This window comes from Pseudovibrio sp. SCP20 (genome assembly GCF_057774105.1).
Genome location: NZ_JBYMDH010000007.1, coordinates 1 through 53941 on the forward strand (window position 1 = coordinate 1; position 53941 = coordinate 53941).

Genomic DNA, 53941 nt, shown 5'->3' on the forward strand with positions numbered 1-53941 from the left:
CCAGGTTGACGATGAAGAGCTTCTCGAGCTCGTAGAAATGGAAGTTCGTGAACTTCTGTCTTCCTACGAATTCCCAGGCGACGATATTCCAATCATCGCTGGTTCTGCTCTTGCAGCTCTGGAAGATCGCGATGCAAACATTGGTTCCGAGAAAATCGCTGAACTGATGGCTGCAGTAGACGAGTACATCCCAACTCCAGACCGTCCACGCGATCAGGCATTCCTTATGCCAATCGAAGACGTGTTCTCCATCTCCGGTCGTGGTACCGTTGTTACCGGTCGCGTTGAGCGCGGTATCATCCACGTTGGTGATGAAGTTGAGATCGTCGGCATCAAAGAAACAGCTAAAACCACTGTTACTGGTGTTGAAATGTTCCGCAAGCTGCTCGATCAGGGTGAAGCAGGCGACAACATTGGTGCACTGATCCGTGGTGTTGGTCGTGAAGAGGTTGAGCGTGGCCAGGTTCTGTGTAAGCCAGGTTCCGTTACTCCTCACACCAAGTTCAAAGCTGAGGCATACATCCTCACCAAAGAAGAAGGTGGTCGTCACACCCCATTCTTCACCAACTACCGTCCACAGTTCTACTTCCGTACAACTGACGTGACTGGTGTTGTTTCTCTGCCAGAAGGCACAGAAATGGTGATGCCTGGTGATAACGTTGCTGTTTCAGTTGAACTTATCGTGCCAATCGCTATGGAAGATGGTCTGCGCTTCGCTATCCGCGAAGGCGGTCGTACCGTCGGCGCTGGCGTTGTAGCTGAAATCATCGAATAAGAATTGAGTTTGGGCTGCGGTTCGACTTTATGTTGAACCGCAGTCGCCTTACTCAGTTAAGGATTAGTCATGAACGGTCAGAATATTCGGATCCGCCTGAAGGCGTTTGATCACCGTGTTCTTGACGCTTCCACTAAGGAAATCGTGAACACGGCGAAACGGACCGGCGCGCAAGTGCGTGGGCCAGTTCCGTTGCCGACGCGGATTGAGAAGTACACCGTACTTCGCGGACCGCATGTTGATAAAAAGAGCCGCGATCAGTTCGAAATGCGCACTCATAAGCGCCTTCTCGACATCGTCGATCCAACACCACAGACAGTAGATGCTTTGATGAAGCTCGACCTGGCTGCTGGCGTTGACGTCGAGATCAAGCTCTAAGTGCGGCAAGGGGACACAGTAATGCGTTCTGGAGTGATCGCACAGAAGGTGGGTATGACCCGTATCTATAACGAGGCAGGTGAACACGTGCCCGTTACAGTACTGCGTCTAGACAACTGTCAGGTTGTTGCTCACCGGACGGCAGAAAAGAACGGCTACACTGCGCTTCAGTTGGGCGTAGGTGCAGCAAAAGTTAAGAACACGAACCGCGCAATGCGTGGCCACTTTGCAGTTGCAAAGGTTGAGCCTAAGCGCAAACTCGCTGAGTTCCGTGTTTCTGAAGAAAACATGATCGAAGTTGGTGCTGAGCTTACTGCTGACCACTTCCTTAACGGTCAGTTTGTGGATGTAACCGGCACCTCTATCGGTAAGGGCTTTGCTGGTGCGATGAAGCGTCACAACTTCGGTGGTGGTCGCGCTTCTCATGGTGTGTCTATCTCACACCGTGCGCACGGTTCTACCGGTCAGTGTCAGGATCCAGGTAAGGTGTTCAAAGGCAAGAAAATGGCCGGTCACCTTGGTGCAGAGCGCGTCACCACTCAGAACCTGAAAGTTGTACGTACTGACGTAGAACGTGGTCTGATCATGGTTGAAGGTTCCGTTCCTGGTTCTAAAGGCGGTTGGATCCTGGTTCGTGATGCAATTAAGAAGTCTCTGCCAGAGAACGCTCCTGTACCAGGTGCATTCCGTCAGAACTCTGCTGTTGCAGCGGCTGAAGCTGGGAAGGAAGGTGAGTGATGGAACTCGAGGTTAAAACCCTCGGCGGCAAAGCTGCGGGTTCGATCACAGTGTCTGACGAGATCTTCGGTCTCGAGCCACGTATTGACCTGATCCAGCGCGTTGTTCGCTGGCAGCTTGCAAAGCGCCAGGCTGGTACTCATAAATCTCTGGGTCGCTCAGAGGTAAACGGTACCACCAAAAAATTCGTACGCCAGAAAGGCTCTGGCGGCGCACGTCACGGTAACCGTAAAGCTCCTCAGTTCCGTGGTGGTGGTAAGGCATTTGGTCCAGTTGTGCGTGAACACGCTCACGATCTTCCTAAGAAGGTTCGTGCTCTGGGTCTGAAGCATGCCCTGTCTGCAAAAGCAGCTTCCGGCAATCTCTATATTGTTGAAGATGCAAAAGCAGCAGAAGCCAAAACCAAGGCTCTGAAAGAACAGCTCGGTTCTCTCGGTTTGACCAGTGCGTTGTTCGTGGACGGTGCAGAAGTAGATGCAAACTTCGGTTTGGCTACTCGCAACATTCCACTCGTAGATGTACTGCCAGTTCAGGGTATCAACGTTTACGACATTCTTCGTCGTGATACGCTTGTCCTGACCAAAGCGGCAGTTGCAGCTTTGGAGGAGCGCTTCTAATGAGCAAGCTCGTTCACTACGACAAAATCGTATCTCCGGTGATCACTGAGAAAGCTACTTTTGCTTCTGAAGAGAACAAGGTTGTTTTCAAAGTTGCTCTCACCGCAACTAAACCGGAAATCAAAGCAGCTGTTGAGTCTCTGTTTGGCGTTAAAGTCAAAGCAGTCAACACACTGGTTCGCAAGGGTAAAACCAAGCGCTTCAAAGGTGTTGTCGGCAAGCAGAACGACTTCAAAAAAGCTGTGGTCACTCTGGAAGATGGTCAGTCCATCGACGTGACGACCGGTCTTTAAGGGGTAGGACAAAATGGCACTTAAGACATTTAATCCGACATCTCCTGGCCGTCGTCAGCTGGTCCAGGTAGACCGTTCTGATCTTTGGAAAGGCAAGCCAGTCAAGAAATTGACTGAAGGTCTGTCCAAGTCCGGTGGTCGTAACAACTACGGTCGTAAGACTGCAAACAACATTGGTGGTGGTCACAAGCGTACCTACCGCCTGATCGACTTCAAGCGTCGTAAATTCGACGTTGTCGGTACTGTTGAGCGTCTGGAATACGATCCAAACCGTACCGCTTTCATCGCTCTCATCACTTATGATGATGGTGAGCAGGCATACATCCTGGCTCCACAGCGTCTTGCTGCTGGCGACAAGATCATTGCTGGTGAAGCTGTGGACATTAAGCCGGGCAACGCTATGCCACTGGCTTCTATCCCAGTCGGTACGATCATTCACAACATCGAGATGAAGCCAGGTAAAGGCGCGCAGATCGCTCGCTCCGCTGGTGCTTACGCTCAGATCGTTGGTCGTGACGCTGGTTACACTGTAATCCGTCTTCTGTCTGGTGAGCAGCGCCGTGTACTCGGCACCTGCATGGCCACAGTTGGTGCAGTATCAAACCAGGATCACGCTAACATCAACCTGGGTAAAGCAGGTCGTTCTCGTTGGCTGGGCCGTCGCCCACACGTTCGCGGTGTTGCTATGAACCCGATCGACCACCCGCACGGTGGTGGTGAAGGTCGTACTTCCGGTGGACGTCATCCGGTTACTCCTTGGGGTAAACCGACCAAAGGTAAGCGCACACGACGTAATAAAGCTAGCGATAAGTTTATCGTACGCTCACGTCATGCGCGGAAGAAGTAAGGGGAACGGATCGTGGCACGTTCGATCTGGAAAGGGCCGTTCATTGACGGTTACCTCCTGAAGAAAGCGGAAAAGGTTCGCGAGTCCGGCCGTAACGAGGTCATCAAGACCTGGAGCCGCCGCTCCACCATTCTTCCGCACTTTGTGGGGTTGACTTTTGGCGTCTACAACGGTCAAAAGCACATTCCTGTTTTGATCAGCGAAGACATGGTAGGTCACAAGCTGGGCGAATTCGCTCCAAGCCGCACCTACTACGGTCATGGCGCTGACAAAAAGGCGAAGAGGAAATAAAGATGGGCAAGCAGAAGCATGAGCGGACGCTCGCCGACAATGAGGCTAAAGCAGTAGCTCGTATGCTGCGCGTTTCTCCACAGAAACTCAATCTCGTTGCTGCATCGATCCGCGGTAAGAAGGTTGGTACTGCTCTTGCTGACCTGACCTTCTCACGCAAGCGTATCTCTGGCGATGTCAAGAAATGCCTGATGTCTGCTATTGCAAACGCTGAAAACAACCATGATCTCGACGTCGACAACCTTGTCGTCGCCGAGGCATTCGTTGGCAAGGCGCTTGTAATGAAGCGTTTCCAGCCACGTGCCCGTGGTCGTGTAGGACGGATTCTGAAGCCGTTCTCCAACCTGACCATCGTGGTTCGTGAAGTTGAGGAGGCAGCCTGATGGGTCAGAAGATTAATCCAATCGGCCTTCGTCTTGGCATCAACCGGACCTGGGATTCCCGCTGGTTCGCGAGCAAGAACGAATATGGCGATCTTCTTCATGAAGATTTCCGCATTCGCGAATACCTGCTCAAAGAACTGAAGCAGGCTGCTGTTTCTAAGGTTGTCATCGAACGTCCGCACAAAAAGTGCCGCGTAACTATCCACTCTGGTCGTCCAGGTGTTGTTATCGGTAAAAAAGGTGCAGACATCGAGCGTCTTCGTAAGAAGCTGTCCGCGATGACTAACTCCGAAGTACACCTCAACATCGTTGAAGTGCGCAAGCCGGAAACAGATGCAGCGCTTGTTGCGGCATCTATCGCTCAGCAGCTCGAGCGTCGTGTAGCATTCCGTCGTGCCATGAAGCGTGCAGTTCAGTCTGCAATGCGTCTTGGCGCTCAGGGCATCCGTATTAACTGCGGTGGTCGTCTGGGCGGTGCGGAAATCGCACGTATCGAATGGTACCGTGAAGGTCGCGTGCCACTGCACACTCTTCGTGCAGACATCGACTATGGTACCGCGACTGCACACACCGCTTACGGTGCTTGCGGCGTGAAAGTCTGGATCTTCAAGGGCGAAATCCTTGAGCATGATCCAATGGCTTCCGAACGTCGTGCGACCGAAGGTGGTGGCAAGAGCGAACGCCAAGGTGGCGGTCGTCGTGAGCGCGCAGCATAAGCTGCGCCTCCAACGGCTAAACTAGTTAAGCGAGAGAAAAGCTATGCTGCAACCAAAGCGTACTAAGTTCCGCAAGCAGCACAAGGGCCGCATCCATGGCAACGCCAAGGGTGGTACGGACCTCAATTTCGGCGCCTACGGCCTTAAGGCCATGGAGCCAGAGCGTATCACCGCTCGTCAGATTGAGGCTGCCCGTCGTGCAATGACCCGTTACATGAAGCGTGCGGGTCGCGTGTGGATCAGAATCTTCCCGGATGTTCCTGTATCCTCCAAGCCGGCTGAAGTCCGTATGGGTAAGGGTAAAGGTTCTCCTGAGTACTGGGCGTGCCGGGTTAAACCTGGTCGCATCATGTTCGAAATGGACGGTGTGTCTGAAGAAATTGCTCGTGAAGCAATGCGTCTGGCCGCTGCAAAACTCCCAATTAAGTGCCGGTTCGTCCAGCGCATTGGCGAGTAATCGGACATCGAAAGGAAAAGGCCATGAAGGCTACCGATGTAAGAGCTAAGACCTCTGATGAGCTCAAGGCAAACCTGGAAGAACTGAAAAAAGAACAGTTCAACCTGCGTTTCCAGCGGGCCACCGGTCAGCTCGAAAACACCGCTCGTGTTCGTCAGGTTCGCCGGGACATCGCGCGGATCCAGACAGTACTGCGCGAGAAGCGCGTGTCTGACAACGCATAAGGAGCTAATGATGCCAAAGCGTATTTTGCAGGGTGTCGTTGTTAGCGATGCGAACGAAAAGACAGTAACGGTTAAGGTAGAGCGTCGCTTTACCCACCCATTGCTGAAAAAAGTTGTGCGCCGTACGAAGAAGTATCGTGCACATGACGAAAATAATTCTTACAAGGTTGGCGACACAGTTCAGATTGAAGAGTGTGCTCCAATCTCTAAGAATAAGAAATGGACCGTTGTTTCTTCGGAAGCAGCGAGCTAGTGAACGCATCCAGCATTTCTAATTTTTAGATTGCTGAGAAAGAACAAGGCGACGAGTCATGATTCAGATGCAAACAAACCTCGACGTTGCCGATAACAGCGGTGCGCGTCGTGTCATGTGCATCAAAGTGCTCGGCGGCTCCAAACGGAAGTATGCTGGCGTTGGCGACATCATTGTTGTCTCCGTCAAAGAAGCAATTCCGCGGGGTCGTGTTAAAAAGGGCGACGTGATGAAAGCGGTCGTCGTGCGCACGGCTAAAGACATCCGTCGTGCAGACGGCAGTGTGATCCGCTTCGACCGCAACGCGGCTGTGCTGATCAACAACAACAAAGAACCGATCGGAACACGTATTTTTGGCCCAGTTCCTCGTGAACTGCGTGGCAAGAATCACATGAAGATCATTTCGCTTGCGCCGGAGGTGCTCTGATGCCCGCGAAGATCAAAAAGGGCGACAAGGTCGTCGTAATTGCCGGTCGTGACAAAGGAAAGACTGGGGAAGTTCTCCAGATGATCCCATCCGAAAACCGCGCTGTCGTGCGTGGCGTAAACATGGTGAAACGTCACCAGCGCCAGACCCAGCAGAGCGAGGGTGGCATCATCACAAAGGAAGCTCCAATTCAGCTTTCCAATATTGCCATTGCTGATCCTAAGGATGGCAAGCCGACCCGCGTCGGTTTCACGACTAATGAAGCAGGCAACACTGTACGCGTTGCCAAGCGTTCAGGAGACGTGATTGATGGCTGACGCTACTTACACTCCACGGCTGAAAGCGCACTACAATGATGTAGTGCGTGGCCAGCTTCAGGAGAAGTTTAACTACACCAACCCAATGATGATCCCTTCGGTCGAAAAGATCGTTTTGAACATGGGTGTTGGTGAAGCTGTTGGTGACAGCAAGAAGGCTCGTATCGCTGCTGAAGATCTGAGCTTGATTGCTGGTCAAAAGGCGGTTATTACCCGTGCTAGAAAATCTATCGCGACCTTTAAGGTTCGTGAAGATATGCCACTGGGTACTAAAGTTACACTTCGTCGTAACCAGATGTTCGAATTCATGGATCGTTTGATCACCATCGCGCTTCCGCGCGTACGTGACTTCCGCGGCCTGAATCCGAAGAGCTTCGACGGACGTGGCAACTACGCTATGGGCCTTAAAGAACACATTGTCTTCCCAGAGATTGACTACGATAAAGTAGATCAGATGTGGGGTATGGACATTGTTGTTTGTACCACAGCGAAAACCGATGACGAAGCGCGTGAACTGCTGCGCGCGTTCAACTTCCCGTTCCGCAAATAATAGCGGTATACGGGAAAGGAACGAGGACAGACGATGGCGAAGAAAAGCGCGGTCGAGAAAAACAAGCGGCGCGTAGCTCTTGTTAGCAAATTTGCTGACAAGCGTGCTGCCCTGAAGGCCATGGCCAAAGACGAGAGCTTGTCCCTTGAGGAGCGTTTCAATGCACGGCTTAAGCTTGCTAAGCTGCCGCGCAATTCCGCGCCTACACGGGTACGCAACCGGTGTGAAGTCACAGGTCGCCCACGCGGTTACTACCGCAAGCTTAAGATGTCGCGTATTGCGCTTCGTGAGTTGGGTTCCCTGGGCAAGATCCCGGGTCTCGTGAAGTCGAGCTGGTAAGGAGTTACTGCTATGTCGATTTCCGATCCAGTCGGGGATATGATCACGCGCATCCGTAATGCGCAGATGCGTCGCAAATCTAAAGTAAGCACACCTGCTTCTAAGTTGCGCGCTCGCATCCTGGACGTTCTGATTTCTGAAGGTTACATCCGCGGTTACACCGCTGTTGACTTCGGTGCAGGCAAGTCCGAACTTGAAATTGAACTGAAGTACTTTGATGGCGAACCAGTGATCCGCACCATTGAGCGCGTATCTAAGCCTGGTCGTCGCGTGTACTCTTCAGTCAAGAACATCCCACACGTTGCAAACGGCTTGGGTGTATCTATTCTGTCAACTCCTCAGGGCGTTATGGCAGACCACGATGCACGTGAGAAAAATGTGGGTGGTGAAGTACTCTGCCGCGTCTTCTGACGCGGCATTGCACGATTTAACAAAATAACAGACAGGTTGATCTTATGTCTCGAATTGGCAAGAAGCCAGTCCCTGTGCCTAGCGGGGTAACGGCAACGATCAACGGCCAGGATGTTATCGTAAAAGGCCCGAAGGGGGAACTCTCCTTCGTGGTCAACGATCTCGTTTCGGTCGAAATGACGGATGATGGTATCCGTCTTGATCCGCGCAACCAGTCCAAGACTGCGCGTTCTATGTGGGGTATGTCCCGCACCATGGTCGCTAACCTCATCACAGGTGTGACCTCCGGCTTCGAAAAGCAGCTGGCGATTACCGGTGTTGGTTACCGTGCACAGGTTCAAGGCAAAACTCTTAATCTTGCTCTTGGTTTCTCTCACGATGTCAAGTTCGACATTCCTGAGGGTGTAGAAATCAAATGCCCGAAGCCGACAGAAATTGTCATCAACGGCATTAACAAGCAGCAGATTGGGCAGGTAGCCGCGAACATTCGTGAATATCGCCCACCTGAGCCATATAAAGGCAAGGGTATTCGTTATGCGGACGAGTTCATCGTTCGTAAAGAAGGCAAGAAGAAGTAACGGTACGGACCATGGCGAATGGAAATTCTTTCGAACGTCGTCGCGCCCGTGTGCGCCGTTCGATCCAAAAGGTAGCGAATGGTCGTCCTCGACTGTCCGTTTTCCGCTCATCCAAGCAGATTTACGCTCAGATCATCGACGATTCCAAGGGTGTGACCCTTGCTTCTGCGTCTACCATTGAGAAAGACGTAAAAGTAGAATACGGCGGCAACAAAGATGCTGCTGCTGTAGTTGGTAAGCTGATTGCTGAACGCGCTATTGCTGCTGGCATTAAAGAAGTCGTGTTTGATCGTGGTGGTTACATCTATCATGGCCGTGTAAAGGCCCTGGCAGATGCAGCACGTGAAGGCGGTCTGAACTTCTGATCGGCGCCTGTAGGTGCTCCTAGAGAACGGGAAACATTATTATGGCGAGACAGGATAATCGGGATCGTGAAGAGCGCGACAGCGAATTTGTCGATAAGCTTGTTCACATCAACCGCGTCGCTAAAGTAGTTAAGGGTGGCCGTCGCTTCGGCTTCGCTGCTCTTGTAGTAGTAGGTGACCAGAAGGGCCGTGTAGGCTTTGGTCACGGTAAGGCTCGCGAAGTGCCTGAAGCCATCCGTAAAGCAACTGAAGCTGCTAAGCGTACTATGGTTCGTGTACCACTTCGTGAAGGTCGTACTCTTCACCACGATGTTGAAGGCCGTCACGGCGCAGGTAAAGTTGTACTTCGTGCAGCTCCTGCTGGTACCGGTATCATTGCTGGTGGTCCAATGCGTGCGGTGTTCGAAACACTTGGTGTTCAGGACGTTGTTGCGAAGTCCCTCGGTACTTCCAACCCGTACAACATGGTTCGTGCAACCTTCGATGCGCTGAAAAAAGAAGACAGCCCGCGTTCTGTTGCAGCACGTCGTGGTCTCAAGGTATCTTCCTTGCAGGCTCGTCGTCGTGACAACGATGATGCGGCACCAGTAAAGGCTGAGGCGTAAGCCTTAGCTTTGCTGACTGAAGAACAAGGGTTAGTGTCATGGCTAATACTGAAAAGACTGTAACAGTCGAACAGATCGGTAGCCCGCTTCGCCGTCCTGCTGATCAGCGCGCAACGCTGGTTGGTCTGGGCCTGAACAAGATGCATCGTCGTCGTACTCTGAAGGACACTCCAGAAGTACGTGGCATGATCCGCAAGGTTCAGCATCTGGTTCGCGTTGTAGACGAAGCATAAGCGGACCGGGAGAACTATCATGAAGCTCAACGAACTCCGGGATAACCCGGGTGCAAGTCAGGATCGTACCCGCGTAGGTCGCGGTATCGGTTCTGGTAAGGGCAAGACCGGTGGCCGTGGTGTCAAAGGTCAGAAGTCCCGTTCGGGTGTTGCTATCAAGGGCTTTGAAGGCGGCCAGATGCCATTGCATCGTCGTCTTCCTAAGCGCGGCTTCACCAACATCTTTGCTAAGGACCTGAACATCGTGTCCTTGGGTCGTGTTCAGACAGCTATCGATGCAGGCAAGCTTGACGCTTCCGCACCGGTTACTGTTGAAGCACTTGTAGCAGCTGGCGTTGTTCGCCGCGTTCTGGATGGCGTTCGTCTGCTGTCCGACGGTGAACTGAAAACCGCTGTAACATTCGAAATTGCTGGCGCTTCCAAAACTGCTGTTGCAGCAGTTGAAAAAGCAGGCGGCAAGGTCGTAATCAAGGAAGGCAAGGCTTAACAGCCTTGTCTTTTTTTCGGGGTGTATCCAAACTGACCGGAGCGCGGAATGGCTTCTGCAGCCGAGCAACTTGCTTCAAACCTTAACTTTTCTGCCTTTGCTAAAGCCGAGGAACTGAAGAAGCGAATCTGGTTCACGCTAGGCGCGCTTTTGGTTTATCGATTCGGAACCTATATCCCTCTGCCTGGAATTAATCCTGACGCGCTCGCACAGGCCTTCGGAAACGTACAGACTGGCATTGTTGGCCTGTTTAATATGTTTTCCGGTGGTGCTGTCGAGCGTATGGCTATTTTTGCCCTCGGCATCATGCCTTACATTTCTGCGTCGATTATCATCCAGCTGATGACTTCCGTTGTTCCTACACTGGAACAGCTGAAGAAAGAGGGTGAGCAGGGCCGGAAAAAAATCAACCAGTACACACGTTTTGGTACAGTGATTCTGGCGACCTTCCAGGCTTACGGTATTTCCGTTGGTCTTGAAGCCGGCACGAACATTGTTATCGATCCGGGCTGGTTCTTCCGTATTGCAACAGTTCTTACCCTTGTTGGTGGTACTATGTTCCTGATGTGGCTGGGTGAGCAAATCACCTCACGCGGCATTGGTAACGGCATTTCTTTGATCATTTTCGCCGGTATTGTTGCCGGGCTTCCTTCTGCGATTGCTTCCACTTTGGAACTTGGTCGTCAGGGTGCTCTTGCAACTCCGATCATTCTGGCAGTTGTTGTACTGTCCGTTGTGGTTATCGGCGTTATCGTATTCATGGAACGTGCACAGCGTCGCTTGCTGATTCAGTATCCACGTCGTCAGCAGGGCAATAAGATGTTTGAGGGGAACACTTCGTTCCTGCCACTCAAACTCAATACGGCAGGTGTTATTCCACCGATTTTTGCAAGCTCCTTGTTGCTGGTACCAGCGACTGTTTCCAGTTTCCAGACCGGTGATTCCACTGGTTCTATGGCGTGGTTGACGACTGTCACTGCGTTGCTGGGTCACGGTCAACCAGCGTACATGGTTCTTTATGCAGCACTAATCATCTTTTTCTGCTTCTTCTACACTGCGATTGTTTTCAATCCGTCGGAGACTGCAGACAACCTCAAGAAGCATGGTGGCTTCATTCCAGGGATCCGTCCAGGCGAACGTACGGCGCAGTACATTGACCATGTGCTAACTCGCATTACGGTTGTCGGTGCAATATACATTACTCTCATTTGTTTGTTGCCAGAGTTCCTGATCTCAGCAACGGGTGTGCCGTTCTACTTCGGTGGTACGTCTCTGCTCATTGTTGTTAGCGTCACCATGGATACCGTTTCTCAGATCCAGGGACACCTTCTTGCTCATCAGTACGAGGGCTTGGTGAAGAAGACGAAGTTGAGGGGGAAACGTAGATGAGATTGATTCTTCTTGGCCCTCCTGGTGCTGGTAAAGGCACTCAGGCAGGTCGACTTGTTGCGGCGCATGGTATTGTTCAGCTTTCCACTGGCGACATGCTTCGTGCAGCTGTAGCGGCTGAAACCGAAGTCGGCTTGAAGGTCAAAGATGTTCTGACACGTGGCGAACTGGTATCTGATGACCTGATTTGCTCCATCATTTCTGATCGTATTGATCAGGCTGATTGCGCAAAAGGTTTTATCCTTGACGGTTTCCCACGCACCATTGCTCAGGCTGACGCTCTTGGCGAACTGCTTGAGAAGAAGAACCAGAGACTTGATGCTGTTGTTCAGCTGAAAGTTGACGAAGGTATCCTTCTTGAACGTATTGAAACCCGTGCTCGTGAGAGTGCTGAAGTACGTTCCGATGACAATGCAGAGTCTTTGAAGAAGCGTCTTGCAGTGTACAACGAGCAAACAGCTCCTCTCATTCAGTACTACGGTGAGCGGAACATGCTGATGACCGTTGATGGCATGAAGTCCGTTGACGAAGTCGCTGCAGAGATCGATACGATTTTGAGCACGGTTTAATCCGTGCTTTTTGAAGGCAGGCGCTTGCGCTTGCCTTTATAATAAAGTATAGCCGGCGCACATCGACACCATAATCGATTGGCGCCGGTTTTCCTTGGGAAACCGAGGCTGATCTTTTTGCTGTGTGATGGTGCGCCTTCAACCTGCCAGGTTGTTGGTGTGTTATCGGCAAAAAATGGGAGAGGGGACAACCGTTCCCTCGTAATTGGAGAAAATAAACGTGGCACGTATTGCTGGCGTCAACCTTCCGACGAATAAGCGCGTAGTTATCGCGCTGCAGTACATTCATGGCATTGGCGCGAAGTTTGCGCAGGAAATCACCGACAAAGTTGGTATTGCTGCAGAACGTCGTGTTAACGAACTTTCTGACGCAGAAGTTCTGAAAATCCGTGAAGCAATCGACGCTGAGTACACCGTAGAAGGTGATCTTCGTCGTGAAACTGCAATGAACATTAAGCGTCTCATGGACCTTGGTTGCTACCGTGGCCTTCGCCACCGTCGTGGTCTTCCTGTTCGTGGTCAGCGCACTCATACCAACGCTCGTACCCGTAAGGGTCCTGCAAAAGCGATCGCTGGTAAGAAGAAGTAATTAGCCGGTTATCCGGTGGAGCCGCCGCACTACGGCGGTGAAGATATCGAAGTTAGGAAATAGAATGGCTAAAGATTCGACGCGTGTGCGTCGTCGCGAACGGAAGAACATTTCTTCTGGTGTCGCGCATGTGAACTCTACGTTCAACAACACCATGATCACCATCACCGATGCTCAGGGCAACGCGATCTCTTGGTCGTCTGCCGGCGCGCTCGGCTTTAAGGGTTCTCGTAAGTCTACCCCTTATGCTGCACAGGTCGCTGCCGAAGACGCTGGTCGTAAGGCTGCTGAACACGGCATGCGTACTCTCGAAGTAGAAGTACGTGGTCCAGGTTCTGGACGTGAATCCGCTCTGCGTGCGCTTCAGGCTGCTGGTTTCGTTATTACATCTATCCGTGATGTAACTCCGATCCCGCACAACGGTTGCCGTCCACGCAAGCGTCGCCGCGTCTAACAGTTCGTTAGGCAAGTTTTCCACCCAGGCAAGGAATTGTTGGCCATTAGGCCTACGGGATAGCCAGAGGGTATTTAAACGTGACAATTCAGAAAAACTGGCAAGAGCTTATCAAGCCAACCAAACTCGACATTCGTGCTGGCGATGATGCACGCTTCAAGGCTTCTGTGATTGCAGAACCGCTTGAGCGTGGCTACGGCCTTACTCTTGGCAACGCACTGCGCCGCGTTCTGCTGAGCTCCCTTCAGGGTGCTGCAGTGACCGCTGTTCAGATCGATGGCGTTCTCCATGAGTTCTCATCTATTCCTGGCGTTCGTGAAGATGTGACCGACATCATTCTGAACATCAAGGAAGTAGCGCTTCGCATGGAAGGCGAGGGACCAAAGCGTATGGTTCTGCGTAAGCAGGGTCCAGGTGCGGTCTACGCTGGTGACATTGAAACTGTAGGTGACATTGAGGTTCTTAACCCAGGTCTGCTGCTGTGTAACCTTGATGAAGGTGCGGAAGTTCGCATCGAATTCACTGTTAACACTGGCAAGGGTTATGTTCCTGCTGCCGCTAACCGCCCAGAAGACGCTCCAATCGGCCTGATTCCGGTTGACAGCCTGTATTCTCCGGTTAAGAAGGTTTCTTACAAGGTTGAGAACACCCGTGAAGGTCAGGTTCTTGACTATGATAAGCTGACTTTGACTGTAGAAACTGACGGATCTGTGATCCCTGAAGATGCAGTAGCATTCGCTGCTCGTATCCTGCAGGATCAGCTGTCTATCTTCGTTAACTTCGAAGAGCCACAGCGTGAAGTTCAGGAAGACACAGTTGCAGAACTTGCGTTCAACCCAGCACTGCTGAAGAAGGTTGATGAGCTCGAGTTGTCTGTACGTTCGGCAAACTGCCTGAAGAACGACAATATCGTATATATTGGCGATCTCATTCAGAAGACAGAAGCAGAAATGCTTCGCACACCGAACTTCGGTCGTAAGTCTCTCAACGAGATCAAAGAAGTTCTGGCGCAGATGGGTCTGCATCTCGGTATGGAAGTGGCAAACTGGCCACCAGAAAATATCGATGAGCTCGCTAAGCGCTACGAAGACCACCAATATTAAAGGAACAGGAGCCGAGTGCTTCGCATGAGGTTCCGGCGGTCTGAAGCAGATCGCAATTGACTTAACAAAGGAGAGGGCCATGCGCCACGGTAAATCCGGCCGCAAGCTCAATCGGACGTCAAGCCACCGTAAAGCGATGTTCGCTAACATGGCAGCTTCGCTCATCCAGCATGAGCAGATTGTAACGACGCTTCCGAAAGCAAAAGAGATGCGTCCAATCATCGAAAAGCTCATCACTCTGGGCAAGCGCGGCGACCTGCATGCACGTCGTCAAGCAATTTCCCAGATCCGTGACACTGCAATGGTATCCAAGCTGTTTGATACCCTCGCAGAGCGTTATGCGGACCGTCAGGGTGGTTACGCTCGCGTATTGAAAGCTGGCTTCCGTCATGGTGACAACGCACCAATGGCTGTTATCGAGCTGGTTGACCGCGACGTAGAAGCTAAAGGCGCTGCAGACCGTGCACGCGTTGAAGCAGAAGAAGCTGCGGAAGCAACTGAAGCTGCTGCATAAGCTTTTCGCAAATGCGATTTTAAGAAGGGTGCCTCCGGGCACCCTTTTTTATTGCCTGAACGAATTTCACCTTGAGGACGCCTGAAATCGAGAATCCTGAAGGGATCACAGGGTTGCGTTAGGGCAGTTTTATCAGGTGGAACGGGATCGGCCTGCGGTGCACATTGTGCGCTAGGCATTGCAACTTAGGCTGGTGGAGAAAGAGACTAGCTGCGTGAAGAAATTCGGCTAAATGGCTTTGGTATTTTAAGATTTCTTCGATTTGAAAAGCATTTTAAATATTTGTTTTAAGCAGAGATTAACACTATGGCCTGACTATGCTCCCAACGTATTACTCGGGGGCTAATATGCGTTCTAAATCTGATGAGAGCGGCTCTGTATCCTCACCAAGAGTCAAAAATTATTTTAATCGTATTGCTGTTCGTCTTCCATTCATCATGGTTGGACTTGCAATTATTGCGAGTGCCGTCGTGGCATTCCTTGGGTATACGCGTGCGGAAAGCGCGCTGACTGAAGCAAGCAAGAAACAGCTGGTTCTTGTGGCTCAGGCTCGTCGGGATACACTCGATGAGAAGCTTGAGCGTGTTGATAGTGATATCAAGCGTCTGGTTAAGAGTAACGCTATGCGCGTTGCGATGACTGATCTGCTGGCATCCATGGACTCTCTGAGTGCTGACAAGGAAGACATCCTTGGCTATTTCCAGAAGAGTGGATCTTCAGCTGCCGAGCGTTTGCAGCTGACCGGTAACGGCAACAAGACACTTTATTCCTGGCGCCATGCGGTGGTTCATCCAGACTTCGTTGCCAGTGTCACCGGCGGCGGATATGCGGATATTCTGATCATGGACGCAAATGGTCTGGTGATCTACTCCGCGACAAAGTCCTCTGAGTTTCTTGAGAGTGTGAAAGAAGGAAAGCTTTCTGGATCTCTGTTGAGCCAGGAGTTCAACAAAGCAGCGAAAGCGTCTGAAGGCGATGTGATCTATTCCGAGATTGCTCAGTATGAGCCGGACGGAAATGCTGCTTCCCTTCTGATTTCTGCACCCGTGTTTGTCGAAGACTTCAGTCAGGTTGTCTTCAAAGGTGTGATCACAGTACGTCTGGACTCTTCCTTCTTCGATAGCGTTCTGCAAAATCGTGAGAACATGGGTGAGACTGGTCAGACCTATCTGGCGCGCATCGATGGCACCATTCTTTCCAACCAGGCTCTTTCTGATGTTCCAACTGCGTTGGTGAAGAAGGACGATCCTGAGGTTGTTGAGAAGGTTGTGGCAGATCTGCGTGCTAACCCAGAAACCAATGTGGGCTTTGCTGAGGTTCAGGAGCAGTTCGTTCTGGCGCTGCCACTTGGCTTCGAGAAACTTCCAACCGTTATTGTTGCAAAGACAAGCGTGAGCGAAGCACTGGCTGTGGTTCATGCGCTTGCCAAAGAGATCATCATCAGTGGCCTGATCGTTCTGGCTGTTGTTGCTGCGATCGGCATCTTCATGGCACGTAGCCTGTCTACTCCGCTCAATCGTCTGTCCTTCAACCTGAAGCAGATCGCTAACGGTAATCTGGATGTTGAGATCATCTCTGCTCAGCGCAAGGATGAGATCGGCGACATTGGCCGTGCAGTGAAGTCCTTCCAGGCTGGTCTGGTTCGTGCAAAAGAGCTGGATGAGAAGCAGGAGAGGGAACAGCAGGAACAGGAAGAACGTGTGAAGCGTGTCGACGCTCTGAACGAGAGCTTCGATGTGGGCGTTCGTGATATCCTGACCACTGTGACTGATGCTGGTGGCAATCTGGAAAGTACTGCGAAGAGCATGGCAAGCATCTCTGAGCAGACCAATACTGAAGCGCAGACTGTGTCTTCTGCTTCTGAGCAGTCTCTGATGAACCTTCAGGCTGTTGCTGGCGCTGCTGAAGAGCTTTCTGCAACGGTTGGTGAGATCGACCGTGAGGTTCGTCGTTCCGCTGACGTGTCCAAGCAGGCAGCTGAGAAGGCTGCTGCGGCTGAGGTCTCCGTTAACGGGCTGATGGAAGCTGCTCAGCGTATTGGTGAAGTTGTTTCCCTGATCAATGACATTGCAGATCAGACCAACCTGCTGGCACTGAACGCTACCATTGAGGCTGCACGTGCTGGTGAGGCTGGTAAGGGCTTTGCGGTTGTTGCATCTGAAGTGAAGGGACTTGCGAACCAGACTGGTCAGGCGACTGGCGAGATCAGTGTTCAGATCCAGTCCGTTCAGGCTGAAACCGAGAAGGCTGTTGAAGCCATCAAGGAAATCAGCACTGTTATTGCTGATGTGAATGAAGCGGCCACCGCGATTGCTGGTGCTGTTCAGGAACAGGCGGTGACTGCAACTGATATCTCCAGCAACATTCAGCAGGTGACTTCCGGTAGTTCTGAAGTGGCTCAGGCCATCACCCGTGTGAGCATGATTGCAAGTGATGCTGGTCATGAAGCGGAAAATGTTCTTGGTGCTGCAAACCAGCTGACCCATCAGTCTGAAGAGCTGAAGGTGATGGTTGAAGAATACCTTGAGAACATCAGAGCAGCTTAATACCTGCCAGTTCCTATGAAGATTAGTGAAGCGCCGGGGAGACCCGGCGTTTTGCGTTTGTGGAGGCATGGGTGATTGGTGCCAAGCAAAATGCCATAAGCCGTAAATCCACATGGAGTTTTCGGGGATACGAGCTGGCTGCCTAAAACCGACAGATTGGCCTTTTCATTTCCATATTGCAGACTTATCTGTAACCTGCTGCTCCCGAATTTTTTGAAAGAAAATCATTTTGACGTGGGGGCTCTTGCCGAAGGGATTTAAGAATGGGTCAAATCAGGAAGTCTGCTGCTCACTTGGTTCTTTGTGCGGTTCTTGGTGCATCTGGCGTGATTGCGTCACAAGGTGCAGGCGCGCTGGCCAATGAGAAGACTGTTCCCTCATCACAAGCCGAGATTTCGCTTTCCTTCGCCCCAGTTGTGAAGAAAGTGGCACCAGCGGTGGTGAACGTTTATGCCAGCCGCACTGTTCAGGAACGTCGCAGAGTTTCTCCGTTCTTTGATGACCCGTTCTTCCGCCGTTTCTTTGGGGAACAGTCAGATCGCTTTGCCCCACGTTCCCGCAGCCGTGTTCAGAGCTCTCTGGGGTCCGGTGTGATTGTTTCTGAAGATGGAACGATCATTACCAACCATCACGTGATTGCGGGTGCTGATGAGGTTCGCGTCGCGCTGTCTGATCGCCGTGAGTTTGATGCAGATATCATCCTCATGGATGAGCGCACTGATCTTGCTGTGTTGAAGGTACGAGATCCTGATGGTGCCTTCCCAGTTGTACCATTCGCTGATTCTGATGGGCTTGAGGTTGGTGATCTTGTGCTTGCCATCGGTAACCCGTTTGGGGTTGGCCAGACCGTGACGCAGGGCATTGTATCAGCCGTGGCGCGCAATCAGGTGGGTGTCTCTGACTATCAGTTCTTCATCCAGACCGACGCTGCCATCAACCCGGGTAACTCCGGTGGTGCACTGGTTGATCTGAAAGGGCGTTTGGTTGGTGTGAATACGGCGATCTTCTCTCGTTCTGGCGGTTCCAATGGTATCGGCTTTGCGATCCCGGCGAATATGGTGGAAGTGGTTGCCTCTGCTGCGGATGATGGCGGTATCGTGCGGCGCCCGTGGGTTGGCACCAGCGTGCAGCCTGTCAGTTCTGATATTGCAGCAAGCTTAGGTCTGGAGCGTCCGAGCGGTGTGCTTGTGACGCGTATTCAGGATGGTAGCCCGGCTGACCGTGCTGGGATTCGCGTTGGTGACCTGATCCTTTCTGTCGGAGGCACAGAGGTTGATGATCCGGATGCTTATGGCTATCGCCTTGCCACCAAGAAGGTTGGCGGCACCACCAAATTTGAGGTGATGCGCGGTGGAGAGCCGTTCATGGTTGAAATCAGCCTGGAGCGTGCGCCGGAAACTGTGGCAAGAGACACACGGGAGATCAAAGGGAACTCGCCATTTACGGGTGTTCGGGTTATGAATCTTTCTCCGGCCGTGGCTGAAGAGCTGCGTATGTACAACGAGTTCTCTGGTGTTGTGATTGCTGATATTCAGGCGCGTAGTAATGCTGCCTATGTCGGCTTCAAACCCGGTGATATCGTGGTTGAGATCAATGGTGCAGAAGTGACAAGCACCAAAGACCTTTCCAAGCTGACAGCCAAGCGTCAGCGTACGTGGAACATCACCTTCAAGCGTGATGGTCAGCTGCGGCAGGTAAGTTTGCGATAATGCAGTCCTGAAGCGTTTACAGCTTCAAGGCTTGCGCAGAGGAATATTGAGAGACCATGAGTGATCTGTTTTCCGCCAATGGGATGGATCAACTGGAAGACAGGCCGCTTGCTGACCGCATGCGGCCTCGTGTTCTGGAGGATGTTGTCGGGCAAGGCCACCTGCTGGGTGAAGATGGTATTTTAAGCCGTATGCTGCGTTCCGGCTCTCTTGGGTCTCTCATCTTCTGGGGCCCTCCGGGGACTGGTAAGACCACCGTGGCCCGACTGCTTGCTGATGCAACGGATCTGGAATTTGAACAGATCTCTGCGATCTTTTCCGGTGTTGCGGATCTGAAGAAATGCTTTGAACGCGCCAAAGGACGGCGGATCTCTGGCAAGCGGACATTGTTGTTTGTAGACGAGATTCATCGCTTCAACCGTGCGCAGTTGGATAGTTTTTTGCCTGTGATGGAAGATGGCACCATCACGCTGGTTGGGGCGACAACCGAGAACCCAAGTTTTGAGCTGAATGCGGCGTTGCTGTCACGCTCTCATGTACTCACTTTCCAATCGCTCAATGAAGATGCCTTGATTGACCTGCTCAAGCGGGCAGAAGAGGAGATGGGGCGTGAGTTGCCTCTGGATGAGGAAGCACGTCTTTCGCTTGTTCGGATGGCCGACGGGGATGGTCGTTCTGCACTGACATTGGCTGAGGATGTCTGGCGGACAGCTGGTGAGGATGAGGTGTTTGACACTGAGCGCCTTGCTGAGGTGGTTCAGCGCCGGGCGCCGATCTACGACAAGACCAAGGATGGTCACTACAATCTCATCTCAGCGCTGCATAAATCCATTCGCGGGTCAGATCCGGATGCTGCGCTTTATTGGATGTGCCGCATGCTGGAGGGCGGGGAAGATCCGCTTTACATTATTCGCCGCCTGACGGTGATGGCCTCTGAAGACATTGGCATGGCTGATCCGAATGCGTTGGTGCAGGTGAATGCGGCGCGTCATGCTTATCAGCTGGTTGGCTCTCCAGAAGGGGAGTATGCGCTTGCGCAGGCTGCGGTTTATCTGGCGACAGCTCCCAAGTCCAATGCGTCTTATCTGGCCTATAAAGCTGCGCGTATGGATGCGCGGGAGCATGGATCTTTGGTACCGCCAAAGCATATTCTCAATGCGCCAACGACCATGATGAAGAAGATGGGATACGGTGCAAGCTACCGGTATGACCATGATGAGCCGGATGCGTTCTCTGGTCAGGACTATTTCCCTGAGAAAATGGGCCGGCAGAAGTACTATGAGCCGAATGCTCGTGGGTTTGAGCGCGATATTCAGAAGCGCTTGAGCTATTGGGATCGATTGAGAAAAGAACGCGGCAACCAGTAAGGCTGGCCACTTGTTTTAGCGAGGGCCAAAAGCACTTTGCAGGCAAACACATAAACTACACGTAACTTTGTTTGGGTTTCCCGTTTGCAATCGGGCATCCTTCTTCGCACACTGACATGAAAGAGAATCTGGTGTGTGGAATGAGGCAGCTGGAACTGAGACTTGGACTGGTGCTGTATGGCGGGGTTTCGCTTGCCATTTACATGCACGGCGTTACTCGTGAGCTGCTCAACCTGCAACGCGCCTCTCATGCTTTGCATCAGTTCCGCCGTGACCGTGAGCGCGGTGTTGAGAGCGACGTTGAGCTGGAAGGCTCCGCGAAATCCTACTTCGATCTTCTGGAGAGTTTTGGTCCGCAGCTGGATCTGCGAGTTGTGATTGATGCCATCTCGGGCGCTTCTGCTGGTGGTGTCAATGCGATCATGCTGGCACGGGCACTGGCGCATGATCTTCCGCTCAAGCACCACAGTGATTTGTGGCTGTCGCTCGCTGATGTTGACAAGCTGGCCAATGAAACCTCCGGGGTGAGCAAGCATGCCAAACGTGTGCTGGCGCCTATTCTGGATAAGCTGCTGGTGTTTCTCGGCACGGATGTTCCGCACAACAAAGAGACACGCACTAAGCTGCGGGATTTCATCAGCTCCCGCTGGTTTACACCTCCGTTTTCAGGGGAGCGGTACTCCGGTTGGCTGGTGGATGCCTGCCGTGCCATGGATGAGTATGATCGCGGTGAGACTCTGATCCCTTATGGTCAGCGGTTGGAGCTGTTTGTCACACTGACGGACTTTCATGGTGTGCTGCGCCGGATTGCGCTGCATGATCCTGAGTATATTGAGGAGCTGGATCACCGTCGGATCGTGAACTTCAATGCCATCCATCGTGTGTCCAGCGGGTTGCACAGCCAGATGAGTGCGGAATTCATTCCTGATCTGGTGTTTGCTGCACGGGCGACCTCCAGCTTTCCCGGTGCTTTCCCGCCCATGAGTGCGGCGGAGATGGATGGAGTGCTGGAGCGTCAGGGGCTGGAATGGAGTGGGCGTGAGGCGTTCATGACGAATGTGCTTCATGCCAATTGTGATGCGGAAGGGGAGCGGATCTTTATCGATGGTTCTCTGGTGATGAACAAGCCTTTCGAGCCGCTTATTGAATCCATCGCACAGCGACCGGCAGCGCGTGAGGTGGTGCGGCGACTGCTTTATCTGGATCCGTTGCCGTTCTCTCATCGTGATGTGCCTACTGATCCTGAACCTCCGGGGTTCTTCAAAAGCATCTTTGCATCTCTTGCTCACATACCGCGCAATGAGCCGATTGGTGATGAACTGCAGGAGATTGAGCAGATCAACATGAAGGTGCGGCGCATTCAGGAAGTGGCTGACGCTGCTCTGCCTATGGTGCGCCGGGAAGTGCAGAGGCTGCTTGAAAAGCATGGCAGTTTGCCTGAAACAGAAGGTGACTTTTCTGTTGTGCGGCAAGGGGCTGAGCTGAGTGCGATGGAGCAGTCTGGTTTTGCCAATGCCGGATATTTGCAGCTGCGGCTGGGACACCTTGCACACCGGGTTGTTTCTTTGATCTCCAACCTTTCTGGAGTGCAGCAGGAAGGCTGTGTTGAGAAAGGGGCGGAGGTCGTTCAGTGGTCCTGGGAGAGCGTGGAAGAGGTTGTTGTGAATGCGCTGACGTTTTCTAAGGAAGAAGATGGGGAGGCGCAGAGGGATCAGGCCAAGATCCTGAATGAGCTGAAGAGCCTCGATGTTGACTATCGTATTCGCCAGCTTCGCTTCCTGATCGAGCAGATCAACAAGTTCTATCATCATGAAGAGATTGCTGGTTCTGTTGAGTTTGCCCGTCATCTGGATGTGTTCAAACGTGAGCTATATGGGCAGATTGCCAACCTACGGAACCGGTGGTCAGAGGAGTTTTATGGCACTGAGACCATTCATCTGGCTACACTTCTCAAAGAGCCGTCTCCGCAGTTGGAGACTGTGCGCAAGGTGCTTGGTGTGCTCAGCCTGCGTATGGGGCTTTCTGATCTGGACAAACTGACAGATTCCATTGTGTTTGAAGGCGTTGGCAAGCTGGGGGATCTGAAAGCTGCGCAAGGAATCTTGGAAGGGTACATCGGGTTCCCATTCTTCGACACCAGCATGTTTCCGGTTCAGCAGGCGCTTGATGCGTTTGAGCTGCGGAAGATTGAAGTGGGGCGGATCAGCCCTAAGGATGCGCAGCTGTTGAGCCCGGGAGGTGTTGATCTGAAAGGGGCGCAGCTGCAGATGTTTGGTGCGTTCTTCAATCGCGGATGGCGCGAGCATGATTATCTGTGGGGCCGACTGAATGCAGCTGAGCGTCTGGTGCGGTTGCTGCGAGATGTTTATCAGCAGTGCCACGGTTCAGCCCGTCCCATTGCGCCGGGGGATGATATGAACCTGCGGGCGATTTTCCTTGATATCCTCGAAGAAGAAGAGGGGCATCTGGAGGATCATGCGGAGCTGGTGCAAGCGTGCCGTGATAAGGTTGACGAGGTCTTCTCTAAGGGATGTTAGCTACACAGCACTTTGTACAAGACACACTCACCAAAATCCGATAGGGAAGAGGCATGAAAAATCTCATCCTGATTGCACTTGGCGGCGGGGCAGGAGCGGTTTGTCGGCATCTGGTTTCAATGGCCGGCCTACGTCTTCTCGGGCCTTCTTTTCCTTGGGGCACTGTCACCGTAAATATTCTTGGTTCTTTGCTGATGGGGATCTTCGTTGAGGTTCTTGCTCAGCGTCTGAATGCTTCTTCTGAACTGCGTTATCTGATTGCCACAGGCTTCCTTGGTGGCTTCACCACTTTCTCAACGTTCTCGCTGGATGTGGCGGTGTTGTGGGAGCGGGGCGAGCCAATCGCGACTGTTGCGTACGTACTGGTTTCGGTGATCCTGTCTGTCTCAGCCTTGTTTGCTGGTCTTTACATCACGCGGCAGGTTCTCGCCTGATTTTGCAAGTTGGCAGCAAAAACTCATAGAAACTTGATGGTTTTTCGTTTTTGACGCGCTGAATCAGCGTGAAAGGCTTGCATGTTTGGGCGGCACCTGCCAAATGAGCGCCAACAGATTTAATAGGAACGGCTGGCGCACCCTTCGTGCTGCCGCCGCGATAAAGGTCAGGACCTTCACTCATGAGTGGCTCCCAGAAAAAAGCAGCGCCTCAGAACAAGGGTGGCAGCCCCGTCAAGATTGAGATGCGCCGCGTTGATGAAGACGACGCAGGCATCCGTCTGGACCGTTGGTTCAAAGAAAATTTCCCTGAACTTGGCTTTGGCCGTTTGCAGAAACTGCTGCGGACAAAACAGGTTCGTGTTGATGGCAAACGTGCTGAAGCTTCCACTCGTTTGGAAGCTGGTCAGGAAATCCGCATTCCACCGCTTGGTGTTGAGCTTGCTGCGGATGACCGCAAGAACGCAAAGCCGCGTGCCCGTAAGCTGGTTGACAGTGATCGCGAAGCCATTGAGCAGATGATGCTCTTTGAAGACTCTCACGTCATGGTGCTGAACAAGCCTGCTGGCCTTGCCGTGCAGGGTGGCTCCGGTCTTAAGCGTCACGTGGATGGCATGCTGGACGCCTTCACCAACCAGAAAGGTGATAAGCCGCGTCTTGTGCACCGTCTGGACCGTGAAACCTCTGGTATTCTGCTGGTCGCGAAGACACGCCGTGCGGCGCAGGAGCTGACGAAAGCGTTCCGTCATCGCAACACACGCAAGATTTATTGGGCGATGGTTGCTGGTGTGCCGAAGCCTCGTCAGGGCCGTATCTCGACTTATCTGGCACGTGATGAGGGTGAAGAGCGTATGCGCGTTGCCCGTCATGGTGATGATGAAGCGCAGCATGCAGTCAGCCTGTACAACGTGGTTGAGCAGTCCGGCCAGAAGCTTTCATGGGTGACGCTGAAGCCGGTGACAGGTCGTACGCACCAGCTGCGTGCGCATTCTGCTCATATTGGCCATCCGATCATTGGTGATCCAAAATACTTCAACATTCAGAACTGGGAGCTGCCGGGCGGCATTCAGAACAAGCTGCACTTGCTGGCACGCCGGATTGTTATTCCGCATCCGTCAGGCAATGGCGTGATTGATGTTTCTGCGCCTCTGCCGCCGCATATGCAGCAGACCTGGAACTTGCTTGGTATGGATGTGAAGGACTATGATCCTGAAGTGAATGAACCAGAATAAGCAATAGCAAAATAACGGGCTGATCTTCATGTATCTCATTGTGTTCGACTGCGACGGCACGCTCGCGGATAGCCAGGACAATATCATGATTGGTTTTACCGCAGCATATCGCTCTGTCGATCTGCCGCTGCCATCACGTGATGAGATTCTTGAAACGGTTGGTCTGACGCTGCATGTCGCCTTTGAAAAGCTGTTGGGCCGGAAAGATCCTGAGCTGATCGACAGAATGGTCAAAGGATACCAGCAGGTTGTTTGGGAAATGCGCTCTAAGGGGCGGGATTATGATCCGCTCTATGAAGGCGCAATTGAGGCTTTGAGGGAATTGGCAGACCGGGAAGATGTGCTTCTTGGTATCGCGACTGGCAAGCATTCCCGCGGAATGAAGCATCTGATCAGTTTGCATGAGCTGGAAGGTGTCTTCACCACAATGCAGACCGCGGATGTTGCGCCGTCCAAGCCGAACCCGGGCATGATTTTTCAGGCGATGAGCGAAACCGGCGTCGATCTTGAAAACACGATTATGATTGGTGATACGACCTTCGATATGCAGATGGCCCGCAATGCAGGCGTTAAATCTGTTGGGGTCACATGGGGTTATCATAGTGCTGACGATGTGAAGAGCGCTGGTGCCACCTATGTCATCGATCACTTTAAGGAACTCATTCCAGTGCTGAGCGAGCACTTCAAGTGGAATAAGGAAATCGCATAATGCGTGACATTTTTGAGCAGATTGCAGATGACATTGCAAAAGGGCCTGTTGATGCTGTTCAGGCTGCACGTGAACACACGAAACGAAACCTGCCAAAGCGGTTTTATGAGCGTGTCAGCGTTGAACTGAAAGACGACGTCTATGCTGTTCTGCTGGATGGGCGCTCCATTAAAACACCTGGCCGTAATGCTCTGGTGTTCAAAGATGAAGTGATTGCGGAAGGTGTGGCTGCTGAATGGGAGCTGCAGGAAGAAGAGATTGATCCGGGCACAATGCCGCTCACACGTATTGCCCATTCCGCGATTGATGCCGTCGAAGAGAAATTTGCCGAGGTTGCAGATGAGATCACCCGTTATGCCGGGAATGATCATCTCTGCTACCGTGCTGACTCTCCTGCTGAACTTGTTGGTCGTCAGACTGCGCAGTGGGATCCTGTTCTGAATTGGGCAGAGAAGTTGCTTGGCGGTCGCTTCAAGTTGGTTGAAGGGATCATGCATGTTGCGCAGGATGAAGCTGTAACGGCAGCTTATCGTGCTGAGCTGGACAAGTATGATGCGCTGCAGCTGGCTGCGATCCATACAGTGACATCCATTTGCGGCTCTGCTCTTCTGGCATTGGCTCTGGCCGAAAAAGCGTTTGATGCAGATACTGTCTGGTCAGCTGCTCACGTTGATGAAGATTGGAACATCGAGCAGTGGGGACAGGATGAGGAAGCTGCCCGCATTCGTCGGTTCAAGAACGATGAGTTCAATGCTGCTGCTCTTATTCTGGTGGGAGCGCCAGAGGAAAGCTAAGTGGTTTCTGACTGAGATCTGAAGTTTAAAAGCGCAGTCAGTGGCTGCGCTTTTTTTGTTGGGCGGCTTCTGTATATCGTAGAAAGAAATCAATAGTTTGTAGTATGTGGGTAATGGGATTTTAATTGCCGTGTTACTGTCGAATCTGTTCAACTGTGTGCTGCAGCCATCCGGCATAAGAATAGTGTTTAAAACGACACATCGCCAAACACGGTCATAATCACAAAAATTGAGGAACTCCGCCGATGAAACATAATGAGAAAGTTATTGAGCGGCTTAACGAGGCGCTGAAGCTTGAGCTTGGTGCCGTCAACCAGTACTGGCTGCATTATCGCCTGCTGGATGACTGGGGCTTTGGCAAATTGGCGCAGAAAGAGCGTGAGGAATCCGTTGAAGAGATGGAACATGCGGACAAGCTGATTGAACGCATCCTCTTCCTTGGCGGCCACCCAAACATGCAGACTGTGGGTGCGCTTAAGATCGGCACAAACCTGAAAGAAGTTCTGGAAGCTGATCTGGCTGGTGAACATGAGGCGCGTGAATCTTACAAGAAGAGCCGCGAGATCTGTGATGCCGAAGGCGACTATGTTTCCATGAAGCTTTTTGATGATCTGCTGGCAGATGAGGAAGGACATATCGACTTCCTTGAAACACAGCTTGAGCTTCTGGAGAAGATTGGTGAGCAGCACTATGGTGCGCTGAATGCCAACTCGGCTGATGCGAGTGAATAATCACGCTAACTGATTGTTTTGATTTGAAAGAGCTGCCCATTGGGTGGCTCTTTTTTGTTGGGTTAAAGTTGTTTGCTTCCAGCTAGAGTGCGCAAAAAAAACTTATCCCCCTTGCCGAAAACCTCCTTAAGCTTGTTCTCGTGCCCACGCATTCGGGCAGGAGTGGACCGTCCATTCCGTGGCGTGGGCGGGGTTGGGCTACTGGCATGAGGTAACGTATCGTGTCGGGAGGTCCGGTGAAGCGCCATACCCTATTGAGACCACAGTGGTAGTAGGGAGCTTGGGGTCGTTCCGGAGGGCGTCCGGTGGTGACAAGAAATTGTCAATGACAGGGGAACCTGTCAGTCGCGTCTGTCCGAGAGGGAGCCCGCGTGTTCATGATAAAAGGCCCGGGCGAGGCGAACAGCCAATGCCGAAGAAACATTTTTAACAAGTAGCGCAGGCAGAGCCTGTTCGCCTTGCTCCACCCGTTTTAGCGGGAACTCTAATTCTCCAACACCGCCTGTTACCAGCGCGGTGCTATAGGTGCTTTAGAGTGTATTGCCGAAAAGTGCCTCCAGTTTCCAATTGGAATACGCGTAAAGCCAAAGTTTAAAGCTTGGCGCGTGAATTTAAATGAATGCGGCATGCTTTAGGCTTCATTAGGAACGATCGGGGATTTGGGTTGGCGGTGTGCTGGGCTGAACTATGTTTATGGGGTCAATACTCGTTTGGGGGACGGTTCTGAACGAGTTGCATTTTCATCTGCATTCCCAAAGGAGCAGTGCTCGCACTGAGATCTCATGAAAGCAAAAGACGGTGTCATTGAACGTTTGAACAAAGCCCTTTCCATGGAGCTCGGGGCTGTCAATCAATACTGGGTGCATTTCCGGCTTCTTGAAGATTGGGGCTACACAAAGCTTGGCAAGAAAGAGCGGGCCGAGTCGATTGAAGAAATGCAGCATGCTGACCGTTTGGTTGAGCGCATTGTGTTTTTGGAAGGTCATCCAAACCTGCAGACCATCGCTCCGCTGCGTATCGGCACATCTGTGAAAGAAGTGCTGGAGGCTGATCTGGCTGGAGAGCGTGAGGCGATTGAGTATTACAGCGAATCCCGTGTGTTCTGTGAGCAGCAAGGGGACTTCGTGACCATGGCACTTTTTGATAGTTTGCTGGCTGATGAAGAAGGACACTGCGATTTTCTTGAGACTCAGTTGGAGCTTCTTGAGCAAATAGGCGAAGAAAAATATGGATTGCTCAATGCGGGCAGTGCGGATGAGGCCGAGTGAGATTTGCTGATTTATCGGCAAAGAATGCTTGGTTTCCCAAGGGTTATGGCGTGTTGGGTTGAGGTGGTTTGCGGTTGCATCGTAAGAAGCTTCTCAATCCAACGGCTTACTAGTTTTTTTGCTTAGGGGCGTGTTAGGAGATAACTCAGTTAGATTGGGAGCTGAGATATCTTATGAAGGAAGTTCTAGCTGAATTAGAAAAAAGACGTGATGAAGCGCGGCTTGGTGGGGGACAGCGCCGAATTGATGCGCAGCATAAACGCGGAAAACTCACCGCACGAGAGCGCATTGAAATTCTGCTAGATGAAGGTTCCTTCGAAGAATTCGATATGTTCAAGCAGCACCGCTGTACCGAGTTTGGTATGGAGGAGACGCACTTCCCGGGTGACGGTGTTGTTGCTGGTTGGGGTACGGTCAATGGCCGTACGGTTTACCTCTTCTCAAAAGACTTCACCGTATTCGGTGGATCGCTTTCTGAGACCCACGCAGAGAAAATCATGAAGATCCAGGATATGGCGCTGCAGAACCGCGCGCCGATCATTGGTATTTTCGATGCAGGTGGAGCTCGTATTCAGGAAGGTGTTGCGGCACTTGGTGGATACGGCGAAGTGTTCTGGCGCAATATTCAGGCGTCCGGTGTTATTCCGCAGATCTCCGTGATCATGGGCCCATGTGCTGGTGGTGATGTGTATTCCCCGGCGATGACAGACTTCATCTTCATGGTGCGCGATACATCCTACATGTTCGTGACTGGTCCGGATGTTGTGAAAACCGTAACCAATGAGACTGTGACGGCTGAGGAGCTGGGCGGTGCGAGCATTCACACTACCAAGTCCTCCATTGCGGATGGTGCATTTGATAACGATGTGGAAGCGCTGTTGCAGATCCGCCGTCTGGTGGATTACCTGCCGATGAACAATCAGGCTCCGCTGCCTGAGCTTTCCGTTTATGATGATCCGTCTCGTTTGGATGAAAGTCTCAATACGCTGGTTCCGGATAATCCGAACAAGCCGTATGACATGCGTGAGCTGATCCTGAAGACCGTGGATGAGCGGGATTTCTTCGAGATTCAGGAGAGCTTTGCCGGAAACATCATCACGGGCTTTGGCCGCGTTGAAGGGCGTACCGTTGGTATCGTTGCCAACCAGCCGATGGTGCTTGCTGGCGTTCTGGACAGTGATGCAAGCCGTAAAGCTGCGCGTTTTGTGCGCTTCTGTGATTGCTTCAACATTCCGCTGGTTACTTTTGTTGATGTTCCGGGCTTCCTGCCGGGTACAGCGCAGGAATATGGCGGGTTGATCAAGCATGGCGCAAAACTGCTGTTTGCTTATGGTGAGGCGACTGTTCCGAAGATCACTGTGATCACGCGTAAGGCCTATGGTGGCGCTTATGATGTGATGAGCTCCAAGCACATCCGCGGTGATGTGAACTACGCTTGGCCATCTGCTGAGATTGCAGTGATGGGCGCGAAAGGTGCGGTTGAGATCCTTTATCGCAATGAGCTGGGTGATCCTGAGAAGATTGCCGAGCGGACAAAGGATTATGAAGACCGGTTCGCGAACCCGTTTGTGGCTGCAGAGCGTGGGTACATTGATGAGGTGATCATGCCTCAGTCTACCCGGATGCGGATCTCTCGTGCGCTGGCAATGCTGCGGACCAAGAACCAGCAGATGCCATGGCGTAAGCACGACAATATTCCGCTCTAAGACAGAGCTTGTGATTTCTGAAAAATGAAAACCCCGGCCTTCGTGAAAAGGTCGGGGTTTTGTTGATAGGGGAGAGGGGGACTAACTTGAGGCGAGTTAGGTCTTAGTTTTCGTCGTTCTCAACCACACAGGTGTAACCGATGAGGGAATGGTTGGAATCTTTGGTTACAACGTAGGCGCGCTGTGTTTCTTCGTGTGGGCCACAGAAGGAACCATTTGCAACGTAGCGATCGTAAAGACCTGGACCGGTTGCCAGAACGACTGCGCCTTTATCCTGAACCAGAGCTTTCACCTGGGAGCCTGTGAGGTCAGTTGTGCTTGTGAGGGGAACATTCATTGCCTGAGCAACGGAAGCAGCAGAAACGAGGCCGAGTACGGAAAGGGTTAGTGCGATCTTTTTCATTGTATTAGCTTTCGGTTTTTAATTCTTATGGGAACTTGGGGAGGGAAAGGCCGGAGGCACAGCCTTTCCCTGGGGCTTTGTGATGGGCGTGCTTCTAACTTTGGGGCGAGTTAGAAAATTAGCTGTTTTTGTCGTCAACCACGCATGTGTAACCAATGAGGGAATGGTTGGAGTCTTTGGTCACCACATACGCTTGTTGGGTTTCTTCATGTGGTGCACAGTAAAATCCATTCGAGACATAACGATCGTAAATGCCAGGTGCAGTTGATAGGACGATTGCACCTTTGTCTTGAACCAGAGCCTTTACTTCAGAGGCTGTGAGATCACTAGTACTTACTAAGGCTGCTTGAGCCATTGAAGCAGCAGAAACGAGGCCGAGTACGGAAAGGGTCAGAGCGATCTTTTTCATTGGGATTACTTTCTATTTTTACAATATCAGTTTTTTTGAGAGGGAAAGACTGGGGAGGAACAGACTTTCCCAAGGGGGATGTGACTTTATTGCCTTTGAGCAAATGGAACTTAGCGTTCTTTATCGTCAGTTACGCAGGTATAACCAATCAATGCGCGATTAGAGTCTTTCGTGACGACATACGCATGCTCTGCTTCTTGGTGTGGTGCGCAGTAGAAGCTATTGGCAACAAAGCGGTCGTAGAGGCCTGGACCGGTTGCAAGTACGATTGCGCCTTTGTCCTGAACGAGTGCCTTTGCTTCAGAAGCGGTCAGGTCACCAGTGTTGACCAGAGCTGCCTGAGCGATGGAAGCAGCAGAAACGAGGCCGAGTACGGAAAGGGTCAGAGCGATCTTTTTCATTTGTTTTACTTTCGAATTTATACAGTTTTGGTCATTGTTCAGAGGGAGAGACTGGGAGGAGCAGTCTTTCCGATGGGATTTTGCCGATCTTCATTATTATTTCGGCGCGTCTTTTGAATTTAGACTGATGGAAGGCAGTTTCTTGCCCTCTTACATCTTTCTGTCTTTAGTTATTGTTCTCTTTATCAAGCTAATTTCTGAGTATTTACTCTAAATCGTTTGCTTGGTGTGTGTTGTTGTTCGTTGATGATTGTATGTTTACTGGATTTTTTTGAGTAAGATGTGTTCTGAAACACAAAATTATCTTTTCGCAACTTTGAATTTTGGTTGGTAACGAATTCGTGTCTTCGTGTTCTTGGGGATTACTTGCGTGTCTGTGATCAAGCTCACACTTTTGCTTGTGGGTGGTGCAAAAAAGTTGTCGCAACCACATGTTGGTGACGTGCGTGATGCTTCCGGCAAGTTTGAGGATGTGGATTATGGATTCGACAGCATTAGAAGAGGGGCGGAAAAGCCGCCTCTTTTTCCATGTGTGGATGTTTTGCCGTTCTTAATCGAAGATGTCGGATCCGAAGGGACCTTCACCGCTGTTGTAGCCGGGTTCACATGAATAGCCGATGAAGCAGCGTTTCTGATCCTTTGTGGGAACCCATCGGCTCATTAAGCGCTCATAGGGCTGGCAGAACTGTAGGCCTGCTACAAACCGATCGTAAGTTCGGGCACCAGTGCTTAATACGATGCCGCCAGCACGCTGAACAACTGAGCGAGCTTCCAGGCAGGACATTTGGCGAGTGTCAGGGCGGGCAAACGCAGAGGTAGAAACTATGAGGGCCAGAGTGCTCGTTAATACGAGTAGGGTCGATGTTCTCATAGCGTCCTCCTTCTTTACTGGTTCTGCCGTGTGCGTGGTGAGCAGCGATAACCGATCTGGCAGGCGTTGCTGTCTTTGGTCGGAGCCCACTCCCGGCGCAGGACTTCATTATGAAGGCAGTATCTTATGTCACTGACAAAACGCTCATAGGTGCGTGGCCCTGTGGTAAGGACAACGCCACCTCGGCTGTTGACCAGCTGTTTGGCTTGTTCACATGTCAGGTTGCGTGCATCCGGTCTGGCCTGTGCGTTGGCTGAGCCTACCCACATCAGGGTTATGAGGCTACCGGCAATAATAGTGGCGGAGGCATTTCGCATGGGGTCTTTTGCCTTACAAAGCAGATAAAGAGAGGCTGATAATCAAGCCGCGTTCCATCCGTTTTGCAGGCAAAAGCCCAAAACTGCGAGTATCAAGGTGAGCCGTGGTTAGCCGGCTCTAAAGAAGAAATGACTGATTTAACCGTTTGCGGCAGCGCGGGCGCGGGTAACTTCCACACCAAAGCCACCTGTATGCACTGGCACCGGAGCAGATGGTTTGTTCACTTTGACGGTGATTTTGGAGATTCGCACATCCATGGCGAACACTGCATCGCAAATGGCTCCTGCAAGGCGCTCCAGTAGGTTAAAGCGGGAGTTGGTTACAACATCCTCTACTGTTTTGGCCAGTGTGCCGTAGCAGATGGTGTCTTCATAATCGTCTGAAACAGTTGCTTTTTCAAAGTCCGCCCAACAGGTGAGGTCGATGATAAAGCGTTGACCCAACTTGGCTTCTTCATCATGCAGGCCGTGGAATGCAAAGAATGACAGACCTTCCAGAAATATCTTGTTTTCATTCATTGTTTGGCTCCTGAGGGGATCTTTACTGTTGGAGACCTGTGTTGCCAGAGCTTGCTCGGAAACACAACGCTTTTCCTTGGGAAATGCGCTGCATATAGATGAAAGAGCAGTTCAATTTGCGATTTAATAGCATCTATTGCCCCTACGAAAGTGCGATGGTTCTTCGCCCTATTGTGAGGTTGCGGAAGTGCGTAGAGATGCCTACAACCCTGCACTGTAAATAAAGAAGGTGTGTATGTGGGATGGGCATGTTTTCAAAGATTCTGATCGCAAACCGTGGGGAAATCGCTTGCCGTGTTATTAAAACGGCGAGATCGATGGGGATCAAAACGGTTGCTGTTTACTCTGATGCGGACCGGGATGCGCTTCATGTAGAGATGGCTGATGAGGCTGTTCACATTGGTGAGCCGGCTGCAGCCAAATCATACCTCGTAATCGACAAAATTATTGATGCATGTAAACAGACCGGCGCTGAAGCTGTTCATCCGGGCTATGGCTTCCTTTCCGAGCGCGCAGAGTTTTGCGAGCGCTTGAAGCAGGAAGGTATTGTCTTTATCGGGCCGAACCCAAAAGCAATTGAGGTGATGGGAGACAAGATCACCTCCAAGCGCTTTGCCGCTGATGCTAATGTTTCTACCGTACCAGGCTACATGGGCCTGATTGAAACCCCTGAAGATGCCAAGCGCATTGCTGCTGAAATCGGATATCCGGTGATGATCAAGGCCTCCGCCGGTGGTGGTGGTAAAGGCATGCGTATTGCCTGGAACGATGAAGAAGCCATGGATGGCTTTGATCGCGCCAAGTCAGAAGCTGTCAGCTCCTTCGGTGATGATCGTATCTTTATCGAAAAATTCATCGAGAACCCGCGCCACATTGAAATTCAGGTGATGGGTGACAAGCACGGCAATGCGATCTATCTGGGCGAGCGTGAATGTTCTATTCAGCGCCGTAACCAGAAGGTCATCGAAGAAGCGCCGTCTCCGTTGCTGGATGAGGAAACTCGTCGCAAGATGGGTGAGCAGGCCGTTGCTCTGGCCAAGGCTGTAGACTACGACAGTGCTGGTACTGTTGAGTTTGTGGCAGGGCAGGACAAGAGCTTCTACTTCCTTGAAATGAACACCCGTCTGCAGGTGGAGCATCCGGTGACAGAACTGATCACCGGTGTTGACCTTGTTGAGCAGATGATCAGTGTTGCTGCTGGAGAAGAGCTCTCCATCAAGCAGGATGAGGTGAAGCTGAATGGTTGGTCAGTTGAGAGCCGCATCTATGCGGAAGATCCTTACCGCAACTTCCTGCCGTCTATTGGCCGCCTGACACGTTACCGTCCACCTGTTGAAGGTAAGCATGACGGGTATGTGGTTCGTAATGACACCGGTGTTGTTGAAGGCTCCGAGATCTCCATGTTCTACGATCCTATGATCGCGAAGCTGGTGACTTATGCGCCGACCCGTGCAGAAGCCATTGAAGGTATGAGCACTGCGCTTGATGAGTTTCAGGTGGATGGTATTCAGCACAACGTGCCGTTCCTTGCATCCCTGATGAAGCACCCACGCTGGCGTTCTGGTCAACTGGCTACGAGCTTTATTGCTGATGAATATCCGGATGGCTTTGAGCCAGCGACACCAGATGCGGAGGCCCGCAGTGTGTTGGCGTCTGTAGCGCTTTCCATGCATCTGATTGAGCGTGAGCGTCTGGACCATCTGCCGGGCCGACTACGTCCGCATCATGGCGGTGTGCGTCGTGAGTGGGGTGTACTGATCAATGGTGAGAAGCTGGATGCTGAGCTGATTGAGGGTATGGCTGTTACGCCGCTTGATATCGATGTTTGCGTCGAAGGCAGTCCACGTGCCCGTGTTGCTTCTTCCTGGGTTCCAGGTGACATGCTCTGGAAAGGTCAGGTTGGTGAGCGCAATGTAAGCGTTCAGGTGCGCCCGGTTGAAAACGGCTACCAGCTGGACTGGCAGGGCTATTCAGTTGTTGCCAAGGTGATGACACCTCGCAATGCTGAACTTGCTGCTCTGATGCCTGAGAAGGTTGCTCCAGACACATCCAACCTGCTGCTTTGCCCAATGCCGGGTCTTGTTGTTTCGCTTCATGTGGAAGAGGGGCAGGAAGTGAAAGCTGGTGAGCAGCTGGCGATTGTTGAAGCCATGAAAATGGAAAATGTGCTTCGGGCAGAACGTGATTGTGTGGTAAGCGCTATCAAGGCTGCTCCGGGCGACAGTCTAGCGGTTGATGCCGTTATCATGGAATTTGAATAAGGAGTTGGCGCAAAGCCAATTCCTATATTGAGGATTTGGCTTTGCGCACTCTGCTTTTTGATCTGGATGGAACGCTGACAGACCCTTTTGTTGGCATTGTAACGAGCGTTCAGTATGCTCTTGAAAAGCTTGGCCGGGACGTTCCTCCAGCTGAAGACCTCGCCTTTATTATCGGGCCTCCTCTTACAGAAACGTTCCGCCAGCTTCTGAATACAGAAGATGAAGAGCTGATCCTCGAGTGCATTCGCTTGTATCGGGAGCGTTTTACGACTGTCGGTCTTTACGAAAACGAGCGCTATGAGGGGATAATTGAACTCCTTCAGGCTGCCAAAGACCGTGGAGATCGGTTGTTCGTGTGTACTTCCAAGCCTTGGGTTTACGCTGAAAAGATCATTGCTCATTTTGAGATGGATGACCTGTTTGAAAAGACCTATGGCTGCGAGCTGGATATGACCCGCGGCAACAAAGTGGATTTGCTGGCTTACTTGCTGGAGCAGGAAAGTCTGGATGCATCTCATTGCATTATGATTGGTGATCGCAAGCATGATGTTATTGCTGCGAAGGAAAATGGTGTGGAGTCAATCGGTGTACTCTGGGGTTATGGTTCCGAAGAAGAGATGGCCGATTGCGGTGCTGATACTGTCGTCTCCTCTCGTGAAGAGTTGGCCGCTCACCTAGCCGACACCCTTGTTGCCTGATCCTTTTTGTAATGAGTTGAACTGATGCCGATTTATTTTGCTTATGGCCGTCTGATGAATCCGAAGATCATGGCAAGCCGCTGCCCGCAGGCCAAACCGTTGGGGCCAGCTTCCATGGATGGTTATCGCTTTATCATCACCACAGAAGGTGTCCCTTCCATGGTGAAGGCGCCTGGAAAGCGTGTGCATGGTGTTCTATGGGATTGCCGTATCGGTGATGTGACTGTTGTTGATGGAGCTGAGGCACTTTTCCGCAAAGGGCTCGACAAGGTCTTCCTTCCCGTGCGCAGTGGTGGGCAGAACAAGTCAGCAATTATCTACCTGAGCCGGACTGCCAGCACTGGGAAGCCGCATGCCAAAGCGTGGGAAGGTGTTTTGGAAGCAGCTGAGCATTGGGATTTTCCAGAAACGTACAGAGAAGAGCTGCGTCAGTGGGATCTGCGCTAGAGTTTTGCGAGCTATAAAAGTGCATTTGTGGGCTGACAGACCGTTCACAAATGTGTTTTCAGTTAGACTGAAAGACAACTCGCAATTTCCTGAGAATCTGTTAGAAAACAAGTCTCCCCAAGTTGGGAGATAATTCTCAGGGCGGGGTGAAATTCCCTACCGGTGGTGATTGTCCTTAGGGGCATAAGTCCGCGAGCGCCTTCTTTACTTAGGGAAGGGTCAGCAGATCCGGTGAGATTCCGGGACCGACGGTTATAGTCCGGATGGAAGAGAATGTAGGTGAGGGGTGTTCTAATGAACGCTGTTTGCTTGCGCGTCCTGATTCAATGAAACTTGGCGGTTTGCCGTCCTTTGGATCAGAAAGATTTCTTATGTTTAATCTGTTTTTGAATAGTGATTACGAGGTGCGTGTATGAGTACATCACGCAGTTCAACTCGTGCGTCTGCTGCTGTTGTGGGCGCAAGCTGGATGGTGTTTGCTGGTGCAGCGTTTGCTGTGACCAACTCTGCCATGCAGTATCTGACCATGGTGCAGGGGCTGAGCTCCACCAGTGCAACCTTCTGGCAATACCTGATTTCGCTTGTTGCGATGGTGCCGGTGATCTGGCGCATTGGTGTTGACGGCTTGCATACTGAGCAGCTTGCTCTGCACCTCTTCCGCGTTTTTCTGGCTGCGCTGGGCGTGCAGTTCTGGGTTGCTGGGTTGGCAAATGGTGTGCCGATCTGGCAGGGCATCGCACTTTTGATGACATCCCCGTTCTTTGTGACTATTGGCGCTGCTGTTTTTTTGCGTGAAAAAGCAAGTGGGCAGCGCTGGGTTGCGACAGCGGTTGGCTTTGTGGGCGGTATGATCATTCTCAGCCCGTGGGATGAAGCGTTCCAGCTGGTTGCGTTCCTGCCGATTATCGCAGCGCTGCTATGGGGTTCCTCCATCCTCTGCATGAAAAAGCTGGAAGAAAGCGAGAGCCCTCAGTCTGTTACGCTTTATCTGCTTCTGCTGCTAACACCGGTTAATCTGGTTCTGGCGCTTCTGGCTCCAGGTGGTCTTTCGATACCTGAAGGCATGAATATGTGGTGGTTGATCATTCTGGCAGGGCTGCTGGGTGCGATTGCACAGGGCTCGCTGGCGATGGCCTATGAGAAGGTGGATGCAGCTTACTTGCAGCCGTTTGACCATCTGAAGCTGCCGCTCAATGTTCTTTGTGGCTTCATCGTCTTCAGCTGGGTGCCTCCGGGCAATCTTTGGCTGGGAGCGGCGCTGATCATTGGCGCATCGCTGTACATTGTGCATGTGGAGCGTCAACAGGATTAATCAAAAAGCCCGGCCAAGTTGCCGGGCTTTTCTTTTGTTTATGAACTAGTTGAACCAGACAGCAAAGGCGCCGAAGTTCCTGCTTAAAGGGCGGCTTAAGGTGCGCATGAAGTCACCATCCCAGATTTCACCTTGTTCGATGTAGTTTACGGCGTTTGGTCCGGTGATAAAGAGAACAAGGTCGAAGCTCTCTGCTGTGTCAAAGAATGACTTCATGTTGATCCCGCCGTCAAACACCATGTGAGGGATCAACACTTCACCATTCAGCACTTTTTCTGAGGCTTTCACCGCTTCCAGCCAACTGTCGATGGTTTGCTGTGTGACAGGGAGAGTCTGAAACGGGCTGGTCTGGTTGGCGTTGGGGAGCCATTCGTGGTCGTTGTCGGTTTCCTTCTGAATGAGTTCCCAGGTTTCATAGTTCAGTTGCATAACCTGCAGAAGGTTCTGACGGGTCGCTTTGAGGCGATCGGGGTTCTCTACAGTCCAGTTGATGGAATGCAGGAAAGTGATTGGGGTTGCGAGTGCGCCTAGATCACGTGGACCACCTGCTTTTCCTTTTTCCTGCAGCTGTTTGCCATAGGTGGTGGCATCCGGGCCAAAGACGCTATGGAACGTCATGTCGTAGGTGCTCTCATAATCGAATGCGAGCAGGAAATTGCCTACTGACATGAGGAGGTTAGAGTAGCCTTGCAGCCACTTTGCGTCTGCCAGATCAAAGGTGATAGGAAACGTTGTTGTATCATCCTCAAGTGTGAATGGGCTGCGTCTGGAAAGGCTTGAGAGGATCTCTGCGAGGTTTTCGTAGGGTTCAACGGTGCCGCTGTTGTCGGCATCCAGATTGATCTTCAGAAGGTCAACTTGCAGTTTGACTGGTTGATTGGAGATGCCTGCCAGTGTGTCGTTGGCTTCTTTCAGCTGAGCGACGAACCGTTCCAGCATCTCCCGTGTTTTTTGATAGGTGACTGGCTCTGGGGTTGGATTGGGGGCGACTTGAACGCGGAAAATCGGGAGGAATGCGCGCAGGCTTCTGTTCGGGGAGGTGTTGCCTGCACCGTATTTGTAAAGATCCTGCTGCAGGCCCTGGAGGGCGTTCAGGAACTGCAGGGCGCCTAACGCGAGTTTGGCCTGATTGCTTTCAGGGTTTTGTGCGGTGTTTTTGCTGAATGTGGCAATGCCGGTCTGGTAGTCCGCTGTCTCGATGATCGCATTGAAATCGCTGATATAATCAGTCTGTGAGAGGGCTTGCGTCGGTAGAAGTGCCGTGGCTGCGGATAAAGAAAGAGCAGTCAGGCGGGATTTGAGAAAATTCATAAAGTCTCTCCTAAAGGTCTACCTATTAGATATGGGAATTGATGTTTTTTTTATGGCTTGCAATCTAAGGCTGTGGCGAGGCTGGGCAGTGTTGCCGGTTTCGTCGTCTGAAACGAAAAAGCTTTGTTTGTGAAGGCTTTAAGCGCACCGGGAGATAGCAATGAAGACCACACACTTTTCCATCACGGGATTGGTGCAGGGGGTTGGCTATCGGGCCTGGCTTTATAAAAAGGCCGGGATGCTGGGTGTTTCGGGCTGGTGCAAGAATAATGAAGACGGATCAGTGGAGGCAGTTGTTACCGGTGATCCGGAAAAGGTAGACGCCTTGCTGATGGCTGTTCAGCAAGGCCCTGTTGGTGCAGAAGTTGAAGCGGTCACGCTTTTGGGTGAAGCCCCGGAAGAGAAGGGCTCGTTCCGCATCGAGTACTAGTTATTCACCCTCTGGCTTTTGCGCCAGACCGGATGGACCTATGGAATGCGTAGGGCCGAAGATCTCTTCGAACTGCTCACGCAGAATGATATCCACCTCAGGCATCGTCAGTGGCAGGCCCAGATCAACGAAGCTGGTGACACCATGCTTTTGCACGCCGCAGGGGACAATGCCGGTGAAGTGTTCCAGATCAGGGTCGACGTTTAAAGAGATGCCGTGGAATGTTACCCACTTGCGCAGGCGGATGCCGATGGCTGCGATCTTGTCTTCAACATCCTTACCCTTTTCCGGACGCTGAACCCAGACGCCAACACGATCTTCCCGTCTTTCCCCGCGTACGTGGTGTTGCCACAGGGTGTCGATGAGCCACTGTTCAAGGGCTGCTACGAACGCGCGTACGTCTTGCTGGCGGCGCTTCAAATCGAGCATAACATAAGCAACACGTTGTCCCGGACCGTGATAAGTATACTGCCCTCCGCGGCCCGTTTCATAAACCGGGAAGCGATCTTTGGCGATCAGGTCAACAGGATCGGCGCTGGTGCCAGCTGTATAAAGAGGCGGATGTTCCAGAAGCCAGACGCGTTCGTTGGCTTCGCCAGCGGCGATTGCGGCAACACGCTCTTCCATTTCTTTCTGTGCAACATCGTATGGCACGAGTTCGTCATCAATCACCCACTCAACAGGTGGAGAACCTTCTAAGGGTAAGAAGTCTGTTTTAAGGGTTTGACGATCAGCCATGTTGTTATCCCAAAATGATCTGCGGATTTCGGTTAGTTGGTTTGCCCTAATGAGATGTAAGCGTCTACACTAAAAATAACAGGGCACCAACTCACAGAGTAGGGACTGGTGCATTTTATTCCCTCTGATGGAGCAGGACATAGATGAACAGGTTCGATGATATCTCCGTCGATATTTCGGTGGTGCTGGGTAAATCTGAAATGCCAGTGCACCAGTTGTTGCGCATGGGACGCGGTGCGGTGATTGAGCTGGACACCCATGAAGCGGATGATGTGACGATTTTGGCAAACAATACGCCGGTGGCCGAGGGGCAGGTGACTGTGGTTGGCGATAAAGTTGGCATTGTTATTACAAAGGTTCTGCAGCGTGCTGTGGAAATGCGGCCCGTAAACATGGAAGATCGCATCTGAAATATCGCGTGCAGTGGATAAGTCCCCGTCCAAAAGAGGTTTTTTCGATTTTTTTCCTCTGCACTGTGAATTTTTGAAAAAGGGTACTTGCGCAGGTTCGAGGGGTTGGCTATATCACCGCTCACCGGCCGACGGGGCGAGGCAAACAAGCCAGACACTCCAACGGCAAGCCAAGGTTTTGCGGCCGTGGCGGAATTGGTAGACGCGCAGCGTTGAGGTCGCTGTGGGGTAACTCCCGTGGAAGTTCGAGTCTTCTCGGCCGCACCAAAAGCCCCGAGCTCTTTTAAGAGCCGGGGTTTTTTGCTATCTAAGCCTCTGTCTTTTCACAGTATATAAAAATACAGCATCGCTTTATCAGGCGAGGGCTCAGGCATTTGCGTTGGTTTGCGTTTTTATGCGTCTATTTGCGTTTTTTATGGTTTGGGTGCGTTCCTATGTTTCCTCTGGATTTCCTGAAGGGCGCACGGGCCTACCCCAAAAAGAACGCAGTTTGATGTAAATCGTGAATTCTTCGCAAAAGGATTGCACGGTCAGAGAAGGTCGCTATAAACACAAACCTGTGCACAGGGACCTTGGTACCAGAGGCATTTCAATTTTCAGCAATACTGAAGGACGATGCTCACGTTAAGCATTTGACTGAACAACCAGTGGAGGTCTCGTGACCCAATCGGAAAATCCCGGTGCGCTTCATGCTGCGCCCCCTCCACCACATGTTCGAGATGCCAGTGGACACCTTGATACGGACTTTGTAACGCGCGTTGAAGAAGCTCTGGATACGCGCGATGCTGCTGTTGTGCGCGAGCTGGCGGGTAATCTGCACGAAGCAGATATGGGTGACCTGCTGGAGATGCTGCGCGAGGATGATCGCGTTCTTCTTATTCAGCTGCTGGGTGAAGAGTTTGACTTCGCCGCTTTGACCGAAACCGAAGAGCCTGTGCGTGCGCAGGTTTTGGATGCATTGCCGGATGGGGATGTTGTTGAGGGCATTGGCGAGCTTGAGTCCGATGATGCGGTTTATCTGCTTGAGGACATGGAGCAGGAAGAGCAGGAGAAGATCCTTGCTCAGCTGCCCAATGTGGATCAGGTTCAGATTAAGCGGGCGCTTGAATTTCCTGAAGATTCTGCCGGTCGTATTGTTCAGACTGACTTTATTGCGGTGCCACCCTTCTGGACAGTGGGGCAGGTGATTGACCATCTGCGCAGCTCCAAAGATCTGCCTGACAGCTTCTATGAGCTTTATGTGGTTGATCCGGGGTTCCGCCTGTTGGGTGCTGTGGCGCTGGACCGGTTGCTGCGCACCAAACGCTCCAAGAAGATCTCCAAGATTATGGAGGAGACCCGCCATTCTGTTCTGGTGACTGATGATCAGGAAGATGTGGCGCGCTTGTTTGAGCGCTATAACCTCGTTTCTGTTGCTGTGACCGACACCTCCGAGCGCTTGGTTGGTATTGTGACGGTTGATGACATCGTTGACGTCATTCAAGAAGAGGCTGAGGAAGACATGTTGGCGATGGCTGGTGTGGGTGATGAGGAGATCTCTGACAGCGTTCTGGAGATTGCCAGATCTCGCATTTCCTGGCTCTCGGTGAATGTGTTCACCGCCATTTTTGCTGCGTTTGTTATCTCTATTTTCTCGGCCACCATTGAGCAGATGGTGGCGCTGGCTGTGTTGATGCCGATTGTGGCGTCCATGGGAGGGAACTCTGGAACGCAGACCATGGCCGTTACCGTGCGCGCGATTGCCACTCAGGAGCTGAACAGGCGTAACATCCTCAGGGTTTTACGGCGTGAGCTGTTGGTGGGCATCATCAACGGTGTGGGCCTTGGAGTACTGATTGGTGCTATTGCGGGGGGCTGGTTCCTCAACCCAGAACTTGGGGTGGTTATTGGCAGTGCAGTTCTGATTAACTCTATCTGCGCTGGTTTGTTTGGATTGCTGGTTCCAATGGGCTTAGAGAAAATTGGAGTGGATCCTGCCATTGCTTCTTCAGTTTTTGTGACCACCATAACGGACGTTGTTGGCTTCTTTACATTTTTGTTCCTGGCTGCATGGTGGTTCGGTCTGCCGTTTTAGCCAATCAGGAGGTTAGAATGGATGCACCGGGTATCAATGGAATTGTCGAAACTGCTGTTTATGTTGATAATTTTGCCGAGTCGCATCAGTTCTACGGCGACCTTTTAGGGCTGAACCGTGTCGTTGAGGGGGAGCGTATGCATGGCTATGACGCAGGCCCCAACCAGATGCTTCTGGTTTTCCGGCGCGATGTGTGTGGCGATGATGTAGACAGCCCTTTCGGTATGGTTCCCGGACACAGCACGAATGGTCCTTCCCATTTCGCCTTCGCCATTTCCCGTAGTTCTTTGATTGAGTGGCGGGAGTATCTGGAAGACAAAAAGATCCCGATCAGCAGTGAAGTTCGTTGGCCGCAAGGCGGGGTGAGCTTGTTCTTTCGTGATCCTTTTGGCAATGTAGTGGAGCTGGCCACGCCAGGGCTTTGGCCGAACTATCAGGATTAGAGCTGGCTTCTCCTGATGGCCTGAATTGCCGTAATTTGCTGATCCTTAGAACAGCCTCGTGAGGGGTATCTTTCCTTTTGGCCGCTATACTCTTCCGGCGGCAGCTGCACGGCTGGCCGGGAGGAGGATGTCATGGTTCAGCACTGCAAGATCATCATCAGAAACCGAAGCAAAACGGCCTGCCGTTTCTATCTGTTCCAGCTGCAGCCGACCTATGTGGTTGTGGGTGGTGAAGTGCCTGAGGTTCACTCCTGCTGTATTTGTGCTGGTGAGGTTGAGCCCTACAGTATGTCCGGTGCTGAGCTGGAGTTCGCTTTCAAGGAAGTCGTGCTGGCTGGTGCTGTTCATGAGAAGAGCGCTTCAGTTGGTGCTCGCCGTTTCGCTTCACCTACCGGGAATGATGAGAGTGATGCACTGGCATTTGCCATGCAACGGGTGGTGGGGACGCAGAGTTCTGAAGATGCTGTTTCCATCAATAGCACGTGGTTAAGCGTGGCGCCGCTGGGCCTATCTCCCTCAACCAATGAAACCGGTGTGACCCTGCGCAGTTTCAGGATGCATACGCCTGCGGTTCCAGATGAGGAGCTCGCCGATGTTTACTGCGGCAATGCCATTCAGCATCAGGATGGGCAGGTGGTGCTTTCCAGTTTCGTCAGGCCTCCCTCCGGCAGTCAGGTGGACTGTGCCCCGCTGTTTGCCTTCTGGCTTGATACGGGCCCTTATCAGGTGGGGGAGGTGGTGCCCTATGATCGCTCTGGTTCTGGCCCAGCCCCGGTGCTCATCGAGTTTGCCTTTGATGGGCCTCAGGTGGTGATCGCGGACTACAATGAGGATGGGACATTCTCTCCGGGGGATTAACTTTGCTCCTTTGTTTCAATAGGATGTGCCGGTGTTTGAGGTTGAGAGCTGATTTGAGGAAGGGAGCTTTTACAGATGACAGAGCGTGGCGGAACGGACTTGCAGGAATTGCTGGCGTCCATGGAGGCTTCTCTTTCCGAAGAAAGCTTTGTGTTTTGCACCTTTCCCAATGGCAGTATTGAGGCCTTGGCAGAGCATTCCCCGCTTGGGCTGTTCTGGGAGCATGAAGGCCTGACGGCGATCCTTTCCATCGAGAATGCAGGTAAAGCTGGCGTTGAAACCGAACCTTGCTTCCGCCGTATCTCGCTTGCCGTTCACAGTTCACTGGAAGCCGTCGGCCTCACCGCCGCCCTCTCCAAGGCCCTCGCCGAAGCCAACATCTCCGCCAACGTCGTCGCCGCCTATTACCATGACCACATCTTCGTGCCAGAAGAGAAGGCAGAAGATGCTCTGGCGGCGCTGGAAGAGCTGAGCCGCACTGCGAAGGCTGGGTTGGGTTAGGCCAAGATGCCGAGTTGGGAGGCTGGGGCTCTTGGGGGTGGGGCTATGGTTTGTTGGCCGTTTAGGAGGCACTCGAAGGTTTCGGGGGCTACGGCTGGGGAGTACAGGTAGCCCTGGTATTCGTGGCACTGCAGTTTCTGGATCTGGCGGAGCTGTTCTTTGGTCTCGATGCCTTCTGCCACCAGAGTGAGGTTCAACAGGCGACCCATCTGGACGATCATTTGCACAATTGGCCAGCGTTTGGTGTCGGCAATGAAGGATCGGTCGATCTTCAGGGCTGTTACCGGATAGCGCTGGAGATAGCCCAGGTTTGAGTAGCCTGTGCCGAAGTCGTCGATTTCCAGCGTAAAGCCGAGATCACGCAGGGCGTTGAGTTCTTTCAGCGTTTCATTGGCATCGCTTAGCAAGGCGCTTTCGGTGATTTCCAGCCGGATTGATCTGGCCGACGCGCCGGTCTCAACGAGGATGCGGTGCAGGCGCTGGGATATGCGACCACGGCGGAACTGAGCCGGAGACAGGTTGATGGAGATCGCGATGTCATGGCCAGCCTGTGCCCACTGCTTTTGTTGCAGCATAGCCTCGCGGGCAACCCAGTCGCCGATCTCATCAATCATGCCTGCTTCCTCTGCAATCTCAATGAAGCTTGCTGCTGAAACAAGGCCGCGGGTTGGGTGATGCCAGCGCAGCAGGCCTTCTGCACCTACAATGCGGTTGGTGGCGACGCAGACGCGTGGCTGGTAGTGAACAGCGAGTTCTTTGTTACGCAGAGCCTGACGCAGGGCGGTTTCCAGACTGACACGTTCTTCTGCTTCCCTGGACATGGAGATGTCAAAGAAGCAGATGCGGTCACGGCCAAGATCCTTGGCTTTATACATGGCAAGGTCGGCCTTGCGCATGAGGGTGTCCAGATCAATGCCGTGTTCTGGGTAGGTGCACACGCCAATGGATGGGGTGACCTGCAGCATGTGTCCGCGCACTTTGCATGGCTTAGACAGGGCTGTTCTGATTTCTCTGCTGATATCGTCCAGTAGGTCGTGATCTGCAAAGTTGGCGATGAGCACAACGAACTCATCCCCGCCGAGGCGGGCGACAAAGCCGATGCCTTCGACGACTTCCTTCAGGCGTTTAGCGATGACGACAAGCAGGTCGTCGCCGACCAGATGGCCGAGGGTGTCGTTGATTGTTTTAAAGCGGTCGAGATCAATGAAGATGAGCGCACCGGGGTTGCCGGTGATGCGGGTCTCATCCAGATAGCGCTCGGCTTCAATCTCAAGAAATGTTCTGTTGGCAAGGCCAGTCAGCGTGTCGTGGTGGGCCAGGTAGCGGACTTCGTGTTCTGCTTTCAGGCGTTTGGTGACATCTGAGGCGCTCAGCAGGATGGCACGGGATCCGGAAAACGGATCGTATCCACTGCGGGCGTTCAGGTCGAACCAGCGTTCTCCCTGAGAGGAGTGCATGAGAGCGACGAGGTTTGCCTTGCCTGTTTTGCGCAGTTCATCCAGCAGCGCGTCGAAATCGCGGCGGTTGCACATGCGGTTGATCAGGTCTTCGCAGCCATCAGGCCGGTTGAGGCGGCTTGCCGGGTTTTCAAAAATCAGTTTGCCGTTCTCATCAAACATGCTGATCATAGAGGTGGTGTAGAGCAGCACCTGCGCGCTGCGCACCTGTTCCGGCTCATTGCCGACCTCTGAAATGACCTGAACCAGCAGGCCCGGATTGCCTGAGACGAGTGGCTGAGGGGATATAGAACAGTAGACGGAGACCGGCTGAGCGTTTGGGATGACGGTGATGCATTCGGTGATGCGGCCTTCTTCCCGTACGCGGGTCAGGTAAGATTGGAGCTGCCGCTCATAAGAGGGATCATCAAATGGAGCAGGCAGTTCAATTCTGAAGGCACCGGTCTGGTCGATACAGTTCTTGAGTGACAGGCCGAGGAATGTCAGACCTGCTGCATTGGCCCAAACCAACTTTGTCTGAGAGACGTCGACAATGTACATGGGGACGTCGACACGGGCGAAGGCGCGTTGGTCTTCTGTTGGGACAGGCGAGTGATATAGGACGTTGGCATCCAGCGTTTCAATAAAACCAGTCAAACCTGAAAATCCCTTTGTGCTGTGTCCTAGGACTAGACACCATCCCCTGCATGTCTATATCAGCTATAGGTAGATCGTTATTTTTACCGATTATGTGAGTTGCAAGGTTATTAAAACGTTATTCCTTTGCCTTTAAGTTGGAACAAACGAACTGAAAATGTGCAAAATGCATTGATTTAGAGGTGGAGAAACGGCGGTCTAGCGAAGGACCTACCAAAAGTGAGGGGAGAACACCCTCTTTTTCCTAGGGAATTTCTGTTAGGCTATGACTTTGCGTGTTTGCGGTCTGCCGCAGTATCTTTTAGTTATGTTTGATCAGAGTCTGCCGCGTGGGGCGGTAGCGAATAAAAGGGAGCATGTCATTCGCATGACGGACTATTGTGCTTCGACGTCAATTCGCCTTGAAGGTGATGAGGACGCGCCAAAGAATCCTGAAAAGTCCATCCCGGTGGACAAGCATCTTTTTGATGCGCGGACAGTGCTGATTACAGGACCTGTGACACAAGAGATGGCTCAGGATGTCTGTTCCCGTCTGCTTGCACTTTCCCAGGTCAGCAATGACCCGATTACCGTTATTGTTTCTTCTCCGGGTGGCCATGTAGAATCCGGTGACATGATCCACGACATGATCAAGTTCATCCAGCCGGAAGTTCGTATTCTCGGCATGGGCTGGGTGGCGAGCGCTGGTGCTCTGATTTACGTGTCTGTGCCGAAAGAGCGTCGTTTCTGCACCCAGAACACCCGCTTCCTGCTGCACCAACCATCCGGTGGTGCTGGCGGTATGGCAACTGATATCGAAATTCAGGCCAAAGAAATCCTCAAGATGCGCGATCGTCTGAACCAGATTTTCGCAGACGCAACCGGCCAGCCGCTGGAGCGCATCGAAAAAGACACCGACCGCGATTACTGGATGAGCCCAGATGAGGGCATCGAGTACGGTCTTGTTGGCAAAGTGATCAACAACGTCTCCGAGCTTAGCTAAACAAGCTCACTATATGTTTGAAGAAGGCGCTCTTTCAGGGCGCCTTTTTTATTGTTCAGGTGCCGTTTGCGTCACTGTGGCGCAAATAATACAGGGTAAATACATATGGGGTGACGCACGGGTTTCCTTTTGTTTTGAAGTCTTTCCTTGGGTAGTACGAATTAATCGATAAAACCAAAGGGGCGGTTTGGAAATGAATAAGGAACTCTGTGGCTCAGCTTTGCTTTGGTCTCTGGTTGTTTGTGCATCTGGTGCTTCGTTTGCTGCTGATACTGGTATTCAGGTGGATCTGGAAGGCTTGGCTCTTTCCAGTGCAGGGACTGGCGAAGGAGACCTTATTGTTAAGTACGGTACTACGGATGTTCTTAGCGCAAACAAGCTGGATAGGTTTGACTGGGCGCCAGGTGGGAGATTGAGTGTTGTAGTGCCAGGGACTGGTGAGCTGGCAGGCTATAAACTGCAATTCTCTGGGATGTACTCCGGGCGTCTAACCTCGCAATGGGACTACTTTGATCGAGACGGACCTATCGGTGACAGGTTCTCTGCAGCCTATGATAGTGACTATCGCGGCGCTCTCATTTCTGGTCCTGAGAACCCTGATTTTCGAAACTCTGATTCAGCTTATGCCTTTTTCTATGACTATCAGCGGGAGTTGTGGGGTGGGGAACTCAATCTCCAGCGTGAGACTGAGTTTTATGGTCTGACTGTCCTTGGTGGGCTGCGCTACATCGGACAACGCAACAAGCTGGGATCGGTGCTTTATGATAATGAGGCGGACTATCTGGGCACGCGTAATCACATTGACCGCGTGAAACTCACTACCAACAATCATATTTTTGGGGCGCAGTTTGGTGTTGAAGGGGCTTATGAAGTTGCGGAGAAGGTTTATCTGGGAGGACGGGCGTCTGTTGGTGCTGGTCTGAACCGTATTGATTTTTCAAGCCGCCTGACAAGTGACAACAACAGTTCCGTTGATATTCGCAAGAAAGAAGACCTGAACCATTTCGCGGCGTTTGTTGAAGTGGCGCCGAAGCTGACCTACCAGTTTTCTGAGCGGCTGGCGTTCAATGTTGGTGGCTATGCGATGCTTCTGAATGGTGTTTCTGATGGTACAGAAGAGTATCACCGTGTGGGCCTGCCAGACTACGACGTGCTGGAAGGGGACGATACTCTGCTGTTTTATGGCTTCAGTGCGGGTGCATCGATCCGGTTCTGATGCTTACTTAAAAGAAAGCCGCCTAGCTGAAGAAGCTGAGGCGGCTTTTGTTTTTAGCGCTGCCAGTTCTTGGAGGCTTCGAGCCATTGGGCGGTGCGGTGTTCGGGGTTGGTGGCGGTGGTGACGTCGGAGATGGTAGCGATAGAGTCTGCGCCGGCGGAGAAGACGTCGCTGGCACGCTCCAGAGTGATGCCGCCGATAGCGACCAGATGCTTGTTGGTGCGCTCGCGCCAATTCTTCAGAGTTTCCAATCCCTGTGGCTGCCAGTGCATTTCTTTTGAGGTGCTATTGTAAATCGGTCCAAGGGCCACATATTCAGGATCTAATGCCAGAGCTGCGTCCAGCTCGGCTTCATCATGGGTGGAAATGCCGTAGTAGATCCCCGCGGAACGGAGTGCGCGGAAATCAGCGGTTTTCAGATCCTCTTGTCCTAAATGCACATAGCCCACGTTTGCGTCATACGCTGCCTGCCAGTGATCGTTGACGACAAGCACTGCGCCGGCTTTGTCGCAAAGTTGCTTTGCTTCGCGGACCTGAGATCGGATTTCATCCTCGGACTTGTCTTTGATACGGAGCTGACAAAATTTGACACCAAGAGGAAGGACGCGTGGCAGCCACTGGGTGCCATCGATGATCAGATAGAAGCGATCTAACATTGTTGGGTTTCTCGATTAAGTGCGCAGTGACTGGATGGGCCATCACTAGATGCGTGCTGCGTTCATATTTTTGAGCGAAAATATGAGTTGGGCAGGTTGTTGGCTACAAATTTCTAAAATTTGAAGCATTTACACGTCCTGCGTGTGTTGAATTGTGGAGAAAGTCTAGCAAAAAAGGCGAGGGTTTCTTGAGGGTATTCCTGTAAATGTCTGAGTTGAAAAGTAAATGATGAAAAATATTGGAATTTTTACCGTGTTTGCTTGCGGGCAGGGTAATTTTACGTGGTCTTCTTTTTCGCTCGTCTCTGGGGTGTAAATGTCTAATAGCGAGTCTTTTTCCCTCTGCGATTTAATGGCGTGGCTTTCTAAGGACGCAAAAATGCTGGGTCGTCCCTGCCGTATCTTTGCGGTGTTGGGAGAGCATTTGCAGGCGCTGGGCATTGAGGTGGACCGGATCTCCACCGGCATCTCCATTCTGGACCCGAATTATCACGGCGAGGGCTTGATCTGGGAACGTGGGGTTGGCCCACGGGTGCGTTACTTTGAGCGCACGCCTGATACGAGCGAGTCTTATAATCAAAGCCTTTGGAAGCGATCCATTGAGACCGGGCAAACGATCCGGCATAAGTTTGGTCATCATGATGAGTTTGATCAACTGATGATCATTCAGGAGCTGAAGGATCAGGGGTACACGGACTATGTGGCCGTGCCCATGACGTTCTCAGACGGAGAAGTGCATGGGTTGGCGTTTGCCTCCCGCGCGCCGGATGGCTTTAAAGATGAAGATGTGGCGCTGTTTGATCAGATCTCCGCTCCGCTGTCGCTGATTTGTGAGCTGTTCAACTCGCGTCAGGCTTCCGAGAGCATTCTGAACACCTATCTTGGTACACGTGCCGGACGGCGGGTGATGAATGGCGAGATCCGCCGGGGGGATGGTGAGCATATCAATGCGGTGGTGGCTTTCAGCGATATCCGCAACTTCACCGGCTTCTCTAATTACCTGCCAGACACAGCATTGCTGCAATTGCTGAATGAGTATTTTGGCATTGTCACCTCACGGGTGGAGCAGCATGGCGGCGAAATTCTGAAGTTTATTGGTGATGAGGTTCTGGCGGTGTTTCCTTATACGGATGCACAAAGCGCCAGAATTGCTGCGTTTGAAGCCATGACTGCACTGCGTGAGAGCATGTCTGATCTGGCCGCCGCCAATGCCCGCGGGTTTCCTGATCTGCCGGCCATCCATGTGGGCATGGGTGTGCATTCAGGGCGTGTGTTCTTTGGTAATGTGGGTGGTCAGCGGCGTCTGGACTTCACGGTTGTTGGTCCGGTGGTGAATGAGGCTGCACGCATTGCAGACCTGTCCAAGCGCCTTAATCAGGAAATGCTTGTGTCGCAGTCTGTGGCTGAAATTCTGAACTGTTGTGAGGACACCTATGTGGGGACATACCCGCTCAAGGGCTTCCCCACACCGGTGAAGGTTTATCAGGCGCCGGAGTTGACCAGATCCTGTGCATTTGGACCTGGCAATACGGCTTTCCTTGCCTTTGAGAAGAACTGACGGCGCAGCAGCACCAGCGTGACCATCAGGGTCGTTCCGATGAAGATGAGCGGCCCTGCATACCATCCCAGATATCCGACAGCGAAGAAGAGAGCCTGCTGGCCGCTGCTGAAGTGGCGCCCGGCCAGCGTTGCCAGTCGTGCTGCGCGCAGGGATGCGTCTACGGCTTCTTCATTTTCTTCATGGCAGTCGTCTGGAATAGAGCCCATGACGATGGTGGTGTAGTTGAACAGGCGGTAGGCCCAGCCGAACTTGAAGAAGGCGTAGGCGAGGATCACCATCAGGCCAAACGTCTTGGCTTCGTTTTGAAGCGGATCGTCCAAAAATGGCAGATTGAGAGTTTGGGCGAGAGCCGTGACCTCATCCATGGCGCTTAGAAGCGTGACCGTACCACCGATGGCGAGCAGGGAGGCTGAAGCGAAAAATGCTGTGCCCTGTTGCAGGCCAGAGGCGATGTTGGTGTCTGCGATGCGGACTTCTCGTCTCAGCATGGCGCGCATCCAGCGGTAACGGTGTGCATCCATGGCATGGGAGAGGGTGTGTTTGGACCACGGGCTGCGATAGGCCAGCCAACTGTACAAGCCCCATGAGAAGACGAAAAAGAGGATGGCTATGAGGTTGGAAAGCTGGATTTGAAGCATTGATCTTTCTGTTTTTAAGCCTGTGTCCGGAAATCAGCCTGCGTTTTGAGCGCGGGTTTTTATATGTTTGGCATGATTTGGGGGAAGCGGCTAGAGGCGGAGCGCCACATGCAGCTGTGTGAGCCCAGCTATTTTCGAGCGAAAACAGACTCAAGGTACGCAAAAAACACAATTGGAGTTGTCCTATACGGCACCCGGTTCTCAATAAAGTCGAGTTTTGAACGAATTTTTCTCGAAAAAATTTGGCTGAATTTTTTTATGGTTATCGATAATTTTAGCAGTTCTAAAGAGCTCTAACTTGTTGGGGCTATGGGTTTTTATTGGGTAGGTATATCTGACTGGGTAATAGGTAGATAATTTTACGTAGCAAGGTGCGACGGTGCGGCCAGCCAAATTTTGCCGTTTTACTGTTGCGCTTTCATTGGAAAAGGAATATTCCGTGCGCCCTGTGCTGACGAGGTTTCCTCGGCGCGCATCTATCAACCATTAAACGGTGTTTTATGGATCACGAAATTCAGAAGTCCTGCTGGGGGTTCACTATGTGGACTGTAGCAACCCTCGGCGGCGTTATGGCGCTGCTTTACGTATTTGCAGGTGCCGGCAGTTAATCCCAAGACAACTGCCTGAAACGCGGATTTTGACAGGGATGCAGATGTGACGTCTGCATCCCTTTTTCTTTGAGTGCTTCTACCCCCTATCAAAAATCGGTACTGTGCTGCTGATCACGCTCTGTACGTTAGGGCAGTTTTTGTTCAGCTCGCTTTTGCAGCTTAGCTGGCGACTTGCAGCACGATCTTCCCAAGATGTTTCTTTTGCTCGAAGACTTCCTGCGCCTCTTTGATTTGAGAGAGGGGGAAGGTTTGTGAGACAAGCGGTTTGATGCGGCCTGCTTCGATATGGCTGACGAGATTGCCGAACACTTGCGGCTCCAGCACTGTGCAGCCGAAGAAACTCAGATCCTTCAGATAGAGCGTGCGGACGTCCAGCTCGACCAATGGGCCTCCGATAGCGCCTGCAACGGCGTAGCGGCCTTTGGGCTTGAGAACTTCCAGGAACGCAGGCCATTGCTCTCCGGCCACCAGATCAATCACCACATCAACGCTGTTGGTGCCGAGGCTGTCTGTGAGGTCGTCCTTGCGATCCAGAACGCGGTCTGCGCCCAGCTCCAGCAATAGTGGAGCTTTGGAGGCGGAGGAGACGGCGATGACGTTGGCACCGCGTGCTTTGGCCAGTTGGATTGCCGCTGATCCGACACCGCCTGAGGCGCCTGTGATGAGTAGCAGCTCGCCGGATTGCACATTGGCGCGGGTGAGCATGTTTTCTGCTGTTGTGTAAGAGCAAGGGAACGAGGCGAGCTCCTGATCGCTCAGAGCGCTTTGGATTGGGTAGATATGGTGGTGATCGACTGAAACATATTCAGCAAAGCCGCCATCGCATTCGGAGCCCAGGAACCATGGTGTTTCCAGTTGTCCGCCGTTTGCGTGGTGCAGGCAGGGCTCAATCAGCACTCGTTTGCCGATCAGATCCTGTTTGACGTTTTTGCCTGTTGCGACGACCTGTCCGCACACATCGATGCCTTGTATGCGGGGAAATTGGAGAGGCTGTCCGGCCCAGCTGGCATCTTCTGCATTGCTCTCCTGCTTTGAGTACCATGCCTTGCGGGTGTTGATGTCGGTGTTGTTTACACCGGCCGCCAGAACCTGCACCAGGACGTCTTCAGGGCTGAGCTTGGGGAGAGGGAGGTCTGTGCGCAGCTCCAGCATCTCCGGGCCGCCGTGGCCGTTGAGTGTGACTGCGGTCATGGTGGTGGGGAGCTGGCTCATGATGCGGTCTCCTGTGTGAGTGATAGAATTGCGGACTTGGCCCAGCTGAAGACCTCAGAGCCGTTGAGAGGATAGGTGGAGACGGCGCCTTCGTGGATAAGGAAAAGCTCTCCTGCTTTGTGCTGAAGCCCCAGTAAGGCTGCCAGTTGATCCTGCGTCTCTTGCTTGTGTCTGGTGACGCATTGAGAGACCTGCTCGCTCTCCGGATAGGCAGAGAGCGCCGCTCGGTCCATGCAGCCGTGTGGGGCGTTGGTTTGCATCCAGTGTTCAATGGTGCCGAGGATGGCCGTGAGGCGGTCCTGTGGTGCGGTCTCTGCAGCTTCCTTTAGCAGGGACAAGTATCGGCGGTGGCGGACTTCCAGCGCGCCGATGATCATGTCTTCTTTGGAAGGGAAGTATTTGTAGAGCGTGCGCAGGCTCACATCAGCGCCTTTACGCAGCTCAGCCACGCCGGGTGCGGTGAAGCCACGGGCCGCAAAAACGCCTTCCAGCTTCGTGCAGATTGTGTGTTCCAGATCAGTCATGCTAAATTGGTAGAGTGATCGTTCTACCGAGTCAATCGCGCATGTGCAGGTGGTGATCACCGATATGTTTGTGCAATGCGTTAGGTATGCGTTGTGCTATCTCTGGCAAT

General features: G+C 52.3%; 65 protein-coding genes, 1 tRNA gene and 1 riboswitch. Of the genes, 53 read left to right on the plus strand and 13 right to left on the minus strand.

Going from position 1 to position 53941, the window contains the following annotated elements:
• From AC3CB2_RS22095 to AC3CB2_RS22285, 39 genes are all read left to right on the plus strand, one after another.
• A partial coding sequence (locus AC3CB2_RS22095) for an elongation factor Tu (RefSeq protein WP_352936465.1) occupies positions 1 to 775 on the plus strand: 775 nt, incomplete at its 5' end.
• Positions 776 to 844: 69 nt separating this feature from the next.
• Positions 845 to 1153: a 30S ribosomal protein S10 gene (rpsJ, locus tag AC3CB2_RS22100; RefSeq protein ID WP_008547405.1), complete on the plus strand. Its 309-nt coding sequence runs from the start codon at positions 845 to 847 to the stop codon at positions 1151 to 1153.
• A gap of 21 nt (positions 1154 to 1174) precedes the next feature.
• Entirely contained in the window at positions 1175 to 1891 is a 717-nt protein-coding gene (gene rplC / locus AC3CB2_RS22105; RefSeq protein WP_014286298.1) for a 50S ribosomal protein L3, read from the plus strand.
• Complete coding sequence (rplD, locus tag AC3CB2_RS22110; RefSeq protein WP_008547526.1) at positions 1891 to 2508, plus strand: 50S ribosomal protein L4; 618 nt, start codon at positions 1891 to 1893, stop codon at positions 2506 to 2508. The genes rplC and rplD overlap by 1 nt, the downstream gene beginning before the upstream one ends.
• Positions 2508 to 2801 (plus strand): 50S ribosomal protein L23, encoded by a 294-nt coding sequence (locus AC3CB2_RS22115; RefSeq protein WP_008547868.1) that lies wholly within the window; start codon positions 2508 to 2510, stop codon positions 2799 to 2801. Before rplD ends, AC3CB2_RS22115 begins: the two co-directional genes overlap by 1 nt.
• 13 nt (positions 2802 to 2814) lie before the next feature.
• Complete coding sequence (gene rplB / locus AC3CB2_RS22120; RefSeq protein ID WP_008547462.1) at positions 2815 to 3648, plus strand: 50S ribosomal protein L2; 834 nt, start codon at positions 2815 to 2817, stop codon at positions 3646 to 3648.
• 12 nt (positions 3649 to 3660) lie between these two features.
• A complete protein-coding gene (rpsS, locus tag AC3CB2_RS22125) occupies positions 3661 to 3939 on the plus strand; it encodes a 30S ribosomal protein S19 (protein ID WP_008547370.1) in 279 nt (92 codons plus the stop codon).
• A gap of 2 nt (positions 3940 to 3941) precedes the next feature.
• The gene (gene rplV, locus AC3CB2_RS22130) at positions 3942 to 4322 is read left to right on the plus strand and encodes a 50S ribosomal protein L22 (protein WP_008547759.1); all 381 of its coding nucleotides are present in this window, start codon (positions 3942 to 3944) and stop codon (positions 4320 to 4322) included.
• Positions 4322 to 5038 carry a 30S ribosomal protein S3 gene (rpsC, locus tag AC3CB2_RS22135; RefSeq protein ID WP_008548029.1) on the plus strand — a complete coding sequence of 239 codons (717 nt, stop codon included), beginning with the start codon at positions 4322 to 4324 and terminating at the stop codon, positions 5036 to 5038. The genes rplV and rpsC overlap by 1 nt, the downstream gene beginning before the upstream one ends.
• 43 nt (positions 5039 to 5081) lie before the next feature.
• Positions 5082 to 5495: a 50S ribosomal protein L16 gene (rplP, locus tag AC3CB2_RS22140; RefSeq protein ID WP_008547866.1), complete on the plus strand. Its 414-nt coding sequence runs from the start codon at positions 5082 to 5084 to the stop codon at positions 5493 to 5495.
• Between the two features lie 23 nt (positions 5496 to 5518).
• The gene (gene rpmC / locus AC3CB2_RS22145) at positions 5519 to 5719 is read left to right on the plus strand and encodes a 50S ribosomal protein L29 (protein ID WP_008547599.1); all 201 of its coding nucleotides are present in this window, start codon (positions 5519 to 5521) and stop codon (positions 5717 to 5719) included.
• A 10-nt stretch (positions 5720 to 5729) separates the two neighbouring features.
• A complete protein-coding gene (gene rpsQ, locus AC3CB2_RS22150) occupies positions 5730 to 5972 on the plus strand; it encodes a 30S ribosomal protein S17 (RefSeq protein WP_037036314.1) in 243 nt (80 codons plus the stop codon).
• 58 nt (positions 5973 to 6030) lie between these two features.
• Positions 6031 to 6399, plus strand: coding sequence for a 50S ribosomal protein L14 (rplN, locus tag AC3CB2_RS22155; RefSeq protein WP_008547447.1), 369 nt, complete (start codon positions 6031 to 6033; stop codon positions 6397 to 6399).
• Complete coding sequence (gene rplX / locus AC3CB2_RS22160; RefSeq protein ID WP_008547821.1) at positions 6399 to 6716, plus strand: 50S ribosomal protein L24; 318 nt, start codon at positions 6399 to 6401, stop codon at positions 6714 to 6716. Before rplN ends, rplX begins: the two co-directional genes overlap by 1 nt.
• Positions 6709 to 7266: a 50S ribosomal protein L5 gene (gene rplE / locus AC3CB2_RS22165; protein ID WP_008547749.1), complete on the plus strand. Its 558-nt coding sequence runs from the start codon at positions 6709 to 6711 to the stop codon at positions 7264 to 7266. The genes rplX and rplE overlap by 8 nt, the downstream gene beginning before the upstream one ends.
• A gap of 33 nt (positions 7267 to 7299) precedes the next feature.
• Positions 7300 to 7605, plus strand: a complete 306-nt coding sequence (gene rpsN / locus AC3CB2_RS22170; protein WP_008547545.1) for a 30S ribosomal protein S14 — start codon at positions 7300 to 7302, stop codon at positions 7603 to 7605.
• 12 nt (positions 7606 to 7617) lie between these two features.
• Positions 7618 to 8016: a 30S ribosomal protein S8 gene (gene rpsH, locus AC3CB2_RS22175; protein ID WP_008548012.1), complete on the plus strand. Its 399-nt coding sequence runs from the start codon at positions 7618 to 7620 to the stop codon at positions 8014 to 8016.
• A 44-nt stretch (positions 8017 to 8060) separates the two neighbouring features.
• Positions 8061 to 8594, plus strand: a complete 534-nt coding sequence (rplF, locus tag AC3CB2_RS22180; protein WP_008547719.1) for a 50S ribosomal protein L6 — start codon at positions 8061 to 8063, stop codon at positions 8592 to 8594.
• Positions 8595 to 8605: 11 nt separating this feature from the next.
• Positions 8606 to 8959 carry a 50S ribosomal protein L18 gene (gene rplR, locus AC3CB2_RS22185; RefSeq protein WP_008547748.1) on the plus strand — a complete coding sequence of 118 codons (354 nt, stop codon included), beginning with the start codon at positions 8606 to 8608 and terminating at the stop codon, positions 8957 to 8959.
• Positions 8960 to 9000: 41 nt separating this feature from the next.
• Positions 9001 to 9564 (plus strand): 30S ribosomal protein S5, encoded by a 564-nt coding sequence (gene rpsE, locus AC3CB2_RS22190; protein WP_008548041.1) that lies wholly within the window; start codon positions 9001 to 9003, stop codon positions 9562 to 9564.
• Between the two features lie 38 nt (positions 9565 to 9602).
• Positions 9603 to 9797 carry a 50S ribosomal protein L30 gene (rpmD, locus tag AC3CB2_RS22195; protein ID WP_008548093.1) on the plus strand — a complete coding sequence of 65 codons (195 nt, stop codon included), beginning with the start codon at positions 9603 to 9605 and terminating at the stop codon, positions 9795 to 9797.
• Between the two features lie 19 nt (positions 9798 to 9816).
• Positions 9817 to 10284, plus strand: a complete 468-nt coding sequence (gene rplO / locus AC3CB2_RS22200; protein ID WP_008547624.1) for a 50S ribosomal protein L15 — start codon at positions 9817 to 9819, stop codon at positions 10282 to 10284.
• Positions 10285 to 10332: 48 nt separating this feature from the next.
• The gene (secY, locus tag AC3CB2_RS22205) at positions 10333 to 11673 is read left to right on the plus strand and encodes a preprotein translocase subunit SecY (RefSeq protein WP_352936473.1); all 1341 of its coding nucleotides are present in this window, start codon (positions 10333 to 10335) and stop codon (positions 11671 to 11673) included.
• Entirely contained in the window at positions 11670 to 12242 is a 573-nt protein-coding gene (locus AC3CB2_RS22210) for an adenylate kinase (RefSeq protein WP_008547880.1), read from the plus strand. Before secY ends, AC3CB2_RS22210 begins: the two co-directional genes overlap by 4 nt.
• Before the next feature lie 220 nt (positions 12243 to 12462).
• On the plus strand, positions 12463 to 12831 hold the full coding sequence (gene rpsM / locus AC3CB2_RS22215; protein ID WP_008547985.1) for a 30S ribosomal protein S13: 369 nt from the start codon (positions 12463 to 12465) through the stop codon (positions 12829 to 12831).
• A 64-nt stretch (positions 12832 to 12895) separates the two neighbouring features.
• On the plus strand, positions 12896 to 13285 hold the full coding sequence (gene rpsK, locus AC3CB2_RS22220) for a 30S ribosomal protein S11 (RefSeq protein ID WP_037036234.1): 390 nt from the start codon (positions 12896 to 12898) through the stop codon (positions 13283 to 13285).
• 80 nt (positions 13286 to 13365) lie between these two features.
• Positions 13366 to 14388: a DNA-directed RNA polymerase subunit alpha gene (locus AC3CB2_RS22225; RefSeq protein WP_008547854.1), complete on the plus strand. Its 1023-nt coding sequence runs from the start codon at positions 13366 to 13368 to the stop codon at positions 14386 to 14388.
• A gap of 79 nt (positions 14389 to 14467) precedes the next feature.
• On the plus strand, positions 14468 to 14902 hold the full coding sequence (rplQ, locus tag AC3CB2_RS22230) for a 50S ribosomal protein L17 (RefSeq protein ID WP_037036236.1): 435 nt from the start codon (positions 14468 to 14470) through the stop codon (positions 14900 to 14902).
• 347 nt (positions 14903 to 15249) lie between these two features.
• Positions 15250 to 17448 (plus strand): methyl-accepting chemotaxis protein, encoded by a 2199-nt coding sequence (locus tag AC3CB2_RS22235; protein WP_054784771.1) that lies wholly within the window; start codon positions 15250 to 15252, stop codon positions 17446 to 17448.
• A 263-nt stretch (positions 17449 to 17711) separates the two neighbouring features.
• Entirely contained in the window at positions 17712 to 19157 is a 1446-nt protein-coding gene (locus AC3CB2_RS22240; protein WP_352936477.1) for a Do family serine endopeptidase, read from the plus strand.
• 56 nt (positions 19158 to 19213) lie between these two features.
• Entirely contained in the window at positions 19214 to 20524 is a 1311-nt protein-coding gene (locus AC3CB2_RS22245) for a replication-associated recombination protein A (RefSeq protein ID WP_352936479.1), read from the plus strand.
• A 140-nt stretch (positions 20525 to 20664) separates the two neighbouring features.
• Positions 20665 to 23061, plus strand: coding sequence for a patatin-like protein (locus AC3CB2_RS22250; RefSeq protein ID WP_352936481.1), 2397 nt, complete (start codon positions 20665 to 20667; stop codon positions 23059 to 23061).
• Positions 23062 to 23114: 53 nt separating this feature from the next.
• Positions 23115 to 23495 (plus strand): fluoride efflux transporter CrcB, encoded by a 381-nt coding sequence (crcB, locus tag AC3CB2_RS22255; protein ID WP_008547979.1) that lies wholly within the window; start codon positions 23115 to 23117, stop codon positions 23493 to 23495.
• 182 nt (positions 23496 to 23677) lie between these two features.
• Positions 23678 to 24727: an RluA family pseudouridine synthase gene (locus AC3CB2_RS22260; RefSeq protein WP_014286288.1), complete on the plus strand. Its 1050-nt coding sequence runs from the start codon at positions 23678 to 23680 to the stop codon at positions 24725 to 24727.
• 28 nt (positions 24728 to 24755) lie between these two features.
• Positions 24756 to 25436 (plus strand): HAD-IA family hydrolase, encoded by a 681-nt coding sequence (locus AC3CB2_RS22265; RefSeq protein ID WP_352936484.1) that lies wholly within the window; start codon positions 24756 to 24758, stop codon positions 25434 to 25436.
• Positions 25436 to 26230: an ATP12 family chaperone protein gene (locus AC3CB2_RS22270; RefSeq protein ID WP_352936486.1), complete on the plus strand. Its 795-nt coding sequence runs from the start codon at positions 25436 to 25438 to the stop codon at positions 26228 to 26230. The genes AC3CB2_RS22265 and AC3CB2_RS22270 overlap by 1 nt, the downstream gene beginning before the upstream one ends.
• A gap of 245 nt (positions 26231 to 26475) precedes the next feature.
• The gene (bfr, locus tag AC3CB2_RS22275) at positions 26476 to 26961 is read left to right on the plus strand and encodes a bacterioferritin (RefSeq protein ID WP_008548065.1); all 486 of its coding nucleotides are present in this window, start codon (positions 26476 to 26478) and stop codon (positions 26959 to 26961) included.
• A 782-nt stretch (positions 26962 to 27743) separates the two neighbouring features.
• Complete coding sequence (gene bfr / locus AC3CB2_RS22280) at positions 27744 to 28229, plus strand: bacterioferritin (RefSeq protein WP_008547984.1); 486 nt, start codon at positions 27744 to 27746, stop codon at positions 28227 to 28229.
• 173 nt (positions 28230 to 28402) lie between these two features.
• Positions 28403 to 29935 (plus strand): acyl-CoA carboxylase subunit beta, encoded by a 1533-nt coding sequence (locus tag AC3CB2_RS22285; protein ID WP_352936488.1) that lies wholly within the window; start codon positions 28403 to 28405, stop codon positions 29933 to 29935.
• A 103-nt stretch (positions 29936 to 30038) separates the two neighbouring features.
• On the opposite strand, the gene AC3CB2_RS22290 is transcribed toward AC3CB2_RS22285, so the two are convergent.
• The 6 genes from AC3CB2_RS22290 to folB form a co-directional block, all read right to left on the minus strand.
• Positions 30039 to 30338, minus strand: a complete 300-nt coding sequence (locus AC3CB2_RS22290) for a hypothetical protein (protein ID WP_014286284.1) — start codon at positions 30336 to 30338, stop codon at positions 30039 to 30041.
• A gap of 118 nt (positions 30339 to 30456) precedes the next feature.
• Positions 30457 to 30747: a hypothetical protein gene (locus AC3CB2_RS22295; protein ID WP_352936490.1), complete on the minus strand. Its 291-nt coding sequence runs from the start codon at positions 30745 to 30747 to the stop codon at positions 30457 to 30459.
• Positions 30748 to 30857: 110 nt separating this feature from the next.
• Positions 30858 to 31148, minus strand: coding sequence for a hypothetical protein (locus AC3CB2_RS22300; protein WP_352936492.1), 291 nt, complete (start codon positions 31146 to 31148; stop codon positions 30858 to 30860).
• A gap of 550 nt (positions 31149 to 31698) precedes the next feature.
• Complete coding sequence (locus AC3CB2_RS22305) at positions 31699 to 32019, minus strand: hypothetical protein (RefSeq protein WP_157039073.1); 321 nt, start codon at positions 32017 to 32019, stop codon at positions 31699 to 31701.
• 14 nt (positions 32020 to 32033) lie between these two features.
• Positions 32034 to 32336, minus strand: a complete 303-nt coding sequence (locus AC3CB2_RS22310) for a hypothetical protein (protein WP_008547936.1) — start codon at positions 32334 to 32336, stop codon at positions 32034 to 32036.
• Between the two features lie 138 nt (positions 32337 to 32474).
• Complete coding sequence (gene folB, locus AC3CB2_RS22315; RefSeq protein WP_352936495.1) at positions 32475 to 32855, minus strand: dihydroneopterin aldolase; 381 nt, start codon at positions 32853 to 32855, stop codon at positions 32475 to 32477.
• Between the two features lie 248 nt (positions 32856 to 33103).
• On the opposite strand from folB, the gene AC3CB2_RS22320 reads away from it, so the two are divergent.
• The 4 genes from AC3CB2_RS22320 (at position 33104) to AC3CB2_RS22335 (ending at position 37573) form a co-directional block, all read left to right on the plus strand.
• Positions 33104 to 35116 (plus strand): acetyl-CoA carboxylase biotin carboxylase subunit, encoded by a 2013-nt coding sequence (locus AC3CB2_RS22320; protein ID WP_352936497.1) that lies wholly within the window; start codon positions 33104 to 33106, stop codon positions 35114 to 35116.
• Between the two features lie 41 nt (positions 35117 to 35157).
• The gene (locus tag AC3CB2_RS22325) at positions 35158 to 35814 is read left to right on the plus strand and encodes an HAD hydrolase-like protein (protein ID WP_352936499.1); all 657 of its coding nucleotides are present in this window, start codon (positions 35158 to 35160) and stop codon (positions 35812 to 35814) included.
• A 24-nt stretch (positions 35815 to 35838) separates the two neighbouring features.
• Positions 35839 to 36261, plus strand: coding sequence for a gamma-glutamylcyclotransferase family protein (locus AC3CB2_RS22330; RefSeq protein ID WP_352936501.1), 423 nt, complete (start codon positions 35839 to 35841; stop codon positions 36259 to 36261).
• A gap of 128 nt (positions 36262 to 36389) precedes the next feature.
• A riboswitch (FMN riboswitch) is annotated at positions 36390 to 36540 on the plus strand.
• 133 nt (positions 36541 to 36673) lie between these two features.
• On the plus strand, positions 36674 to 37573 hold the full coding sequence (locus tag AC3CB2_RS22335; RefSeq protein ID WP_352936503.1) for a DMT family transporter: 900 nt from the start codon (positions 36674 to 36676) through the stop codon (positions 37571 to 37573).
• A 45-nt stretch (positions 37574 to 37618) separates the two neighbouring features.
• On the opposite strand, the gene AC3CB2_RS22340 is transcribed toward AC3CB2_RS22335, so the two are convergent.
• Positions 37619 to 38884, minus strand: coding sequence for a hypothetical protein (locus AC3CB2_RS22340; protein ID WP_352936505.1), 1266 nt, complete (start codon positions 38882 to 38884; stop codon positions 37619 to 37621).
• A gap of 160 nt (positions 38885 to 39044) precedes the next feature.
• Here AC3CB2_RS22340 and AC3CB2_RS22345 point away from each other — a divergent pair, with 160 nt between their 5' ends.
• A complete protein-coding gene (locus AC3CB2_RS22345) occupies positions 39045 to 39314 on the plus strand; it encodes an acylphosphatase (RefSeq protein WP_014286274.1) in 270 nt (89 codons plus the stop codon).
• On the opposite strand, the gene lipB is transcribed toward AC3CB2_RS22345, so the two are convergent.
• Positions 39315 to 40052 carry a lipoyl(octanoyl) transferase LipB gene (lipB, locus tag AC3CB2_RS22350; protein ID WP_352936507.1) on the minus strand — a complete coding sequence of 246 codons (738 nt, stop codon included), beginning with the start codon at positions 40050 to 40052 and terminating at the stop codon, positions 39315 to 39317.
• A gap of 143 nt (positions 40053 to 40195) precedes the next feature.
• Between lipB and AC3CB2_RS22355 the strand changes: the two genes are divergently transcribed.
• From AC3CB2_RS22355 to AC3CB2_RS22380, 6 genes are all read left to right on the plus strand, one after another.
• Positions 40196 to 40462: a FliM/FliN family flagellar motor switch protein gene (locus tag AC3CB2_RS22355; RefSeq protein ID WP_008547981.1), complete on the plus strand. Its 267-nt coding sequence runs from the start codon at positions 40196 to 40198 to the stop codon at positions 40460 to 40462.
• A gap of 180 nt (positions 40463 to 40642) precedes the next feature.
• Positions 40643 to 40729 (plus strand) — tRNA-Leu (locus AC3CB2_RS22360).
• A gap of 391 nt (positions 40730 to 41120) precedes the next feature.
• Positions 41121 to 42536 carry a magnesium transporter gene (gene mgtE, locus AC3CB2_RS22365; RefSeq protein WP_352936509.1) on the plus strand — a complete coding sequence of 472 codons (1416 nt, stop codon included), beginning with the start codon at positions 41121 to 41123 and terminating at the stop codon, positions 42534 to 42536.
• Between the two features lie 17 nt (positions 42537 to 42553).
• Positions 42554 to 42979, plus strand: a complete 426-nt coding sequence (locus tag AC3CB2_RS22370; protein ID WP_352936511.1) for a VOC family protein — start codon at positions 42554 to 42556, stop codon at positions 42977 to 42979.
• Between the two features lie 132 nt (positions 42980 to 43111).
• Entirely contained in the window at positions 43112 to 43837 is a 726-nt protein-coding gene (locus AC3CB2_RS22375; RefSeq protein ID WP_352936513.1) for a hypothetical protein, read from the plus strand.
• A 75-nt stretch (positions 43838 to 43912) separates the two neighbouring features.
• Positions 43913 to 44338 carry an ACT domain-containing protein gene (locus AC3CB2_RS22380; RefSeq protein ID WP_352936515.1) on the plus strand — a complete coding sequence of 142 codons (426 nt, stop codon included), beginning with the start codon at positions 43913 to 43915 and terminating at the stop codon, positions 44336 to 44338.
• Here AC3CB2_RS22380 and AC3CB2_RS22385 read toward each other — a convergent pair.
• A complete protein-coding gene (locus AC3CB2_RS22385) occupies positions 44335 to 46431 on the minus strand; it encodes a putative bifunctional diguanylate cyclase/phosphodiesterase (RefSeq protein WP_352936517.1) in 2097 nt (698 codons plus the stop codon). The genes AC3CB2_RS22380 and AC3CB2_RS22385 overlap by 4 nt on opposite strands.
• Before the next feature lie 367 nt (positions 46432 to 46798).
• On the opposite strand from AC3CB2_RS22385, the gene AC3CB2_RS22390 reads away from it, so the two are divergent.
• Positions 46799 to 47413 carry an ATP-dependent Clp protease proteolytic subunit gene (locus tag AC3CB2_RS22390; RefSeq protein ID WP_054784831.1) on the plus strand — a complete coding sequence of 205 codons (615 nt, stop codon included), beginning with the start codon at positions 46799 to 46801 and terminating at the stop codon, positions 47411 to 47413.
• A 193-nt stretch (positions 47414 to 47606) separates the two neighbouring features.
• On the plus strand, positions 47607 to 48629 hold the full coding sequence (locus AC3CB2_RS22395) for a hypothetical protein (RefSeq protein ID WP_352936519.1): 1023 nt from the start codon (positions 47607 to 47609) through the stop codon (positions 48627 to 48629).
• Positions 48630 to 48682: 53 nt separating this feature from the next.
• On the opposite strand, the gene AC3CB2_RS22400 is transcribed toward AC3CB2_RS22395, so the two are convergent.
• Positions 48683 to 49285 carry a thiamine phosphate synthase gene (locus AC3CB2_RS22400; protein ID WP_352936521.1) on the minus strand — a complete coding sequence of 201 codons (603 nt, stop codon included), beginning with the start codon at positions 49283 to 49285 and terminating at the stop codon, positions 48683 to 48685.
• Between the two features lie 379 nt (positions 49286 to 49664).
• Here AC3CB2_RS22400 and AC3CB2_RS22405 point away from each other — a divergent pair, with 379 nt between their 5' ends.
• Entirely contained in the window at positions 49665 to 50843 is a 1179-nt protein-coding gene (locus tag AC3CB2_RS22405) for an adenylate/guanylate cyclase domain-containing protein (protein WP_352936523.1), read from the plus strand.
• Here AC3CB2_RS22405 and AC3CB2_RS22410 read toward each other — a convergent pair.
• The 3 genes from AC3CB2_RS22410 to AC3CB2_RS22420 all read right to left on the minus strand — a co-directional run bounded on the left by AC3CB2_RS22410 (position 50768) and on the right by AC3CB2_RS22420 (position 53831).
• Positions 50768 to 51484, minus strand: a complete 717-nt coding sequence (locus tag AC3CB2_RS22410) for a DUF599 domain-containing protein (protein ID WP_352936525.1) — start codon at positions 51482 to 51484, stop codon at positions 50768 to 50770. The genes AC3CB2_RS22405 and AC3CB2_RS22410 overlap by 76 nt on opposite strands.
• Before the next feature lie 770 nt (positions 51485 to 52254).
• The gene (locus AC3CB2_RS22415) at positions 52255 to 53307 is read right to left on the minus strand and encodes an alcohol dehydrogenase family protein (RefSeq protein WP_352936527.1); all 1053 of its coding nucleotides are present in this window, start codon (positions 53305 to 53307) and stop codon (positions 52255 to 52257) included.
• The gene (locus tag AC3CB2_RS22420; protein ID WP_352936529.1) at positions 53304 to 53831 is read right to left on the minus strand and encodes a TetR/AcrR family transcriptional regulator; all 528 of its coding nucleotides are present in this window, start codon (positions 53829 to 53831) and stop codon (positions 53304 to 53306) included. Before AC3CB2_RS22420 ends, AC3CB2_RS22415 begins: the two co-directional genes overlap by 4 nt.
• Positions 53832 to 53941 lie beyond the last annotated feature (110 nt).

Bases quoted from the DNA above. Each gene is read 5' to 3' on its own strand.
- rpsJ (WP_008547405.1), top strand. From the start codon at position 845: ATGAACGGTCAGAATATTCGGATCCGCCTGAAGGCGTTTGATCACCGT.
- rplC (WP_014286298.1), top strand. From the start codon at position 1,175: ATGCGTTCTGGAGTGATCGCACAGAAGGTGGGTATGACCCGTATCTAT.
- rplD (WP_008547526.1), top strand. From the start codon at position 1,891: ATGGAACTCGAGGTTAAAACCCTCGGCGGCAAAGCTGCGGGTTCGATC.
- AC3CB2_RS22115 (WP_008547868.1), top strand. From the start codon at position 2,508: ATGAGCAAGCTCGTTCACTACGACAAAATCGTATCTCCGGTGATCACT.
- rplB (WP_008547462.1), top strand. From the start codon at position 2,815: ATGGCACTTAAGACATTTAATCCGACATCTCCTGGCCGTCGTCAGCTG.
- rplV (WP_008547759.1), top strand. From the start codon at position 3,942: ATGGGCAAGCAGAAGCATGAGCGGACGCTCGCCGACAATGAGGCTAAA.
- rpsC (WP_008548029.1), top strand. From the start codon at position 4,322: ATGGGTCAGAAGATTAATCCAATCGGCCTTCGTCTTGGCATCAACCGG.
- rplP (WP_008547866.1), top strand. From the start codon at position 5,082: ATGCTGCAACCAAAGCGTACTAAGTTCCGCAAGCAGCACAAGGGCCGC.
- rpmC (WP_008547599.1), top strand. From the start codon at position 5,519: ATGAAGGCTACCGATGTAAGAGCTAAGACCTCTGATGAGCTCAAGGCA.
- rpsQ (WP_037036314.1), top strand. From the start codon at position 5,730: ATGCCAAAGCGTATTTTGCAGGGTGTCGTTGTTAGCGATGCGAACGAA.
- rplN (WP_008547447.1), top strand. From the start codon at position 6,031: ATGATTCAGATGCAAACAAACCTCGACGTTGCCGATAACAGCGGTGCG.
- rplX (WP_008547821.1), top strand. From the start codon at position 6,399: ATGCCCGCGAAGATCAAAAAGGGCGACAAGGTCGTCGTAATTGCCGGT.
- rplE (WP_008547749.1), top strand. From the start codon at position 6,709: ATGGCTGACGCTACTTACACTCCACGGCTGAAAGCGCACTACAATGAT.
- rpsN (WP_008547545.1), top strand. From the start codon at position 7,300: ATGGCGAAGAAAAGCGCGGTCGAGAAAAACAAGCGGCGCGTAGCTCTT.
- rpsH (WP_008548012.1), top strand. From the start codon at position 7,618: ATGTCGATTTCCGATCCAGTCGGGGATATGATCACGCGCATCCGTAAT.
- rplF (WP_008547719.1), top strand. From the start codon at position 8,061: ATGTCTCGAATTGGCAAGAAGCCAGTCCCTGTGCCTAGCGGGGTAACG.
- rplR (WP_008547748.1), top strand. From the start codon at position 8,606: ATGGCGAATGGAAATTCTTTCGAACGTCGTCGCGCCCGTGTGCGCCGT.
- rpsE (WP_008548041.1), top strand. From the start codon at position 9,001: ATGGCGAGACAGGATAATCGGGATCGTGAAGAGCGCGACAGCGAATTT.
- rpmD (WP_008548093.1), top strand. From the start codon at position 9,603: ATGGCTAATACTGAAAAGACTGTAACAGTCGAACAGATCGGTAGCCCG.
- rplO (WP_008547624.1), top strand. From the start codon at position 9,817: ATGAAGCTCAACGAACTCCGGGATAACCCGGGTGCAAGTCAGGATCGT.
- secY (WP_352936473.1), top strand. From the start codon at position 10,333: ATGGCTTCTGCAGCCGAGCAACTTGCTTCAAACCTTAACTTTTCTGCC.
- AC3CB2_RS22210 (WP_008547880.1), top strand. From the start codon at position 11,670: ATGAGATTGATTCTTCTTGGCCCTCCTGGTGCTGGTAAAGGCACTCAG.
- rpsK (WP_037036234.1), top strand. From the start codon at position 12,896: ATGGCTAAAGATTCGACGCGTGTGCGTCGTCGCGAACGGAAGAACATT.
- rplQ (WP_037036236.1), top strand. From the start codon at position 14,468: ATGCGCCACGGTAAATCCGGCCGCAAGCTCAATCGGACGTCAAGCCAC.
- AC3CB2_RS22235 (WP_054784771.1), top strand. From the start codon at position 15,250: ATGCGTTCTAAATCTGATGAGAGCGGCTCTGTATCCTCACCAAGAGTC.
- AC3CB2_RS22240 (WP_352936477.1), top strand. From the start codon at position 17,712: ATGGGTCAAATCAGGAAGTCTGCTGCTCACTTGGTTCTTTGTGCGGTT.
- AC3CB2_RS22245 (WP_352936479.1), top strand. From the start codon at position 19,214: ATGAGTGATCTGTTTTCCGCCAATGGGATGGATCAACTGGAAGACAGG.
- AC3CB2_RS22250 (WP_352936481.1), top strand. From the start codon at position 20,665: ATGAGGCAGCTGGAACTGAGACTTGGACTGGTGCTGTATGGCGGGGTT.
- crcB (WP_008547979.1), top strand. From the start codon at position 23,115: ATGAAAAATCTCATCCTGATTGCACTTGGCGGCGGGGCAGGAGCGGTT.
- AC3CB2_RS22260 (WP_014286288.1), top strand. From the start codon at position 23,678: ATGAGTGGCTCCCAGAAAAAAGCAGCGCCTCAGAACAAGGGTGGCAGC.
- AC3CB2_RS22265 (WP_352936484.1), top strand. From the start codon at position 24,756: ATGTATCTCATTGTGTTCGACTGCGACGGCACGCTCGCGGATAGCCAG.
- AC3CB2_RS22270 (WP_352936486.1), top strand. From the start codon at position 25,436: ATGCGTGACATTTTTGAGCAGATTGCAGATGACATTGCAAAAGGGCCT.
- bfr (WP_008548065.1), top strand. From the start codon at position 26,476: ATGAAACATAATGAGAAAGTTATTGAGCGGCTTAACGAGGCGCTGAAG.
- bfr (WP_008547984.1), top strand. From the start codon at position 27,744: ATGAAAGCAAAAGACGGTGTCATTGAACGTTTGAACAAAGCCCTTTCC.
- AC3CB2_RS22285 (WP_352936488.1), top strand. From the start codon at position 28,403: ATGAAGGAAGTTCTAGCTGAATTAGAAAAAAGACGTGATGAAGCGCGG.
- AC3CB2_RS22290 (WP_014286284.1), bottom strand. From the start codon at position 30,338: ATGAAAAAGATCGCACTAACCCTTTCCGTACTCGGCCTCGTTTCTGCT.
- AC3CB2_RS22295 (WP_352936490.1), bottom strand. From the start codon at position 30,747: ATGAAAAAGATCGCTCTGACCCTTTCCGTACTCGGCCTCGTTTCTGCT.
- AC3CB2_RS22300 (WP_352936492.1), bottom strand. From the start codon at position 31,148: ATGAAAAAGATCGCTCTGACCCTTTCCGTACTCGGCCTCGTTTCTGCT.
- AC3CB2_RS22305 (WP_157039073.1), bottom strand. From the start codon at position 32,019: ATGAGAACATCGACCCTACTCGTATTAACGAGCACTCTGGCCCTCATA.
- AC3CB2_RS22310 (WP_008547936.1), bottom strand. From the start codon at position 32,336: ATGCGAAATGCCTCCGCCACTATTATTGCCGGTAGCCTCATAACCCTG.
- folB (WP_352936495.1), bottom strand. From the start codon at position 32,855: ATGAATGAAAACAAGATATTTCTGGAAGGTCTGTCATTCTTTGCATTC.
- AC3CB2_RS22320 (WP_352936497.1), top strand. From the start codon at position 33,104: ATGTTTTCAAAGATTCTGATCGCAAACCGTGGGGAAATCGCTTGCCGT.
- AC3CB2_RS22330 (WP_352936501.1), top strand. From the start codon at position 35,839: ATGCCGATTTATTTTGCTTATGGCCGTCTGATGAATCCGAAGATCATG.
- AC3CB2_RS22335 (WP_352936503.1), top strand. From the start codon at position 36,674: ATGAGTACATCACGCAGTTCAACTCGTGCGTCTGCTGCTGTTGTGGGC.
- AC3CB2_RS22340 (WP_352936505.1), bottom strand. From the start codon at position 38,884: ATGAATTTTCTCAAATCCCGCCTGACTGCTCTTTCTTTATCCGCAGCC.
- AC3CB2_RS22345 (WP_014286274.1), top strand. From the start codon at position 39,045: ATGAAGACCACACACTTTTCCATCACGGGATTGGTGCAGGGGGTTGGC.
- lipB (WP_352936507.1), bottom strand. From the start codon at position 40,052: ATGGCTGATCGTCAAACCCTTAAAACAGACTTCTTACCCTTAGAAGGT.
- AC3CB2_RS22355 (WP_008547981.1), top strand. From the start codon at position 40,196: ATGAACAGGTTCGATGATATCTCCGTCGATATTTCGGTGGTGCTGGGT.
- AC3CB2_RS22370 (WP_352936511.1), top strand. From the start codon at position 42,554: ATGGATGCACCGGGTATCAATGGAATTGTCGAAACTGCTGTTTATGTT.
- AC3CB2_RS22375 (WP_352936513.1), top strand. From the start codon at position 43,112: ATGGTTCAGCACTGCAAGATCATCATCAGAAACCGAAGCAAAACGGCC.
- AC3CB2_RS22380 (WP_352936515.1), top strand. From the start codon at position 43,913: ATGACAGAGCGTGGCGGAACGGACTTGCAGGAATTGCTGGCGTCCATG.
- AC3CB2_RS22390 (WP_054784831.1), top strand. From the start codon at position 46,799: ATGACGGACTATTGTGCTTCGACGTCAATTCGCCTTGAAGGTGATGAG.
- AC3CB2_RS22395 (WP_352936519.1), top strand. From the start codon at position 47,607: ATGAATAAGGAACTCTGTGGCTCAGCTTTGCTTTGGTCTCTGGTTGTT.
- AC3CB2_RS22400 (WP_352936521.1), bottom strand. From the start codon at position 49,285: ATGTTAGATCGCTTCTATCTGATCATCGATGGCACCCAGTGGCTGCCA.
- AC3CB2_RS22405 (WP_352936523.1), top strand. From the start codon at position 49,665: ATGCTGGGTCGTCCCTGCCGTATCTTTGCGGTGTTGGGAGAGCATTTG.
- AC3CB2_RS22410 (WP_352936525.1), bottom strand. From the start codon at position 51,484: ATGCTTCAAATCCAGCTTTCCAACCTCATAGCCATCCTCTTTTTCGTC.
- AC3CB2_RS22415 (WP_352936527.1), bottom strand. From the start codon at position 53,307: ATGAGCCAGCTCCCCACCACCATGACCGCAGTCACACTCAACGGCCAC.
- AC3CB2_RS22420 (WP_352936529.1), bottom strand. From the start codon at position 53,831: ATGACTGATCTGGAACACACAATCTGCACGAAGCTGGAAGGCGTTTTT.